At 43.1% G+C, this 46,272-nt stretch carries 39 protein-coding genes, 1 pseudogene and 1 other annotated feature; of the genes and pseudogenes, 5 read left to right on the top strand and 35 right to left on the bottom strand.

Features of this window, described 5'->3' with window-relative positions; genetic code table 11:
* A partial coding sequence (locus tag VN447_RS11495; RefSeq protein WP_325525501.1) for a sigma-54 interaction domain-containing protein occupies nt 1-1,498 on the top strand: 1,498 nt, incomplete at its 5' end.
* A 114-nt stretch (nt 1,499-1,612) separates the two neighbouring features.
* On the opposite strand, the gene VN447_RS11490 is transcribed toward VN447_RS11495, so the two are convergent.
* The 6 genes from VN447_RS11490 to VN447_RS11465 all read right to left on the bottom strand — a co-directional run bounded on the left by VN447_RS11490 (nt 1,613) and on the right by VN447_RS11465 (nt 6,336).
* Nucleotides 1,613-2,359, bottom strand: coding sequence for a DUF169 domain-containing protein (locus tag VN447_RS11490; RefSeq protein WP_325525500.1), 747 nt, complete (start codon nt 2,357-2,359; stop codon nt 1,613-1,615).
* A gap of 141 nt (nt 2,360-2,500) precedes the next feature.
* Nucleotides 2,501-3,136 carry a TetR/AcrR family transcriptional regulator gene (locus VN447_RS11485; RefSeq protein WP_325525499.1) on the bottom strand — a complete coding sequence of 212 codons (636 nt, stop codon included), beginning with the start codon at nt 3,134-3,136 and terminating at the stop codon, nt 2,501-2,503.
* Between the two features lie 161 nt (nt 3,137-3,297).
* The gene (locus VN447_RS11480; RefSeq protein WP_325525498.1) at nt 3,298-4,512 is read right to left on the bottom strand and encodes an MFS transporter; all 1,215 of its coding nucleotides are present in this window, start codon (nt 4,510-4,512) and stop codon (nt 3,298-3,300) included.
* A gap of 1 nt (nt 4,513) precedes the next feature.
* Nucleotides 4,514-5,098, bottom strand: a complete 585-nt coding sequence (locus VN447_RS11475) for a TetR/AcrR family transcriptional regulator (RefSeq protein ID WP_325525497.1) — start codon at nt 5,096-5,098, stop codon at nt 4,514-4,516.
* 334 nt (nt 5,099-5,432) lie between these two features.
* The gene (locus VN447_RS11470; protein WP_325525496.1) at nt 5,433-5,732 is read right to left on the bottom strand and encodes a putative quinol monooxygenase; all 300 of its coding nucleotides are present in this window, start codon (nt 5,730-5,732) and stop codon (nt 5,433-5,435) included.
* Nucleotides 5,733-5,763: 31 nt separating this feature from the next.
* Complete coding sequence (locus VN447_RS11465; protein WP_325525495.1) at nt 5,764-6,336, bottom strand: flavin reductase family protein; 573 nt, start codon at nt 6,334-6,336, stop codon at nt 5,764-5,766.
* 230 nt (nt 6,337-6,566) lie between these two features.
* Here VN447_RS11465 and VN447_RS11460 point away from each other — a divergent pair, with 230 nt between their 5' ends.
* Entirely contained in the window at nt 6,567-7,061 is a 495-nt protein-coding gene (locus VN447_RS11460) for a spore coat protein (protein ID WP_325525494.1), read from the top strand.
* Nucleotides 7,062-7,152: 91 nt separating this feature from the next.
* Here VN447_RS11460 and VN447_RS11455 read toward each other — a convergent pair whose 3' ends face one another.
* Nucleotides 7,153-8,292 (bottom strand): HD-GYP domain-containing protein, encoded by a 1,140-nt coding sequence (locus tag VN447_RS11455; RefSeq protein WP_325525493.1) that lies wholly within the window; start codon nt 8,290-8,292, stop codon nt 7,153-7,155.
* A 331-nt stretch (nt 8,293-8,623) separates the two neighbouring features.
* Between VN447_RS11455 and VN447_RS11450 the strand changes: the two genes are divergently transcribed.
* The gene (locus VN447_RS11450; protein WP_325525492.1) at nt 8,624-9,166 is read left to right on the top strand and encodes a hypothetical protein; all 543 of its coding nucleotides are present in this window, start codon (nt 8,624-8,626) and stop codon (nt 9,164-9,166) included.
* Between the two features lie 131 nt (nt 9,167-9,297).
* Here VN447_RS11450 and VN447_RS11445 read toward each other — a convergent pair whose 3' ends face one another.
* On the bottom strand, nt 9,298-10,452 hold the full coding sequence (locus VN447_RS11445; RefSeq protein WP_325525491.1) for a glycerophosphodiester phosphodiesterase: 1,155 nt from the start codon (nt 10,450-10,452) through the stop codon (nt 9,298-9,300).
* A 766-nt stretch (nt 10,453-11,218) separates the two neighbouring features.
* Complete coding sequence (locus VN447_RS11440; protein ID WP_325525490.1) at nt 11,219-11,455, bottom strand: hypothetical protein; 237 nt, start codon at nt 11,453-11,455, stop codon at nt 11,219-11,221.
* A gap of 278 nt (nt 11,456-11,733) precedes the next feature.
* Between VN447_RS11440 and VN447_RS11435 the strand changes: the two genes are divergently transcribed.
* Complete coding sequence (locus tag VN447_RS11435) at nt 11,734-12,147, top strand: flagellin (RefSeq protein WP_325525489.1); 414 nt, start codon at nt 11,734-11,736, stop codon at nt 12,145-12,147.
* A 144-nt stretch (nt 12,148-12,291) separates the two neighbouring features.
* Nucleotides 12,292-12,515: a binding site (T-box leader), on the top strand.
* A 44-nt stretch (nt 12,516-12,559) separates the two neighbouring features.
* Nucleotides 12,560-13,435, top strand: a complete 876-nt coding sequence (pheA, locus tag VN447_RS11430) for a prephenate dehydratase (protein WP_325525488.1) — start codon at nt 12,560-12,562, stop codon at nt 13,433-13,435.
* A 156-nt stretch (nt 13,436-13,591) separates the two neighbouring features.
* Here pheA and VN447_RS23295 read toward each other — a convergent pair.
* The 26 genes and pseudogenes from VN447_RS23295 to VN447_RS11305 all read right to left on the bottom strand — a co-directional run.
* Nucleotides 13,592-13,879: pseudogene (locus tag VN447_RS23295) on the bottom strand (class II fructose-bisphosphate aldolase); the annotation flags it as partial.
* A 91-nt stretch (nt 13,880-13,970) separates the two neighbouring features.
* On the bottom strand, nt 13,971-14,930 hold the full coding sequence (gene pfkA / locus VN447_RS11425; RefSeq protein ID WP_325525487.1) for a 6-phosphofructokinase: 960 nt from the start codon (nt 14,928-14,930) through the stop codon (nt 13,971-13,973).
* Nucleotides 14,931-15,027: 97 nt separating this feature from the next.
* Nucleotides 15,028-16,764, bottom strand: coding sequence for a phosphoenolpyruvate--protein phosphotransferase (ptsP, locus tag VN447_RS11420; protein WP_325525486.1), 1,737 nt, complete (start codon nt 16,762-16,764; stop codon nt 15,028-15,030).
* A 17-nt stretch (nt 16,765-16,781) separates the two neighbouring features.
* On the bottom strand, nt 16,782-17,039 hold the full coding sequence (locus VN447_RS11415; protein WP_325525485.1) for an HPr family phosphocarrier protein: 258 nt from the start codon (nt 17,037-17,039) through the stop codon (nt 16,782-16,784).
* A gap of 236 nt (nt 17,040-17,275) precedes the next feature.
* The gene (hprK, locus tag VN447_RS11410) at nt 17,276-18,178 is read right to left on the bottom strand and encodes an HPr(Ser) kinase/phosphatase (RefSeq protein WP_325525484.1); all 903 of its coding nucleotides are present in this window, start codon (nt 18,176-18,178) and stop codon (nt 17,276-17,278) included.
* A 37-nt stretch (nt 18,179-18,215) separates the two neighbouring features.
* Nucleotides 18,216-20,105, bottom strand: a complete 1,890-nt coding sequence (locus VN447_RS11405; RefSeq protein ID WP_325525483.1) for a PTS transporter subunit IIABC — start codon at nt 20,103-20,105, stop codon at nt 18,216-18,218.
* Nucleotides 20,106-20,205: 100 nt separating this feature from the next.
* A complete protein-coding gene (gene ptsG, locus VN447_RS11400; protein WP_325525482.1) occupies nt 20,206-22,248 on the bottom strand; it encodes a glucose-specific PTS transporter subunit IIBC in 2,043 nt (680 codons plus the stop codon).
* Nucleotides 22,249-22,583: 335 nt separating this feature from the next.
* The gene (locus VN447_RS11395; RefSeq protein WP_325525481.1) at nt 22,584-23,429 is read right to left on the bottom strand and encodes a PRD domain-containing protein; all 846 of its coding nucleotides are present in this window, start codon (nt 23,427-23,429) and stop codon (nt 22,584-22,586) included.
* Between the two features lie 303 nt (nt 23,430-23,732).
* Nucleotides 23,733-24,449: a C39 family peptidase gene (locus VN447_RS11390; RefSeq protein ID WP_325525480.1), complete on the bottom strand. Its 717-nt coding sequence runs from the start codon at nt 24,447-24,449 to the stop codon at nt 23,733-23,735.
* 142 nt (nt 24,450-24,591) lie between these two features.
* Nucleotides 24,592-24,906, bottom strand: a complete 315-nt coding sequence (locus tag VN447_RS11385; protein WP_325525479.1) for a hypothetical protein — start codon at nt 24,904-24,906, stop codon at nt 24,592-24,594.
* A 288-nt stretch (nt 24,907-25,194) separates the two neighbouring features.
* On the bottom strand, nt 25,195-26,073 hold the full coding sequence (locus VN447_RS11380) for a CsgG/HfaB family protein (protein ID WP_325525478.1): 879 nt from the start codon (nt 26,071-26,073) through the stop codon (nt 25,195-25,197).
* A 201-nt stretch (nt 26,074-26,274) separates the two neighbouring features.
* The gene (locus VN447_RS11375) at nt 26,275-27,381 is read right to left on the bottom strand and encodes a mechanosensitive ion channel family protein (RefSeq protein ID WP_325525477.1); all 1,107 of its coding nucleotides are present in this window, start codon (nt 27,379-27,381) and stop codon (nt 26,275-26,277) included.
* Between the two features lie 239 nt (nt 27,382-27,620).
* Entirely contained in the window at nt 27,621-30,713 is a 3,093-nt protein-coding gene (locus VN447_RS11370; RefSeq protein WP_325525476.1) for an efflux RND transporter permease subunit, read from the bottom strand.
* A complete protein-coding gene (locus VN447_RS11365; RefSeq protein ID WP_414714904.1) occupies nt 30,710-31,837 on the bottom strand; it encodes an efflux RND transporter periplasmic adaptor subunit in 1,128 nt (375 codons plus the stop codon). Before VN447_RS11365 ends, VN447_RS11370 begins: the two co-directional genes overlap by 4 nt.
* Nucleotides 31,834-32,067 carry a hypothetical protein gene (locus VN447_RS11360; RefSeq protein WP_325525475.1) on the bottom strand — a complete coding sequence of 78 codons (234 nt, stop codon included), beginning with the start codon at nt 32,065-32,067 and terminating at the stop codon, nt 31,834-31,836. Before VN447_RS11360 ends, VN447_RS11365 begins: the two co-directional genes overlap by 4 nt.
* A gap of 121 nt (nt 32,068-32,188) precedes the next feature.
* Complete coding sequence (locus VN447_RS11355; protein WP_325525474.1) at nt 32,189-32,821, bottom strand: TetR/AcrR family transcriptional regulator; 633 nt, start codon at nt 32,819-32,821, stop codon at nt 32,189-32,191.
* Nucleotides 32,822-33,010: 189 nt separating this feature from the next.
* A complete protein-coding gene (locus VN447_RS11350) occupies nt 33,011-34,177 on the bottom strand; it encodes a M20 family metallopeptidase (protein ID WP_325525473.1) in 1,167 nt (388 codons plus the stop codon).
* Between the two features lie 14 nt (nt 34,178-34,191).
* Nucleotides 34,192-35,043 carry a methyl-accepting chemotaxis protein gene (locus VN447_RS11345; RefSeq protein ID WP_325525472.1) on the bottom strand — a complete coding sequence of 284 codons (852 nt, stop codon included), beginning with the start codon at nt 35,041-35,043 and terminating at the stop codon, nt 34,192-34,194.
* Nucleotides 35,044-35,202: 159 nt separating this feature from the next.
* Nucleotides 35,203-35,580: a RidA family protein gene (locus VN447_RS11340; protein ID WP_325525471.1), complete on the bottom strand. Its 378-nt coding sequence runs from the start codon at nt 35,578-35,580 to the stop codon at nt 35,203-35,205.
* A gap of 46 nt (nt 35,581-35,626) precedes the next feature.
* Nucleotides 35,627-39,133, bottom strand: a complete 3,507-nt coding sequence (gene nifJ, locus VN447_RS11335) for a pyruvate:ferredoxin (flavodoxin) oxidoreductase (protein ID WP_325525470.1) — start codon at nt 39,131-39,133, stop codon at nt 35,627-35,629.
* 122 nt (nt 39,134-39,255) lie between these two features.
* On the bottom strand, nt 39,256-39,765 hold the full coding sequence (locus tag VN447_RS11330; RefSeq protein ID WP_325525469.1) for a nucleoside recognition domain-containing protein: 510 nt from the start codon (nt 39,763-39,765) through the stop codon (nt 39,256-39,258).
* A complete protein-coding gene (locus VN447_RS11325) occupies nt 39,758-40,417 on the bottom strand; it encodes a nucleoside recognition domain-containing protein (RefSeq protein WP_325525468.1) in 660 nt (219 codons plus the stop codon). Before VN447_RS11325 ends, VN447_RS11330 begins: the two co-directional genes overlap by 8 nt.
* A gap of 66 nt (nt 40,418-40,483) precedes the next feature.
* Nucleotides 40,484-41,650 carry a M20 family metallopeptidase gene (locus VN447_RS11320; RefSeq protein ID WP_325525467.1) on the bottom strand — a complete coding sequence of 389 codons (1,167 nt, stop codon included), beginning with the start codon at nt 41,648-41,650 and terminating at the stop codon, nt 40,484-40,486.
* A gap of 231 nt (nt 41,651-41,881) precedes the next feature.
* Nucleotides 41,882-42,799 carry a glycyl-radical enzyme activating protein gene (locus tag VN447_RS11315; RefSeq protein ID WP_325525466.1) on the bottom strand — a complete coding sequence of 306 codons (918 nt, stop codon included), beginning with the start codon at nt 42,797-42,799 and terminating at the stop codon, nt 41,882-41,884.
* On the bottom strand, nt 42,771-45,140 hold the full coding sequence (locus VN447_RS11310) for a glycyl radical protein (RefSeq protein ID WP_325525465.1): 2,370 nt from the start codon (nt 45,138-45,140) through the stop codon (nt 42,771-42,773). Before VN447_RS11310 ends, VN447_RS11315 begins: the two co-directional genes overlap by 29 nt.
* A 103-nt stretch (nt 45,141-45,243) precedes the next feature.
* Nucleotides 45,244-45,849 carry a GntR family transcriptional regulator gene (locus VN447_RS11305; protein WP_325525464.1) on the bottom strand — a complete coding sequence of 202 codons (606 nt, stop codon included), beginning with the start codon at nt 45,847-45,849 and terminating at the stop codon, nt 45,244-45,246.
* Nucleotides 45,850-46,272 lie beyond the last annotated feature (423 nt).

The raw sequence follows: 46,272 nt of genomic DNA, 5'->3' as shown, positions 1-46,272 counted from the left end.
TCATTACATACCAGTAATGATATATTACTTTTTTTATGATGAAAGGAAATTTTGCATGTCAAATTTACAAGATCAAATTACTGAATTAAAAAAACGCAACAAACTGTACGAAGAAATTCTTGATATGATGTTTCCTTCCATTTGCATTGATGATATGAATGGAGAAATAGTTTGGCTTAACCATGTTATGATGGAGGTTCTGAGAGATTTTGAGACGTTGGGAGATGTTGATCGTTCAGATGTCGTAGGTCAAAAAGTCGATAAAGTCATTCAAGATTTTGATTTTAAAAACAGCACTCTTGCATATACCAGAAAGAGCGGAAATCGCTCGGACGAACATTTTGTTCTTTCCACCGATAACACCGGTCGCCAAGTAGTCCACACTATGCAAACTTATCCCTTCTATTATGCAGGCAAGTTAGAATATATATATACGTTAGGATATTTAATTGATTTATATGAGAAAGAGTTTAATAGGTTTTCCGAATATAGGCGAAAGTTATTACTGGATAAAACAAAAAATTTGGGCGATACGCATTTTACTCTCTATGACATCGTGGGCGGCAGCCAAAAGATAAAGGAGTTAATTGCTCTGTCCAGACAGGCAGCGTTAACGAATTCCCCCATTTTGCTATATGGCGAGACCGGCACCGGCAAAGAGCTTTTTGCCCAGGGTATTCATAACGCCAGTTTATGTAACAAGGGGCGTTTTGTGGCGGTAAACTGTGCCGCAATTCCTGAAAGCCTTATCGAAACCATATTATTCGGTTCGAAAAAAGGAGCATTTACCGGCGCTCTCGATAAACCCGGGATTTTTGAAGATGCAACTAACGGCACTGTTTTCCTGGACGAACTGGATTCATTACCCTTATCTACGCAAGGCAAATTACTGAGAGTTTTGCAAGAAAAGCAGACTTATAGAATTGGTGATACACAAAATTACCCGATCAATTGCCGAATATTAAGCGCAACAAATCGTGAGCCGCGTCAACTGGTAGAAAACGGATTACTTAGACAAGATTTGTATTATCGGCTTGCTGTTGTGGTTTTAGAAATTCCGCCGCTGGTAGATAGGGAAAATGACATAACAGAATTAGCAAACCATTTTATTCAAAAATTCAATCAGGAGTTTAAACGCCAAATAACACACATTGATGATGATGTACTTACTGCTTTCTATGGCTATTCCTGGCCGGGCAATGTACGGGAACTGGAACATATAATTGAACAGATGATGATTTTTACAAATTATCCTCAAAAGAATCTTTCCCTGGATAATTTGCCACAGTATTTCAAAAAATTATTTACCATTCAACATCAAGACTCTAAAGATGACTTAGAAGATTCGTTGCATCAGAGCCTGGAGAATTTCGAAAAAAAAATTTTAGCAAAAACTTTGATGCAAACACAATGGAATATATCTCAAGCAGCACGGAAATTGGGTATCCATAGAGAAGCGCTTCATTATCGTATTAATAAATTTGGTTTAAAAAAATAAGTCATATACCTAGAGAAGGGCGGGTCCGGCTCATACAAGAAAAAGCTCCACAGCGGAAATATGCCGCTATAGAGCTTCGCGATTACAGATAACAGCTGGAATCGATTAGACTACTCACTTATTATGTTGAATGCGTTCAGCTACTTTATTCCATTCATGCTTATCAAGAAAACTGCCTGGTATATTGTCTTCCATCTCTCTAAACATGGCGTACGGCACACTAAATGATAGCAGATCGGCGTCGATATAAGGACGTGCCGAAATATCCGTCATTCCAATAACCGCCCTCGGGCGTTCCTGGGACGCTTCATTCCAGGCAAGCAGACAAGCAGTCATACAGCCTGACGCAAAGGGTGCAACAACATTATCATAGCCAGGACGACCATAATTGGCCAACACAACAAGCGCAGTCAATTGGTCAGGGTTGGCGTAAAGCACAACTACTTTCGGTTCTTCAGCATCAACTTCGGTCAGCGGTGTAAATACAACGTATTGCTCCGGTATACTAACAAGCGGAAATGACTCCATCCACTCTTTTGCCAGTTTAGGTGTCTTTTTGAAAGCCTCCGGCTCGGGTATTCCGTCTACCGGGGGTAATCCTTCTTTTCCTGTAGACAAAAAATACTCAAAGCCTTCCGAAAACTGATTTTTCAGTCCTAAGCCGATGCCGCCTCCCTCACAGCCAAACGTAGTACGGCTGAAAACGACCCGACGCCCCTTGGCAGCAGCTGTTAGCATAGCTGCAACACACCCCCAGCGTCCCTCCTTAAACTCCAGAGCACCTTGCGGTTTCTCGTTGGTAAATAGAATGGCGATAGGAGAATACTTGAGTTTTAGCCTCTGCGCAATTTCACTTTGCATAACGGATTGCCTCCTTTTTTGTGTTGACTGTTTCCTATTCACTCAACTGTTTGCTTAGGTTTACAATCCCCCTTTCTCACTAAATATAGCGACCTTAAACTGACCCGGGTCAATTACAGGGTAAAAAAAGATGCGTAATTCTTACGCGAGCCTATTATGGGCTATGGATAATTCGAGTACACCTTCCTTGATTCCCAGGATTTTTTCTAACACGGCTTGGGCAATTTTTCTTTTGTTGGTAAAGACTTCGGAAGGTTCCTGGAAAATAGAGGCTTCCCATAAACAGCTCAGCGTACTCCAGAAAAACGTAATGGTTTCTTTTATACAAACCACATGCATGGTTTCTTCCTGATTGCCCTGTTGAATTATGTCAGCAAGCAGCGGGTTAAAGACGTTTTCGACCTGATTTCCCCATGCTTTATAATCTAAATTGAAATTTTCTTCATCCCACAGCCTTTTAAAAAGAAGATCAAGCTGACTGGGAAGAAACAGATACTTAATAAATAATTGTAGTTTGGGCAAGGCAGTGAGCTGACGGCTTTCCTCTTTGAAGGAAGTGGCCTGATCAGTTGCCCAGCGGTTGTAAATCGCTTCCAGGATAGCTTCTTTGGAAGGAAAATAATAGTAGAAGGTACCTTTAGCAACGCCGGCTTTTTTTACAATATCAATGATCATGGTTGTTTGGTAGCCAGTGGAAGTAAATAACTCCAGCGCTGCATCCATCAGCTCTGCCCGCCGGACTTCAGCTTCTTTTATGATTCTTGCAATGATAAACACCTCTTAACTGGTCTTTCCGATCCTATTATCAAAGAGATGCGGAAGTAGTTTACTAGCAGTCGCAAAACTGACCTGGGTCAATTTGATTTTATAAAAATAGTATCTGTATTGTCAAGAAAAAAGTTGCGGAATGGATGCACCATTGGAATTGATTCTTCATTTTACGAATTCGGAGACTTGATAGAGTAATTCGAATTTTGCCGCCTACCAAAAATCTGATAAAGAAACCAATAGATGATGAAAAACAATATTGACGATATATACATGATTGAATAACTGGTCATCGCAGCTATAGCCCCCAACAAAATAGCGCCTAACCCAATTCCTAAATCAAAAGAATTAAAAAAAGTTCCCATTGCGTGTTCGCGCCGATTCACCGGCACAACATTGATGCACCAAGCCTGTAAAGCAGGGAATGCGGCCCCCATACCTGTTCCATACAAAGCGGCGGCGATAATGAGGGAAGTCGTGGTCGAAGCCGTAGCCAACAAAAAAGTGCCAGTACTGCAAAGAATGGCAGAAGCTCCGATAATAATTCCCGGTCCTTTATGATCAAATATCTTCCCCGCGACAAAGCGTACAAGTAATCCAGCTACGGCACTCACAAAAAAGAAGTAGGCAATATTGGGAATTGCGGCTTCTTGCGCAAATAACACAACAAAAGACAGAACACCTCCGAAAGACATGCCGAGCAATAAGGCTAGGATAGACTGCAGCAATACGCTTTTTTCTATGAAGATATCAATCAGCGAGTTCTTTTCCTGTATTTCCCCCTGGAGAGGTTTTATTTCATCTTCAGTTACCAGTGGACTATCAACTGCCCAAGTAATGAAAACGGTAAATAGCAAAATGAGTGTACCGACTCCAAAGACGCTGTCAAAACCATGCTGATCCATGAGCCAGATACCCAGAAAAGGACCAATCGAAATACCGATGGTTTCGCCTACCCCGAAATAACCAAGCCCTTCACCCCGCCGGTTTGCCGGGATAAAGGCAGCGGCAAAGGTCGCGTATAGCGTAGTTGCCACGCCAAATCCCAAGCCATGCAGCAGGCGGATAGCAAACGTGCTTAGACTGGAGGTACTCCAATAATAACAGGCAGTAGCCAGCATGCAACCTGCGACGCCTAAAACCAGCAATGTTTTTTTATTAATGGCATTCCCCAGATTGCCGGTTAGCACGCGGATAAATATAGCTGAGAATGTAAAAGCCCCCATAATAAGACCGACTTGCGAACTGGTTCCTCCATTCTTAGCTATGAATACCGGCAATGTAGGCATTAACATATCAAAAACCATAAACATCAATAAATTTGATACAGCTAGAATAATAAAATCTTTATTCCACAAACTTTGTCCTGTAGCAATATCGTTCATATTAATCCTCCTCTTCCTTTTGTGAATTGATAAGCCCATTCCAGTAAATGTCCCAGAATATACGTAATGAATGATCAAAGTCCTGTGGTGTTTCAAAAAATAGTTGTGTAAATAAACCATCCAATAACGTGATAAAAGAAGTTGGCCCATCATCCGGATTAATGCGTAAATTGGGTTCTTCCAAAAATTTCGGTTGTAAACATTTTTTTAAATGAGTAAGGAACAAATGATAATTTTGCGAGAAGTAATTCTGAAGCAAATTCGGAGGAATAAAAGTTAGTAAGAACATGAAACCATTGCTGTCATTGTCAAGATAGCGCTGTTTATAATCAAGCAATAAAAGGTATAGCGTATCTTTTAACGATAACTCTTTGTATTTATCGAAAAAGAACTGTAAAAAGCCGATTTCCTCTTCAAGTACCGTTTTGTTAACTTCTAATAATAAATCATCTTTGCTCTTGAAGTGGAAATAGAGCGACTGTTTTTTCATTCCCGCCTCTTGGGCAATATGAGATAGTTTTGTTCCTTCATAGCCGAATTTTAAAAAATGCTTAATAGCTATTTTTATTAAGTTATGTTCGCACATAAATCCTCCAAAATAGATTAATTCACCTGACCACGGTCAGGTGAATTAATCTTAGCATAAGTAAAATGATCTATCAACCGAATTAATTGAAAAAAAAGTGTCGATTAATTACACGTCTTAAGAATGCTCCCGCATTTCATCTTGATGACCAATGTGGCCATAATTTTATGTTAATGTAGCCTCCACCAACTACGGATGCGAGATCCATATTTATTTTTGAACCATTCCTACTTCTTTTGTTGATCGAAGCAGATTTGGCGCAGAATATTAGATAAAAAAGACCTCTATTCCAGGCACATAGTGCTGAAATAAAGGTCTCGCTATAGCAGTCTACTTATTTACTGATACCAGCAATTTCTTCGTATAGAGCAATCGATGGTTTTTCTGACAACAAACTGGCAATCGTTTTAAACAACTCTTTCAGATATGGTGTAGACCCGTGAAAATCGAGCGCGGCTTTATCAACATACTTTTCATAAAAAAGAAACTTACTTGCATCCTCCTGCGAACGGTGCAGAACATATTGCAGCGTACCCTGTTCAACTTCCACCTTGGGTATTACCGATTTTAGGGCATTTTCAAGCTCTAGTTCTTTACCTTCTTTAGCCTTCATCGTAGCTACTAAAACAATCATGAAAATCCTCCATTCATCTAGATACTAGCTTTTATTTTTTCAGTTTTAAACCAAGGGAATATGCCTTTCCTAAATTCTCTCCTGTTCCATAATACTCCCTTTCTGGCGGGCTATATGAAAGCGGGTCTACTTTTCCCAAAACCGGTAGACCATTGTCGCCTAAAACAGCTTCGTCTGCTTTTACATCCACTATCTCCCCAATAAACTGGGTATGAAGACCAAGTTCGATAGTATGCAGCAACCGGCATTCCAATATCAGCGGAAACTCCTGGACATACGGAGCGTCAACCAGATCGCTTTTAACAGGAGTCAGACCGGCAACCGTAAATTTATCTGTGTCTTTCCCGCTAGCAATGCCAGCATAATCAGCTTCACTGACATACTTCCGGGAGGGTATGCTGATAGTAAACGCCTTATGTTTGAGAATATTGTCGTAGGAGGCGCGGATCTTTTGCAAAGACACCGCCACACACGGAGGCGCTGAGCAACAAATACTACCCCAGGCGGCAGTCATTATGTTCGGTTCACCATTCTCCCCATATGTTCCTACCACCCAAACGGGAGTAGGCATGGCAAAGGTCTTCGCGCCTATTGATTTTTTCATAGCTCCACTTCCTTTACTATTGTTTAAGCTTCCCAAATATTTTTATCTGATGTAATGATAGATAATAATATACTTTTTTGCAAGTACGCACTTTTTTGTAGCATAGTTTCTATTTAGGTACTGCTAAAAAATCGATCCCACCCATCGACAATTAATCCAAAATTTTGGTTAGCGCCGCATGACAATAGATATCTTGGGAAAACTAAGAAAAACCAAAGGAGGCTAAAACTATGGCATTACAACTTACCCAAAAAGAAACACAACTGCTGGAAGACCAAAAAACCCATGAGAAAGTATGTATCGAAAAGTATCAACAATATGCCTCGCAAGCTAGCGACCCACAGCTTAAGCAGTTATTTCAATCTTTCGCCCAGCAGGAACAGCAGCACCTAAACACGATTACGTCCATAATGAACGGACAAGTTCCCACTATGAATCAAGGGCAACAGGCACAACAATCATCTCAATCTCAATCCAATCAAGCAACTAATCTAACTTCACAGTCTTCACCTTCTTCTGCCACCGCCAGTAATGCAGACGCCATGATCTGCAACGATATGCTGATGACAGAGAAATATGTCTCTAACGCATATGACACAGCCATTTTTGAATTCAAAGACACCAATGTGCGCCAGGCCTTGAACCATATCCAAAAAGAAGAGCAAAAACACGGCGAAGGTATATTCAACTATCTAAGCAGTAAAGGTATGTACAACGTACAATAACGAAACACTCATCTGAAATAATAAAGACTGCCTACAGGCAGTCTTTATTATTTATTGGAATACAACTGAGCATGTCGCTGTATCCAGGCTGTCATGCATGTTCCATTTTTGTATGGTATACCTGTGCACGATCAGCATAGGCCTGTGCATAACTAGAATATAATTCTTCAATATCTAAGATGAAGAGTTCAGGGTTTTTCAGCAAATCAAGTTCCACAATCCGATTGATGTCACTACCGTCTTCACTGGACGTAACGCGAACTACGGGAGTCGTTTTGCTTTTTAATCCAACGCCAAGGATCAAGCCGCTTTGCTGGTTATTAAGCCGAACCGTTTTACCCATGGGGTAGATGGCAACATTCTGATTAAACCTTTCTACAATAGCCGGATTAAAATACTCTCCTGCAGCTTTGTTCAGAATAGCGACTGCATAATATACAGGTGTAGGTAGACGATGAGGCATCCCGACGATCAAGCGGTCATAGACATCGGCAATGCTGATAATTTGAGCATACTCGGAGATGGCGTCCCCCTTAAGACCCATGGGATAGCCGCTGCCGTTCCAACGTTCATGATGTTGAAAACAAGCGTTAATAACATCGGTTGACAGGGTACGATTTTCCCGCAGAACCTCCAAAGAGTAGAAAGAATGTCGTCGGTACTCTTCTCTTTCATGTTTTGTTAAATAGTTGGGAAACTGCAGCGCTAATTGCCTGGGAAATTTAATCTTGCCGACATCATGAAGCATGGCTGCTAAACCCAGTTCACCTAACTGCTTGGCATCATACCCCATAGCAAGCCCGGTCATAACTGACAAAATACAAGTATTGACGGCATGAGAAAACATATACTCTTCTTTACGGCGTAAATCCAGAAGGTGAATCATATTTTCCGGTTTCTGGCTAAGCTGGTCAATTAAATCACTGACAATATTTTTGACTCTATCGAGTTGTATGCCTTTCCCGACACGAAAATGGTTAATTACCTCATGTGCAGCGTCCATCGCTTCTTGCTTATGTTTTGGATCATAGAAATCTTCTTCATCCTCAACTGTATCTCCAGTTTCTGTTTCGCCAACAAACAAAGAAGTAATCCCTTTTTTACGAAGATACTCAATGTACCGTTCCTTCACTTCTGTGCCCTCATGGAGTAAAACTGTGCCATCAGCTAAAATGAGTGGTTTTGAAAGGTACATACCTGGCTGTATTTCCTCTAAAGTTATACTCTGCATTGGAACTCACCTCCCATGAAACCCTGTTACTCAGCAGTTCTCTTGTATATCTCTATTATATATATCGAAGATAGAGCACAAATTCTTAAAGCAACATGGGAAAGTTTACTATGGCCTACCTTTGGCCCTACGCTCTACAGTATATACCGAGAGGTTTTTCCAGCGGTTGTCATACTTTTGTCATATATCTATGGTAATCTTTGGGTAGGTCAATGGAAAACACCGGTTCATCTAGTGGATGATCAGTAGTTACTCACTTCTTCCGGTAATCCGGTGCACAGGCATTATTAAATGGCCTACCATAATTTAATACCATAATTAGGGAGGATACATGATGAAGAAGAAAATTTTAACGATTCTCACGGGAGCCATGTTAACCGCAAGTGTCAGCTTCGCCGCTCCAATTACTGACTTACAGCACGGTGAAAGCACTATTGGTTACAATTACTATAACTTAGATGCCAATGGAGAAAATATTGACACAGATAGTTTCTATCTGGAAAACGCAATCGCAGATAAAGTGATTGTCGGCGTTGAAAGAAACTCCTACTCTATTCCAGGCTATGACACCAAAACAACTGATGTCTATGCGCACTACAAGCTTGACCCGAATCTTCGTCTCATTGTTGGCAGCCGTGACTACAGTGACGGCCCAAATAAAATGTTTTACGGTATAGGGGCCAGTACTAACTTAGCCCCGAAGGTTGATGGCTACGCCTCGGTGACGACAAGCAGTATTGCTACAGAGTGGCAAACAGGAGTAAACTACAAGTTGACTAATCAAGCTTCGCTCCATCTTGGCTACAAATCATACAAAGAAGACGGTGCCGCAACGCTTGATGGTATAGGGTTTGGTGCTAACTATAAGTTCTAACTTATCCTGGATAGGACCTAATTCTGTCTAAGCTAAAATAAACTATACTAAGCAAAATACTACCAGAAGCAGTCTCTATATGACTGACTCTGGTAGTATTTTTTATCAATATTCTGCCATGCGCTTATTTACTATTCTGCTGCATCTCCACCTTTGGAAAGCTGCTTACCTTCAGTATTCATTATATTTGTACCGGTATGGTAAGGACTATCAACATTCACGGTAGGTTCAGCTACAGAAATACCTTTTTTGATAAGCACGTCGCGCAGGATCCATGGCTTATCCGTGATAAGGCCATCAACGCCCATGTCAATGAGCATGTTCATCGCTTTGGGGCTGTTAACAGTCCAGGGAACAACCTTCATCTTCAGGTCATGGGCTTCACTAACCAGCTGGGGAGACAATTCCTCCCAGTACGGAGATACAATGTCCGCTCCAATATCTTTAGCAGCTTTTACATAATTACCATGATAATTATTAATGTTTAGGCCCGCCAGCCAAGGGGATGGCTTTTTGTCGCCAATCTTCAGGTAACAGCCGTCTACCCATCCCCAAGAAGGCTGCTCGCAGGTCAAAGCGACCAGGGCAATATTCGAATCAAGTCTATGCATAATTTTAAGTGTTCTCCAGTCAAATGACTGCAAGAATACCCTATCTTCCATATGATACTTCTTTACAACTTCATAGACTGCTTTTACAAACTTCTCCGGGTCAGGGTTATTCTTATAATTTGGATCAGCCGGATCGGCATATGATTTGGTCTCAATGTTAAAAAATATTTTGTCATTGCCATAGGAATTTGCTAACTCGAATACCTCTTCCAGTGTAGGTATTTTTGTTCCCGGAACAGACACCTGGGTTTTGCCATGACCTTCATAATAATCACCAGCCGCCGAATTCATGGTTCCAACATCAAACCGTTTAACTTCCGCCAACGTCATGGTTCGAATATCATATGTTCCACCTTGCACATATTTGCCGTCCGGCCCTTTAGCAAGGTTTGGATTCATCACAGGATTATGGCTAACTACAATTTGACCGTCTTTGGTCATCTGTAAATCCATTTCCAATGTCGTTACGCCTAGTTCCAGGGCATAAGCAAATGAGACCAGCGTATTCTCCGGACGAGCATCGCGTCCACCGCGATGGGCTTCAAAATCAAAAATCTGGGGGTTAGCTTTAGCCTGCGCTACCTGCACATCAGCAAAAGTGATGCCTGTCGTTAACATTACTGTCGCTGCACCTGCCGCCAGGAAGCGTTTCCAATATTTCTTTTGGTTTTTCATTTAATAATCTCCTCCCCTAACAATAAAATCAAGCTGTCTCAATTATCATATTTAACGCAATATTCCACCATCAGTAAATTACTGATTTTCCCATAAGAAAAAACGCAAAAAATGAGTAAGAAAAATTCCTACTCATTTTTCACAATAGAACAATTCAAAAAAAAGAGCCTCTCGGCCCTATAATCTGCAGACAGCAAGTCGTTCTTTGACTTTCTCTTGAGAAGTTATTAAAAACGTTTGCCCTTTAAAATCATTAATCGGTCCTGGGGTTATTACTCTCTCGACTACTAAGTCCCAGATTACCTCGTTTATCAGAAATATATCACTTTGCGCCAAATTTGTCTCTACCAAACCCAACGTCTTGTAAATATCACTAATTGCAAAAGTGTTAAAATTCCAATCATAGAGAGACTCTAGCATCCTCTCCAGTATTTCACATTTATTTATAACAATCACCTCTTTGTTATTTTCTTACATACTTCGGCAAAACCTAAATAGTTCCTTTGCTTACCATGAAAAAAGAGCCCGAAGGCTCTTAAATCTTTCGATTCTCTATAAGATACAAAAACATATAGGCCGTGATTACAATACCGATCATTAACCCCGACATCATACCAGTTGTGAAAGAGTGTATTGACATTCTCATCACTCCTTGTTTTTGCTTAGGTTACCTATGTATCTTTAAATTTTATTTGAAAAACGGCAAAAAAATAACTGCCAGCGCGTGGATCGCCGGCAGTTTTCTTTGCGATTTTAATTAACAAAATCAATCCCACTCAAATGTCATAGTAACGGTCAATTGATCACCATCTGGTTTAATACTATAGTAAGAACAAGATGACAGCACTTTTTGAAAAGATCTAAATTGTTTTGGAGATTCTCCAGTAATTTCGGGGACTCTAATAATAACAAGTGCTTTATTCTGAAAGTTTTCCACGATACTTACGTTATTTGAAACCAGCTTAATACCAGATAAGATTCGAATAAAGGCTGATCGCTTCACAGGTAGACCCCCCCTTGTATTTGATGTTATCTATAATTATACCACATTACATAAAGACTGCGCAGATTATTAATCCACCAGTATTTGGACAGGTCTCTCACAAGATCAGCCGCCCTTTAGGCGGCTCATACCAGTTAACTGCCTGGTCTTCATAGAACTTTAAGAATTTAGATGCGCGAAACTTAAATTTGACTAACTTTTTTGCATAACCCATCTTGACATTATATATATCTGGAATCATAGTAAGATTAAGGAAGAAATCCAGGAGGTGGAAAAACATGTCATTGATAAGCCTCAATATTTCAAGCATGGATTATCAATCTTCAAAATCACAAACGGCATATAGTACAGCTACAAATCGGCTTACATCAGGCCTCCGAATAAGTTCTGATGGTACTGATGATGCAGCTGGACTGGTAGTTAACGAGAAGAATAAATCTACCACTGACGATTTAAATAAGCGGATTGGCCCTGCCTATTCAGTAGAGTTAAGTAGCAACCAGAATGCAACAGTATCATTACAAAACCAGTCATCCCGTTTGTCAGAAAGCGAATCTAGAATACTTGATGCAGACGTAGCAGCAGAAGCGGCAAACCTCGTAAACTTACAAACATCACAGCAATCAGGTATTGCAGCATTGGCGCAGTCAAATTCTGCTCCTAAAGCATTACTTTCTCTTTTAAGGGGATAGCACTGTCTTATCAAATAGAGATATATGCATTTTGAATTGTTACGGTTGAAAAACCCTACTTGAACTTGCTATATTGCAAACAAATATGCACTACCAGTTGACGTTTGTTTTTGAGTATACTATAATTTATTTAACTGAAATATCCAAATGGTAATGATGAATGAAAGTAATTGCCTGTTGTTATACAGAGAGCTAGTGGCTGGTGCAAACTAGTTGGCAACGGTAATGAAGTTCCTTTCTGAACTGCAGGCTGAAAGTTACAGTAGGCCGCGCCGTAAAGCTACGTTATAGCTGCTGAGTAGATGTATCCTGAACTATTTTCTTTGATACATCAATTTGGGTGGTACCACGGCTATGTCGTCCCTAATTTAGGGACGATTTTTTATTTCTATTTATATAAGGAGTTGAGCTCATGAGAAGAAAATTCTTACCCATTTCAGCGCTGATATTATTGTTACTGCTGTTAACTACCAGCGCATTCGCCAGTGTAAGCTACCTAGGTCCCGCGGGAACATACACTGAAGAAGCAACCATTCTCTTTTTTGGTGAAAAAGAATCCATTACCCCGGCGACAACAGTGCCCGAAGCGTTAAACCTTGTAAAAAGTGGACAGTGCCAATACGCAGTAGTACCTGTTGAGAATACAATCGGTGGACCAGTCTATAACTATCTGGATGCAGTAGTTAACGATGCTGATTTAGTTGTCATCGGTGAGGTAAACCTACCGATCCGGCAGACTTTGCTTGCCTTGCCTGGAGCTAATATTAAGGAAATAAAAACAATCATGTCCCACCCGCAGGGCATCGCCCAAAGTAAAGACTGGGTAAAAGTTAACCTACCAGGAGCTAAACTAGTCGAAGTCTCAAGTACAGCGGAAGCGGCAAAACGTGTTTCTGAAATGGGTGATAATACTGCTGCAGCAATTGCCGCCTCTCGTACCGCGCAGGTATACAATTTATCAATTCTTGCAAACGATCTTCAGTACACCAAGGATAATGTTACCCGTTTCTGGGTAATCACTTTAAAACAAAACCAGGTTCAAGGAAATGAACGCTCAGCCCTGGTCGCGCAGGGTCCGGCACAATATCTGCCAGGTCTTCTATCCGATATCAGCCGCAAAGGATATAAAGTGGTTAGTATACATGATCGACCTGCTAAAACACTCCTTGGAGAATACATCTATGTTGTCGAATTAACAGGCGGTAAGCCTGGCGAGTTAAATGAAGTAAGCAAAAAATACGAGAAAAATTTGAAAATCAGGATACTCGGATCATTTAACGCTAAGTAATGTTCTCAACTGTCGCACTATACTCAACTACTAAGCTCGCGTTTGTTGGAGGAAACCAAACCTACATAACAAAAAGAACCCGCGAAATTCGCGGGTTCTTCATCATTTCGAAAACAAAACCGCCCACGAGGTCAGGCGGTGTAAGATTTACTAGTTTTAGGTAGAATTAGTACCATAAGAAATAAGATTAAGCAGAAATCGACTTTTAAAACAGCAATTGTTTATAGTGATGAATGCTGCCCCGTGATCCAAATGTAAGACAACAGGAATATCGTATTTATCCACGGCTGCCTTGGCCATGGCAACCGTAAATTCCAATCCCATATATTTTAAGGCTCCCTCAGAAACTCCAAAGATTACTGGTGACCGCTCCTCAGCGGCCGCTTCAATGATTGCCTGCGTGAACTCTAAATTATTTATATTGAACCAGCCAACTGCATACTTTTTTGCCTGCGCAACAACTACTTAAATCGCCCATAGATACTAAAAACATCATATCCGTCCTTTCTATTTTCGTTTAAAATCATTAGTAAGACTAGATTGACAAACTATGAGCTAATTCATATAAAGATAACTGCAAGCAATGCTTCTGGCTTAAAGCCTCCTCTAGCGGCACCGCAACCATTTGTTTGTTTTGCACACCAACCATAACCCCGAACTGCCCCTCTATAAGAAGATCGACGGCCTTTGCTCCCATTTGACTGCCCAGTATCCGGTCAAAAGCAGATGGGGGCCCCCCACGCTGGAGATGACCAAGCACAGTGACTCTCGTTTCAAATCCCGTTCTTTCGCGAATGATTTCACCAATTTTACTGCCTGAGGAAACACCTTCTGCCACAATTATAATACTGTGTTTTTTGCCACGTTTTTGTCCTTGAGACAAACGGAAGACAATATCGTCCATATCTGCTTCTGTTTCCGGAATCAAAACTGATTCAGCGCCACCGGCCACTCCGGACCACAAGGCGATATCCCCTGCATGCCTTCCCATTACTTCAATCACATAGGTCCGTTCATGAGATGCCGCAGTATCCCTAATTTTATCAATGGCATAAATTGCCGTATTGACTGCAGTATCAAAACCAATCGTATAATCTGTGCAGGCAATATCATTATCGATCGTACCCGGTATACCAATGGCGGGAAAACCCAGTTTTGTCAATTTAAGTGCTCCATTGAAGGATCCGTCTCCCCCAATGACCACTAGCCCGTCTATTTCATGTTCTCTCAGATTACGTAAGCCCTGTTTCTGTCCATCCTCTGTTTTAAAACCCTCACAGCGGGCGGTTTGAAGAATAGTGCCACCTCGATGGATAATGTCTCCCACACTACCTAATCCTAAAGGAATGTAGTCACCATCTATTAACCCCTGATATCCATGTTTGATTCCTACTACTTCCATTTGCTTGAATATTCCCCTTCTCACCACGGCTCGAATGGCCGCATTCATCCCTGGGGCGTCTCCGCCGCTTGTCAAGACGGCTATCTTTTTCATTTTACTCCCTCCCTGAAGGTTCATAGTCGATCACAGTCAAAAAACCAGTAATCGTTCAATCACAAATAGTCCTACACAGTGTATCTGTTCCCTATTCTCATCGCAACCGGGCAATAGCTGGGACTTGTTGTTCAACGAAATTCTTTATTTCTTCGGCGTTATCCATCCCCAGGACAGCCTGGACTATGCGCTGCGCTTCTTTGTAGGTTAACTGGCTTAGTAAAGAGCGGGCAGGCAGAATCGAACTTGCGCTCATACTAAACTCATCCAGTCCCATACCCAGCAAAATGGGTATAGCCACTAAATCACCAGCCATCTCTCCACACATACCAGCCCATTTTCCCGCTTTATGAGCTGCTGTAATGACGCCTTGGATCAGGCGTAACACCGCTGGATTAAACGGTTGATAAAGATACGCCACTTTTTCATTCATCCGGTCGGCAGCCATAGTGTACTGAACTAAGTCATTTGTCCCGATACTGAAAAAATCAACTTCTTTTATAAATTGATCGGCTAAAACGGCGACAGCAGGAATTTCGACCATGATGCCGACTTCCATTTTTGCGTTAAAAGGAATATTCTCACTGGCCAATTCTTGTTTAACCGCTTCAAGCATCTGATTCGCCGCTCTAAGTTCTTGCATTGTAGCAATCATCGGATACATTAACTTAATGTTGCCATAGGCGCTGGCGCGCAAAATCGCCCTAAGCTGGGTCTTGAAGATTTCGGTCCGGTCAAGGCAAAGGCGAATAGCCCGGTATCCTAGGAAAGGATTCATTTCCTTAGGCATATCCAGATAAGATAATTCTTTGTCGCCACCAATATCCAGGGTGCGGATGACAACAGGCCTTTGCGTTCCAAACATCATTGCAACCGCTTTATATGATTCAAATTGTTCTACTTCAGAAGGCAGTTCATCCCTGCCCATATATAAGAACTCGGTACGGTATAATCCAACTCCCTCGGCGCCGTTAGCTATTGCCCCTTTCGCATTTTCTGGATTTCCAATATTTGCTGAAAGTTCTACTTGAATCCCGTCCTGGGTAATAGAAGGTTGATTTACTAGTCTTTTGACTTCTCTTTGGCGTACTTCGGACTCAACTTTCTTTTCCCGGTATTTTTCGATCAAATCGTCTGATGGATTTACAAAAACGGTTCCTTCATAGCCGTCAACAATCACAAAATCTCCTGGTGCAGCCTTCTCCGTAATATCCTTCAGCCCGACAACGGCAGGAATCTCCAGCGAGCGGGCCATAATCGCAGAGTGAGAAGTACGCCCGCCAATATTCGTCACAAAACCAACCACTTTATTACGGTCTAATTGAGCCGTATCCGAGGGTGTCAAGTCATGTGCAAACAAAACCACATTCTCCGCAACATCCGCTAAAGATATCGACTGAACGCCTAAGAGCCGCTTAAGCAGCCGTTGGCTGACATCCCTTAGGTCAGCAACACGTTCACGAATATACTCGTCCTCAATACCGGCAAAAACATTTAGAAATTGTTCCGTCACTTCTTGGACAGCCGCCTCCGCATTCATTGCTTCCACTTTAATTTTTTCTTTAATACCACCGATATATTCGGGATCATTAAGCACCATGATATGGGCGGCAAAGATAGCCGCTTTATCCTCGCCAAGTTTTTGCCGGGTTGTCTCCTGAATTTCTTTGATTTCCCGAGTTGCCTGGCAAAGAGCTGCTTCAAGGCGCTCTATTTCGGCATCCACACCTTCTGATGAGATGGTTCGCTTACTCACCAGTATTTCTTGTTCTTGTAATAGCAAGGCCGTTCCCAGAGCATAACCTGAGGCGGCAGCAATTCCTTGATATGCCATTGTCGCTCTCCCTCCCATTACTCCGCAAGTGATTCCAGAAAATCACTAATGGCTAGCAAAGCTTCCGCTTCTTGTTCGCCAGCCGTAATGATGGTCACTTGTTCATTTGCGCCTATTCCTAAAGCAAGTACATTCATGATGCTTTTCGCATTGGCCTTTTTATCCCCTTTGACCAAAGTAATTTCGCAAGGGAAACCACTTGCCTTTTGCACAAGCATGGCTGCCGGCCGTGCATGTAGCCCTGTAGGATTTTTAATCATAACTGTTCTTTCCATTTATCATCAACATCCCTTCGATAATTTTTATCTTGCTTCATTCATTGTTTTCTGACCTGAATACGCTGTGCAATTCCCCCCCTTCTTTATTGCAAAATAAACAAAAAAGCATGAGCCAACACCCCAATAAATAGTATCCACTATCATTGGAACATGTACTCATGCCTGATCGAGTCAGTCACACGTCTCAACCTATTTAATTTTTTGTATGATCCAGAATCCATCCCTAAACCCTTTTATTTGAATAGAAAACCCAGAGCCGACCCCTGTAGTAAATTACTTTTAGCTCTTAACCGATTCTGTATCACTGCGACTTCAATAATGCTGGCTAGATTTCGCCCAGGACGAACCGGAATAGTGATTTCGGGAATCGCCCTCCCTAAGATTTCGCGTGTTTGAGGCGGGTCTATTCCCAAGCGATCGTACATTTTCCCTTGCTGCCATTCTTCCAAATGAACAATTAAATGAATATCTTTTTCATCCCGTACAGCGCCTGCGCCAAACAACAGCGTAACATCAACAATTCCGATACCGCGTAGCTCCAACAAATGGCGAATATTACTCGGAGCTGTGCCCCGTATACTTTCTTCATCGACCCGCCGCACTTCCACAGCATCATCGGCAACCAACAAATGCCCGCTTTTTATTAATTCCAAAGCTGTTTCACTTTTTCCGATCCCGCTCTCTCCGGTAATTAAGACACCAACACCATATACATCTACTAATACGCCATGAACAAGCATACTTGGCGCCAAATGATTGGTAAGATAGCGAATTAGCAAATAGAAAAGTTGAGTAGTAGAGCGGTGCGTCGTTAACAGGGGAATATTCCGCTCATCGGCTATTTCGATAAACTCTGAGGGAATCGGCAATCCCCGGGTAATAATTACACAGGGGATTTCAGCAACCATTACTTGGGCAAGGTGTTTACGCCGCACAGATTCGTCCAGTTGTTGGATGAGACCCAGTTCAGTTCGTCCGTATACCTGAATACGCGCTGGAGTCAAATATGTTAAAAATCCTACCAGTTCCGCGCTAGGACGTTTTAAGCTATAATCTGTAATTTCTTTGTTTAATCCGTTTTGCCCCGCTTGGACCTTAAAATCAAATTCATCAACTAATTGACTAACTTGCAACATATCCTTATCACTCTTACCTTATTATTATTTTCTCTCACTATTTGACCATATTATTCCGTTTAAATTGTAAGATTGTATCTTCTCCCGCAGTTACCTCTTCAGCAGGAGTTACCTCTACCTCTTTCATTCCGGGGATAACGATAGATACTATCGCTAATGAATCAGTCGTTGCAATATTTCGCGAATCTGTTTCAAAAATTTTTTGTCCTACAACAATTTGTTGCCCTTTAGCAATCAGAAATTTATATTTCTGATCCGCCAACAAAGCCGTATTGGTTAACGAATGAATTACCACCTCGTATCCGTCTTCTGTTTTTATCGTCAAGGCGGGTTCCGTAGAAGGCAGCTGAGTCACTTTACCAGCTACAGGCGCCAGGCAAAGAGCATCCGAAGTTTGGATTGCCACACCGTTTCCTAGCGAAGATTGTTCAAAACCGCTATCCGCCAATTCCTTTAGTTGAATGATCTTGCCGCTTACAGGTGCTATAATTCTTATGCGAGTATCATTAGTCGCTGCATAACCGGGTTTATAGTCACTCGCCACAATGCTGGCAAGCGGGCTTCCCACAAGCCTGCTGATTTCCTCTTTTAAATTGTCAGATTGCGTACCAAAAATGATTTGCAGGTTCCTGCCCATCTCCATAATTCCAGCCGCACCTAACGCCTGCAACCTATACTTTTTAACCAGTCCCGGTTGTTTAACGGTAACCCGCAGCCGGGAGATACAAGCATCCAGCGCATCAATATTGGTACCCCCGCCCAGCGCTTCCAATACTTTGGGGGCCAAATCCTCAGCAGTAAATTTCTCCATCTCACTCGCCGTTTCATCCTCCCGCCCGGGCGTTTTCAAATTTAGCTTATTTATCACCACATGAAAAACGCCAAAGTACAGAATGCCGATAGCCAAACCAATCGGCCATAGCAACAGCTGATTATGCCCATACTTATAGGATAACAAATAGTCAATGAACGACGCGGAAAAAGTAAACCCTAAATGAACATCTAATAGACTTGTAACTAAACCGGAAATACCAGCCATTAACACATGAAATACAAACAACTGCGGCGCTGCAAAAACAAATGCAAACTCAATCGGCTCGGTAATTCCTGTTAAAAAAGAGGTTAACGCCGCGCTGGCCATAAATCCTGCAATGCTTTTTTTACGTTCTGGCCGTGCATTATGATAAATCGCTAACGCCGCGGCAGGCAGCCCGAACATCATAATTGGAAATTCACTGGCCATAAAGACCCCTGCCGTCGGATCACCAGCAAAATAGCGATAAAAATCGCCTTTAATACTCTGCCCATCGGCTGTCATATAATGACCAAACTCATATAAAAAAGCAGGATAATATACATGATGCAACCCGACAGGTATCAGCAGCCGTTTACCGGCGGCAAATAAGGCCGGGCCAGCACTCGAGCTAACGGCAGCATGACCCACTATATCAATAGCATACTGAAGTCCTGGCCAAATAATTTTGAAAATCAACGCAATGACTACGCCAGCGACTGCCGTGATAATCGGCACAAAACGCTTTCCAGCAAAGAAACCTAGAAATTCTGGCAGCCTGATTTGATAAAACTGCTTATACAAAATGGCAGCAGTAATCCCCATAACAATGCCGGAGAATACCCCGGTATCCATACCGGGACTTAAAGACTTCAGTACGGCGAGCATTATCAGTTGCCCGACAACAGCGGCTAAGGCTGCAACCGCTTGTCCGCCGGAAAAACCAATTGCCACACCAACCGCAAATATTAGCGGCAAATTTGCAAAAACTGCCAAACCGGCTTCCCTAACTGCAGGCATATTGAGCAAATCTTTTTCCCCGAACCGTAAGAGTAATCCGGCCGCCGGCAAAACAGATACGGGGAGCATCAATGATTGTCCGAGCACTTGTAGATATTTAAATGTATCTCTCATTCACTTTCCCCTAATATTTTACTAGTATTGAGAAAATGTTTACAGAAAAGCACCTGTGCTCCTGGGGGTGCTTTTCTGTAAAATATCCAATTCTTACAACTTAGTTTAACGAAATATCAACCTTTTGTCCACGTTTCACAGTCTTCCCTTCCGGCACCGTAACGGTTTTGCCTGAAAGATTAGTAAAAATAACCGGCGTTATAACAGAGGGCACCTTAGCTCGCACTAACTCTAAATCCACTTTGAGCAGTGGCTGTCCGGCTTTTACTTTATCGCCCACATTGACAAGCGCAGTAAAACCTTCTCCCTTTAAATTCACAGTATCAATGCCAAAATGGACAATCAGTTCCAGACCGTTATCTGCCGTAATGCCAACAGCATGCTTGCTATCAAGTATAGTACTCACAGTTCCGTCAACCGGTGATACTACCTCTCCGTTAATAGGCTCAACGGCAAACCCATCGCCCACTATCTTTTGCGAGAATACCTGATCAGGAACTTGACTTAGACTTAAAATTTTCCCATCCAGCGGAGCAACAAAACCATCAAGTAATTGATTCCTCTTTGTCGCTGGTAGTTGATTAGTTTCCGAAGTTACCGGGATAACATCCGCCGCAGCCTGAGAAAATTTTCCGTCAATGATATCCTTGATTTGTGTTTTTAACAGATCCGACTTTGGCCCAAAAATAACTTGCAGATTATCGCCGATTACCATTACGCCGGATGCACCAAGTTTTTTCAATTTATCTTTATCTACATTGCCGATATTTTTTACACTGACACGCAAACGGGTAATACAAGCATCCAAGTGAGTAAGATTTTCTTTGCCGCCTAAAGCCTGTAATACTTCTGCCGCCAAGCTTACACTTGCCGCCTCACTGGAAACCACATTCACTTCTTCGTCTTCCCTGCCTGGCGTCTTGAGATTCCATTTACGAATGGCAAACCGGAACCCAAAGTAATAAATAACGGAGAAAGCCAAACCGACAGGAATAACCAGCCACCAATCTGTACGATTTGGAATAACTCCAAAAAGCAGATAGTCTATTACGCCGCCAGAGAATGTCATACCGATTTTTACATTCAAAATATGCATGATCATAAATGACAGGCCGGCAAAGATAGTATGGATACCAAACAGTACCGGAGCGACAAACAGGAAGGAAAATTCAATCGGCTCAGTAATACCGGTTAAGAAAGATGTCAACGCCGCAGAACCCATAATACCGGCAATAGCAGCTTTTTTCTCCGGCCTTGCCTCATGATAAATTGCAAGCGCTGCTGCCGGTAGACCAAACATCATGAATGGGAATTTACCTGTCATAAACGTGCCAGCTGTAAACTGAACGCCATCTTTTAGCTGCGCAAAGAAAATGCTCTGGTCACCATTGACGATTTGACCGTTTTTGCTTACATACTCTCCAAATTGATACCAGAACGGGTTGTAGAAGATGTGGTGAAGGCCGAACGGAATGAGCGCACGTTCAATGACACCAAAAATAAAAGCCGCAGCTGTTTTATTGGTATCAATCATATTACGTGAGAACGAAGTGAGTCCCCCCTGTATCAGCGGCCAAACAAAAGTCATTGCAATTCCCAAGAAAACAGCCGCTGCTGCAGTAACAATCGGTACAAACCGTTTTCCGGCAAAAAAACCCAAATAGGAAGGCAACTCAATATTGTAAAAACGTTTATATATTTGGGAAGCCATAACACCAACAAGAATACCACCAAAAACACCGGTTTGTAGGGTTGGAATGCCCAGCACACTGCTATATGCCGGATTACTACCAGTCACCATATCCGGAGTAATCCCTGTTACAAGTCCCATGGTTACATTCATGATTAGGAAACCAACTATCGCTGCCAACCCGGCAACGCCTTCGCCACCAGCCAGGCCTACCGCTACACCAACCGCAAATAACAAGGAAAGATTCGAGAAAATGATCCCACCGGACTGCTCCATTACTTTTGCAAATGCATGAAGCACCTGATTATCCAAAGCAGGAATAATATTAATTGCTGCCGGATTTTGCATTGCATTACCAAGAGCCAACAATATTCCTGCCGCAGGCAATAATGCAACAGGAAGCATTAAAGATTTACCTACTTGCTGTAAAACGCCAAATGATTTTTTTATCATTGTTATTTCCCTCTCTTTATCTAATATTAATAGTATTTGTAGTAACAGCGATAACATTGCAAAGTTGGAGCCTCACCTCCCTACAAAGCTATCTGTATCATAAAGGAAACACGGCTTGCGCCGAGCCTTTGGCGACAGCGGAAGTCGATGTTGCCCTTATCCAGGAGAAAGTTATACTTTCTATCAGGATAAGAAACCTTTGCTCTCCGCAAGACCCTGGTTATGGCGAAACCTTAGCATAATAGAAAAGGCATGGTTGTAGCGAGGGGGATTCCCCTCCGAAACAACTCATGCCTGCTTTACCAGTAACACGTTGATTATCTAGTTTAAAAAGTTTAGTCTGTCCTGCAGCGAAGCCGCTCTAAATGGATGGTTAAATAACCTATTTCCGCATCCGGGACTTCTATCCCTAAGCCTGTCCCCATAATATCGCCCACGTGTCTAGCCATCTGGTAAGATTCCGCAAACTTTTCCTTTAATTGTTCGATAATCGGATTCTCAATGGTCATTTTGGTTATTAACCTATTTATACAACTCTGCAGATGAGAAAGAAGCCGAGTATAATTAAGACCCCCGCGTTCTTTCAACGGACCAACCTTAGTTTCCAGATACTTTACCACCTGGTTGATGATTTCAGAATGTTTTAGGCTTTCACCTACAGGACGATTATGTCTGGCCGAATGCAAGTGTAAAGCGATAAAGCCAATTTCTTCATGGGGAATGGTGACTTTTAGCCTCTCAGCAATCAGATTCGCCCCCTGCTCGGCAATGCTGAATTCTGTCGGATACATGGCTTTAATTTCGGAAATAAAGGGATTCTTAATCTCCATTCCTTGCGAAAGACGAATTAAGGTAAAATTAATGTGGTCTGCCAACCCCAGATAGACACGGGAATGCAATACTTCTCCGAGATGGAGTTTAACTAACTTAATAATTTCTTCCGTGACCTGCATAACAGCCGGATCAACCCGCTCGATCAAGTCTAAAGCTTGTTCTTCGCCGCCTTCAGGAACGACAAAAATCTTTTCATATTTCGGGTTGGTTAACAGATCCCTTTCTTTACGGCCAAAGCCCAAGCCTTTACCAAGAAGAATGACATCATTTCCTTTGACCGTTTTTACTAATACTGCATTATTGCTTAGTATCCGTTGAACGGTAAATGGACCGTGAGATATAGCCATTCGCTATGCCTCCAATCTACAAAAATAATAGCCAGTAAGAATAATTATTGGATAAACCAACATCATTTATTCTTACTGGCTAATGCCGTTAACGTAACACGCCAGCTGTCTATCTTTTTTTCATATTGTAGCATGTGTTTATAAAATATACAAGGTATATTTTGAAATAAATATATATTCTAAATATGCAGCCTATTCTCCTTTATTAAGCGCTTTTTTCAGATGAAGCAGCAGAGCAGTCCCTTGTCTTCTTCAAGCCTTCTTAACTAAAAATATCCTAATAGGCCATTGTTCTATCTAGGACTAATTCTTCTTGGGGACAGCAACAATATATATGTTCTTCACTAAATGTCCGGGTTTAATATACTGAGCATCAAACCACATATCTCGGAACCGCCAAGCGTTAAAGGAAGATATTCCGTCCGGGTTATTGACCGTGGTCCAATGAACAGCCGGATCGGCAAAGAAGATGGTGTCGACGCCTTTCTCCGGTGATTCGTAGGCTGCATAGTAACCAGTAACGACTACCCAGTGGCCTCCCCAGTCAATCCATTCAACAAGGGTAGGGATTCCTTTTTTTAAGTTTTCCCGGAGCATTTCCAAGCTTCCGTTATAACCGAGCATTACCTCAAAACCGTTTTTCTTTAACCAGGTTTCCATCTGTTGGGGGGTAGTGCCAGGATGTTTAGAGTTAATATCGCCAGTACCCATCCCTTTGGCGATCAGCATTTCGGTATCATGGTTCATCGATTGGTCACTTAGGACATTGTACCAGCGCAAAAGTGACATAACGGCAGCCGGGCCACATGTATAATCAGTCGTCTGTTGATAGCCTTTGACCCCAAGAGATAGGTAGTACGGGTTGGGATTCATTTCGTAATAGTTGGCTGCGCCAGTTGAGTTTGGTGGTGGTAGGATAGGTTCTTCCCCTGCGAGGCTTGCCGTGGTAAAGCAGGCAAGGAAAATGATGCAGAGCAAGGCAGTCCTCCAACGGTTAAGATACACCAGTTTGATAAACATGCTAACCCTCCTTAACCATATGAACTCTTTTACATATAAATTGTAGCACAAAGAGGGGTTAGAGATAATATTTTTTTATAAAATATTTACACATTTGCCTGTAAATGCAAATCAATGACCCTTAAAATAACTATTCTGCTATCTATCCGATAGCAGAAACTTTCACTTGACTCACTAAATGTGGAAACCCCTTTGCTTTAAATTCAAAAATTATTAACCCTTCATCAAGGCCTTCGGGACACGAGTAAATCTTTGAAACAAAAAACTCTAAGCCATATTGGCAAAAAGTGGTCCATAACTGGCATGGTAGTTCTTCTAACTCCTTAAATGTTATTAAGAACCGCTCATCATAGTGCCCTTCAAAAAGTTTTTTTCTCCATAGACCATCTTGACTAATTGCTGTCACTACTTCTTCTAGATATTTTTCGTGGAGTTTCTCTGCTATAGCGAATTTCATTTATTGCCATTTCCTACTTTCTTATCAATGGTGTATGTTTTTTTAATAGTTAACTACCAATTTTTCAGTTAGGGCATCATACATATAGTACTCAATTCTTATTTTATCCTATTTGTCAAATATACCTTCCTAGTAATCTCCACTTCTTCTGAAGTAGGGTTTTAGCTAGTGGAGGGAGCAATTCTTGTAAAAAAAAAGAAAACCCGCTAATTATTCCTGGAAAAGTTGGCTAATTAGCGGGTTTATAACTTTTTAAAATTCCGGATGTGCATGGTAGTGGTTATGCTGTTATGGCAATGTTACTCTCATTCCTTGATTGATACTATCAGAACTACCAGAAATCACTTCACAAATAGAAATTTTCTCCTTAACAGATACTACGCGAATACGAGCTTTCTCTGTGACCATTTCATCGAGAACCTCACCAGTAGTAGGATCTCTCAATACCTCAGCCGAACCTACTATAAACTCTTGATCCATTTTAACACCTTCGCGAGTTCCTCGATTAATATATATATATCCATTATTATTCATAACAACAGCGCCAGTCCATCTGATCTTGGGTAATTGAGTAGTCATCCACTCTACACCCTGTGTGGCAGCATTCTCAACAGCCTTACCCAGATTTTGCGCACCGTAGTTACCGAATACTGCTCCACCACCACCAAATACCATACCACCTTTTTCAGCTTTTCCAATAACGCTTTTAGAAGCTAAAACTTGTCCGGTACCAGCCTCAACAATATACATAGTAATATTGATCTCAGACTTTGCGTTACTGCCACCGAGATAAATACCACCGATAGCTAGTCCTCCGGCTTGGCCTCCCGTATTTTGAACGTGTGTAATAACTCCCTTTACTAAAAGTTGAGCTGGAATTACATGGGGGTTGGGGTTACGTTCATTAGCCGCCTCTCTACGCATATCATTCTCAGCAAGAACAATAAATTTCCCTGAATGGTTCAGTATATCTGTCAAAACAGTACCCCACGCATCACCCAGGCTAAACTGTCCGGACCAGTTAGAACGGTTTTCGAAATTGGATACTACAATAGTGTACTTCAAACCATTATCGGCAGCCAATACTGCTTGAGGAAAGCTAATACCGACAATAAAAATAGAAACTGCCATCAAAAATAAGATTCTGGATTTACTGTAGCGTTTCATTTACATCCTCCTAACTAATTTGTTCCCTATTAAATTTTTATAAGCATTCCCTTTTTTCCCATATAAGATTCAACACGCAATGAGCATTTTGCCAATAATTATTCCCTCCGGCTAATCCTTCATAAAAAAACAGCTATTTGCCACAAAGGCAAAAGCTGTTTCCTACTTTTGAAAATATTCGGTTTTGCATGATGGAGACGATCAAACATTATCACGGCGCTGAATGTCGATCAGTTGGCGTGATTCCTCCAGCGGCATTACCTGCTCCAAATTGACCGTTCTGGTCGGGAACGGAATTATTATTCCTTCCTGTTTGTAACGGGAATGAAGTCTCTTGATGAATTCGTGGCGGATGAGGTGCTGGTCTGTTACAGTCTTTACCCGCAGGATAACATTGAAGTCAATGCTGGACTCGGCGAAACTGAAGTATCGGACGCACGGCTCAAAACTGTTGACGCCTCCCTCCGTTTCTTGGAGAATTTCTTTTGCAATCGCGACAGTAACTTTTTCCACATGATCCAAATCACTTTCATAACTGACTCCTATGGGGATGGCGATGGAACATTCAGCAAACGGTTGCGCATAATTGGTGATTGTGGATGAAGCAAATTTTTGGTTGGGTATGACCACCATGTTCTCAGTGGAAGTTTTTATTGTGGTATTGCGCCAGTTCATGTCCACTATATGGCCTTCTTCGCCGGTCGACAGTTTAACGAAGTCACCTATCTTGATTTGTTTGGCCACCAGAATATTAATGCCGGAAAATAAATTCGCCAGAGTGTCCTGCAGCGCCAAAGCGACAGCCAAGCCGCCAACGCCCAAAGCGGTGAGCAACGGAGAGATCGCAACTCCGAAAGATTCAAGCAAAAACAATATGCCGATGGTGTAAACGGTCAGGTCAATTGTTGTGGCTAAGATCGAAGTGGAAGCAAAGGCTCCGGATGTTTTTCCGAACTTTTGCTTAAGATAGCCGGAGGCCAGACGCGCGACCAAGAGGGTTAGGGACAGAATGACAAAGGAGTGGAATAGCCTTTGGAGAAATAGTAGCGGCCGCGGTGGAATTGTCAGGATTTCCATAACAGCGTAGAGGCCAATGAGAATGCCCAATAACGTAGGTATTCCCCTAAATGTTTGTTGCAACAGAGGATAAGAGAAGTTGGTTCTTCTAGCGACTATTTTGAGCAGTTTGTAAAATACCAGCCGGATTATGATGATGCCTAACGCTAAACTACTGAAGTAAACCACCAAATGCGTTTTGAAGCCGCCGTTTATAATTCTGTTTCCTATTTCAGTGAAAGATTCAAGCATTGTTTCCTCCCATAACATAGAAAAATGATTTTACATAACATATTGTTTCGTTAACTGCCCCTTTTTTCCCTGCCATTGTATATTCTCATTATCCTGGAAAAATTTGAACATAATCAAAAAGTCCTTAAAAAAGCGTTTTTTAAATACATCAAAAAACAAGAGCTCCTTATTTAAGGAGCTCAATATGATTCTTCCTAACGGTAATAATTAAAATCATATTTAATTTCGAGATCATCAAATCAGTTCAGATTTAGGTGTGATTCGGAAGTATTATATAGACTCTGATTAGATTTAGCTTTATACCACGCCGCATACATTGTGGGTAATACCAAGAGTGTCAATATAGTTGCACCAAATAACCCGCTAGCGATGGCGACAGCCATAGGCCCCCAAAATATACTGGAAACCAGGGGGATCATCCCCAGGATAGCCGCTGCTGCTGTTAATAATATTGGTCGAAAGCGAATGAGAGTAGCATTGATAATAGCATCCCATAATGTTTCGCCGGTAGCTAGCTGCTGATCAATCTGATCCATCAAGATGACTGAGTTTCGCATAATAATTCCGGCCAAGGCCAAAATTCCCAACTGAACGACAAAGCCCATAGGCTTTCCTGTTAACAACAGTCCAATAGTAACACCGATGATACCAAGCGGAGCAGTCAGCAGAGTTAATACCATCTTAGGGATATTCTGTAGCTGAATAATTAATAGGATCATAATCGCTATAATCATTACCGGTACAGGCTTGGAGATAAACTCGGAAGCTTTGATGCTGGATTCCTTCGAACCATCGTACTCTATACTATAGCCAAGTGGCAGCGAAGCCTGCAGTTCGTCAAGACTCTTGTATACTTGTTCCGTAACATCGTCACCGGTTAGGCCGGGTTTAATTTCTGCCTGAACGATAATCATGGGCTTTAGATTATACCGGTAAACCAATCCCTCTTCTGCATCAAATTTGATTTTTGCAATTTGATCAAGAGGAACATACTTACCATTGCCAATATGAATGTTGAGGTCTTTCAGACGGGATGGATCATTACGATTCTCGGCATCAAAGCGGAAAACCATACTAATGGTTTTATCACGGTCCCGAAATTCGGAAATCGGCGCACCAGACAATTGTGTTTGAAGAGAAGTGGACAAAGTTTGCGAAGCGATACCTAACTTTCTAGCTTTATCCTGATCAATTTCCAGATGGATCACTTTACTTTTTTCATACCAGTTTAAATTTGTACTTGTTACGCTAGGATTAGCCGCCATATTTTTTTCAACCTGCTTGGCGATTTCCCGGACTTTATCGTGGTCGATCCCTTTGACACGCAGCATAACCGGATAGTCAGCGCTCGGGCCATTAGCAATGACCTTACTATGGGCCAGAACATCGGGGAATTCATCATTTAGAAGTTTTCTTAGTTTGATCTGCAATTGGTCACGAGCCACAGCATCTTTGGCCACAATCACAAACTCTGAAAAGTTAGTTTTGTTGAATGTAGGCTCAAAACTTAAAACGAAACGGGGAGCGCCTTCACCTACGTGATAAGTATAGAAATCAATCAACGGATCTCTATCTAATTTTTCAGCAAACTGCCGCGCGATTTCTTCACTGCTTTTGACATTAGCACCTTCTGGCAGTTGTAACTGAATGATGAGCTCCGGGCGGGTAGATGCCGGAAAAAATTCTTGTCTAACTAATCCCAGTAAACCAATAGATGCAAAAAAGCATCCCGCGGTAGCGGTTAACACTAGTTTGCGGTGGTTCAAGCACCAAATTAAAACTTTTTTAAACAATAGATAAAATCTAGAGTTATGTAAGTTAGCCCCATCTTCGTCATGGGTTTTAGGCTTAATTTTTATGAATAAGTAACCTAATAATGGCGTGGCCGTACCGGCGACGATCCATGAGGTGAGTAACGAAATAGCTACAACAGAGAAGATGGTGGTACAATACTCAGAAGCGCTGCCTGGTGCGAAACCAACAGGGATAAACCCTGCGACTGTAACAAGCTCACCCGTTAAGCGCGGATATGCGGTGGAAGTATAGGCAAAGCAAGCAGCATCAAATCTGCTCCAGCCTTCTTCCAGCTTAACAACCATGGTTTCAATGGTGATAATTGCATCGTCAACTAACAGTCCTAATGCAATAATAAGGGCTCCCAAAGATATTCTCTGCAGGTCAATCCCCATAAGGTTCATAAAGGTAAATACGATCGCAATAACCAAGGGAATGCTTAGCGCCACGATTATGCCGGAGCGCACGCCAAGACTGGCAAAGCTTACAATAAGGACAATAATGATAGCTTCAGCCAACGATTTGACAAACTCATTAATTGAAGTTTCTACTACCTTCGGTTGATTGACAGTCTGATGAAGCTCTAGTCCGGCAGGAAGTTCTTTCTTGATCTGCGCGATTGTTTTCTCTAGGTTTTCCCCAAGGGTAAGAATATTACCGCCTGGTTCCATAGCTAACGAAATTCCCAGGGCCGGTACGCCATTATAATAAAATTTAGGGTCGCTTGGCTCCGCGTAGGCCCGGGTGACTTTGGCTATATCGCCTAAACGGAAGGTACGGCCGCCTGCTTGAATCGGTGTCTCGCGCAGTTGGTCAAGATTTTCAAATATACCAGTAACCCGCAAGTACATATTATCAGTGGCTGTTTCAAGCATACCGGCAGCAGACAGGGAATTCTGGGTCTGCAAGGTGGCAGTGATTAAGCTGGGATCGATCCCTAATTGAGCGAGCTTACTATTTTCTATTTCAATATAAATTTTCTCAGTTTGAACCCCTAGTAACTGCACTTTTTTTACGCTGGAAACACCGAGTAGGATACGACGAATTCTCTCGGCTTTTTCCCGCATTTCTTCATAAGAATAACCGTCACCGGTTAAGGCATACACAACACCGTAGACTTCATCAAACCGGTCATTAAACTGGGGCGGCATGACTCCGCTTGGTAATGAACTGGTCATATCATTAACCATGTTGCGGGCTTCTACCCACCTGCCGCGAACTTCCGCCTTCGGTACCGTATCTTTGAGATTGACGTAAATGACACTGAACCCAGGGGTTGAATAGCTTTTCAGGAAATCAAGGCCAGGCAAATCCTGAAGCTTTTTTTCAACCTTGTCGGTAACCTGCTCTTCTATTTGACGGGCAGTAGCTCCTGGCCAGGCAACCGTTACCACCATCTGTTTGATCGTAAAATCAGGGTCCTCCATACGGCCTAACTTATTATAAGAAAAGATGCCGGCAAGAAAGAAAAGAAAGATAAAGAAATAAATAAAGTGTTTATGTTCAAGAGACCATTTTGTTAAATTAAAACCATTCATAACGAGTCACCACCGAATTTTACCATTTGCCCTTCTTTGAGTTTATGTACTCCGGCGATTACGATCCGGTCCCCTTGCTGAAGGCCGCTTACTACTTGAATGGTTCCGTTACCGAAGCCGCCAGTTTGAATTGGGCAGAGTGTCAGTGTGTCCTCTTTTATCACCCACACTTTGGGCGTATTGCCATCTTGATAGACAGCGGCCAACGGAATCATTACATTGGGCTGTGTATTGTTGTCACCTACGATAACGGCAGCAGTCATTCCTAGTTTTATTTCCGCCGGCAGGTTGATCAGGCTAATACGGACTTTAAAGGTACGAGTGGCTTGATCTGCCATGGGAGCAACCTCTCTAATAGTGCCATTGACAGTAACATTGGGCAGCGCCCAAAAAGTAACTATAATTCGCCCGGCTTTCCGCAATTCTTCTATACGGTTTTCCGGGACACTAATTTCCACCTCACGTTCACCATCTTGCACTACAGTAATAACGGTCTGTCCGGCAGTCACCACTTGTCCCATTTCAGCAGTTATACTGGTAACAACGCCCGGTTTGTCGGCCCGTAAGAGACTATAATCTAATTGATTACTGCCTTGTGCATATTGGGCGGAAGCCTGCCGCACAACAGCGAGAGCGACTTCATAGGAGCTGGTATATTGGTCATATTGGGCGCGGCTGATCGCACCGGTTTCTAAGAGCTGGCGATAGCGCTGCAGATTGCTTTCAGCAAGCTTAAGCTGCGACTCAGCCGAAGCTACCTGGGCTGAACTGCTGCTTACGTTTTGTTGAAGATCTCTCGGATCAATTTGCATTAAGACATCACCGGCATTAACTGTGCTGCCAAGTTGAACGTTACGTTTTAAAATTTTCCCACTGACCTGAAAGCCGAGTTGACTTTCAAATCGTCCGCGAACTTCTCCTGAATATGTATAGCCTTGTGCTGCTCCTGTAGTACCAATAACAGCGGTGCGCACTATTGTAATGTCTTCAACTGCCTGTTTACTATTGTTATGTTTTGCCCAGACGAGACTGCCGCCGATAACGCCTGCGGCGACTCCTAACACAATTAAGCCATAAACTAATTTCTTCCCGGGCAATTTGGCTAAAAATTTTAGCTGCATCATTGGTTTGCTCCTTTACTTTCGTTATATTTCAAAGGGATACACTGAAAAACCGGTTTTTCGTATGCCAGGAGATGAATCATCTGGCCGGCACAGATAAGTTCGATTCTTCCGACCTGTCTACCTTCCCAAGTCCAGGTCTGCTTCAATTCGGATACTAGTTGACTAATTTGGTCCTGTGACAGCGAGGAATCTGCTGCGACAGGGATTCCTTGAACAATAGTGGTACACACTTTTTCTCCTCCCAAATGATAAATTTCAGGTGCTAAATTGATAAATTTGTTAATTGACTTGATTCAATTAATTGGCGAAAAAAAGCGCTCATTCAGGTTTCTGAAAGGCGTTTTTCGTTTTCTAATACAATTCGTTATTTATAAGAATCTGTATAGTATCCTGCTCCGCTCCTAAGGCAGTTTCAATAAGCTTTTCTGCCAATTTAAATTGATAACGAAGGATTTCTACAGGTACTCTTTCATAAATTGCATTAATCAAAGAATCAAGAATGGATAGAACTATATTTACTACAGCTTGTGGATGAGCCGCATGATAAAAGTGTTCACGGTTTCCTTCCTCGATAATTTCCAGCAATAATGGTGCCAATAACCGGTCACCTTGCCGGGATAACTTATCTAGGAAATGTATTGTTCCATCATTATAAAGGAATTCAAAAGTCAAACCATCCTCATGATACAGCGATTGAAATAAGGTCTGTATGACAACCTGGAATTTATTGCACAAAGGGATCTTATTGGAATGAATCATCATTTTGATTTTCGATATATAGTCAGACAGTACCCGGTTAATTAAAGCCTCTAATAATTCTTCTTTGGATTTAAAGTAGTAATAAATCGTCCCCTGGGCGACTCCCAGCTTTTTAGCGATGTCACTAATTGCCGTTTCATGATAACCCTTTGAATAAAACAATGGTTCAGCAGCATTTAAAATTTCAGTAATACGTATTTGGGGATCTTGTGGCGGTCTAGCCATTGTTATCACCTCATTAATTGACTCGATTCAAATTATATAATAATTAAGCGAAAATCGTCAACATATATTTTCCATTATTTTTACAACATCAAAATAAACTTCTATTTCGAAACGGTACTGCCGCTAGTAATATGAAAAAGACTGCCGACAATACTTTGTCAACAGCCTGGAAAATATATTGGAATCTTCTTATTCGGCATCCAAATTGATTATACATGCGGCTAGTAGTTTAGCCCGCTCAAACAGGCTTTCCACAATGGCGAACTCCTCCGGGCTATGATTTCTGCCGCCTTTAACGCCCATGGCGCAGACAGTGGGTACGCCGGCCATTACGCTGTAAGCCGAATCTGCTCCGCCGCCGACCAGTTTGGCGTAGGGAGTCCCTAGCCCCATTTCCTCATAGGTCTTTTGGACAATGGAAAAAAGTTCATCACCGCCTGGCGTTCTTTTCATCGGGGCTATGCCAGGAATCTCAGCAATCGTGGTAGTTGTTCCCTGGACATATGTTTTAGCAGCTGCTTCCTTCATTTGCCGGCGAATTTCCGGCAATAATGCAGGATCAAGATACCGGACATCCACGACAATTTTGGCCTGCCCTGGCACTGCGTTTGGTACTGTTCCGCCCTCAATCACACCTACGTTAAACGTTGTACCGGTCTCCCAGTTTGTCAAATTCTGAATATCGATTACTTTATTGGCTACTTCCAGAATGGCACTCCGCCCGTTCTCCGGCTCGTTGCCGGCGTGTACGGCAACACCTTTAACTTCCAGTTCAAATAGAGCCGTTCCCTTTCTTCCGACAACGATCGCGTCATCGGTAAACCCTGTTTCAAAGTTAAACGCAGCCGCCGCGCCCCGCGCTTCTGCCATAAACGTCTCAGCCGCATTGGATTTCACGTGGGCTACCTCTTCATCACCGGCCAGAATCATCTTCAGCGGCCGTGTGTTATATCGGGCTGCCTGCAGCGCCTTCATGGCATATAGTGCAGCCACAATCCCGCCCTTCATGTCGAGGACACCCGGCCCATAAGCGACACCGTCCCGAATCATAAATGGCCGGTTGGCAACAGTGCCCACTGGAAAAACGGTATCCATATGACCAAGGAACAAAACTTTCGGTTCTTTTCTATCAGCGCCTATCTCACCGATTATCATGTTTCCGGCCTGCTCCATCTCAATGATCCGGGTAACGGCCCCTTGGCTTGCCAGCACTTGCTGAATCCTGTTTGTAACCGCATCAATTCCCTGCTTATACTGTGACCCGCTTTCCATGTTGACAAGCTCCTGCCATAACGTCAACATTTCATCCCGGTGTTCATCAATAAATTGGAACGCTTGCTCCTTCTGACTATTCATATGCTCCTCCTATCCTATTCCTCTTTTGCCATGGAAAGCAATTTTTGGCCAACATACTTTAATGTGATCACCCGTTCGGTAATAGATTCGGTCGCCTTGGCTTGTTCTTTGGTAATGCCTGCTGTTTGCTGAGCATGATTAATAACCAGTTCCATCGACGACTTTAACTCCCGGAGGGTGACCTGAATATCTTTGGCGGAATGATGACTCTGGTCGGAAAGTTTGCGAACCTCTTCGGCTACGACGGCAAACCCTCTGCCTTGCTCACCAACTCTGGCAGCCTCAATAGCGGCATTAAGGCCGAGCAGATTTGTCTGACTGGCTATCTGCTGAATGGTTGATATAACCGTATCGGTATTATTAACATTAACCGACACACGGTCAGATAAATCAGCGACATCCTGCATAGTTGCAGCCAGATCCTCCTGGGAAGCGTTCAGTTCCTCAATCGTGGCTGCGATGGTTGTAATCGAATCGTTAACTTGCTGTGCTTGCTCAAGCAGCATTGCCTTATTTTCCGCTGCCTGCAGCTCCCAGCGGAAAAGACCTGTGGCAATCTTGGCGATAGGTTTGGAATAGATAGGGTCTCCGCCTATACCAAAACTGCCAACCCACTCGTTTTTATATACAATCGGCAGATGAACACCCATTTTAACAGTCCCACCCGAACGCTGCTCGTCTTCAGCGGTTACAATTCGATGCTCGATTTTCTCGGTAAGTACCTTTTGCGAGCCACTGTGAACTTTGCCCACTCTTGAAAGGTCTTTGGCGGCAACAATGATCCCTTCATGGTCACAGATAACCGCACTTAGTTCTGTTTCCTGAAAAATAAAATCCACAATTTTGTCGGCAATAGCCTTATCCAATGCCATCCTCCTCCGCTAAGAACCTCCAGCATAATGCCCTTTGATTATACTGTATAGGCTTACAGGGAAGATACGAGCTGCCCCGCTTCTTCCCTGTACTCAGGGTAAGAATACCCTGCTTAGCTTATAAAATTATTACCAATGCCATGATTCTTAGAGTTATAGATAAGCAATAGCTTCAATTTCAACCGAAACGTCTTTAGGCAGCCGGGCTACCTGGACACACCCCCTGGCCGGAGCAGCCTGTGAAAAATATTCTCCATACACTTGGTTTACTGCTTGGAAATCATTCATGTCGCTAAGGAACACGGTAGTCTTTACAACATTCCCCAAATTTAGATTTTCGCTTTTTAAAATTGCTGTAATATTATCTAAAACCTGTTTAGTCTGGGCCGCAACACTGCCGGGCACTACAGTTCCAGTGGCGGGCTCAACGGGTATCTGACCGGAAATAAATAGGAAGCCGCCTGCTTTTATTGCCTGCGAGTAAGGTCCTATTGCTGCCGGCGCCTGATCGGTATTAACAACGCATTTCATAGAGTAATTCCTCCTATTTTCCGCTGGCCTTTGCGGTTTACTATCTTTATTGATTAGCCAAATTCTTATATTTCGCCAATTTTTCCTTGGCATCCTGTTCGGTTTTGGCGAATAACTCCTCGGCCAAATCGGGGTATTGCTGTTTCAAAGCCGAATAACGTACTTCACCCATGAGGAACTCTTTAAAGTCCATGGTCGGTTCTTTGGAGTCCAGGGTGAACGGATTGCTGCCTGCTTCTTTTAGCTCTGGGTTATAACGGTACATCGCCCAATAGCCGCTGTCCACTGCACGCTTGGCCTCGAGCTGGCTGCAACCCATGCCTACTTTCATCCCGTGGTTGATACAGGGAGCATAGGCAATAATCAGGGACGGACCCGGATACGCCTCCGCCTCGGCAATGGCCTTGAGAGTTTGGTTCTTGTCAGCCCCCATGGCAATTTGCGCCACATAGACGTAGCCATAACTCATGGCTATCATGCCCAGATCTTTCTTCTTGGTCTTTTTACCGCTGGCGGCAAATTTAGCAATAGCCGCGGTTGGGGTAGCTTTGGAAGACTGGCCGCCTGTGTTGGAATATACTTCGGTATCAAACACCAGCACATTGACATCTTCACCAGAGGCCAGCACATGGTCCAAACCGCCAAAACCGATATCATAAGCCCAGCCGTCACCGCCAAATATCCATTGCGAACGCTTAACGAGGAAGTCTTTATTGTTATAGATTTCATTGAGCAGCACGTCACTGCCCTTTACTTGTTCTAACAGTGTAATCAGTTTATCCGCCCGTTCTCTTGTGCCTTCGGCCTTATCGATATTGGTTAGCCAAGCTTCACAAGCGGTTTTAAAATCTTCTCCCAAATCCAGTTTCGCAGCCTTTTCTATTGCCAAGGCGACTTGTTTTCTAAGCTGCTTGCCAGCCATCATCATACCTAAGCCGTATTCCGCATTATCTTCAAACAGGGAATTGCCCCACGCCGGTCCATGACCACGATGGTTAGTGGTATATGGCATTGACGGGACGCTGTCGGCCCAAACCGAGGAACAGCCTGTGGCATTGGCCACCATCATGCGGTCGCCGAAGAGCTGTGTCACTAGCTTGGCATACGGCGTTTCACCGCAGCCGGCGCAGGCCCCGGAGAATTCTAAGAGCGGCTGCTCAAACTGGCTGCCTTTTACCGTAAAGCTATTTAGCGGATTGGTTTTCGGCGCGATTGTCATCGCATAATCCCAAAGCGGTGCTTGCTGCAATTGGGTTGCCAGTGGTTTCATTACCAACGCTTTTTCTTTCGCCGGACAAATTTGGACGCAATTGCCGCAGCCGGTACAATCGTAAGGGGAGACTGCCATCGCGAAATACAGGTTTTTCTGTCCATTGCAAGGTTTGGCCGTAAAGCCGGCGGGAGTCTGCTGCTGTTCTTCCTCGGTTAAGAGTACCGGCCTGATCGCAGCGTGCGGGCAGATATAGGCGCACTGATTGCATTGAATACATGGTTCTGCTTGCCACTCAGGCACGTCAATCGCAATGCCCCGCTTTTCATAGGCGGCGGTTCCCATAGGATAGGAACCGTCTTCCAGACCAATAAAGGCGCTAACCGGTAATTTATCGCCTTCCTGCCGGTTCATCGGGATGAGGATATTTTTAATGAATGCCGGCACTTCTTTACCATGGGTTTCGGTTTCCTTTGCCGTCTGCCAGGAAGCAGGAATAGCGGCCTTCACAATGGCGTTTATCCCCTGGTCTACGGCAGCATTGTTCATGGCAACCACTTTTTCGCCTTTTTTGCCATAGGATTTTTGAATTGCTTCTTTGAGGTATTTTACAGCGTCTTCTTCCGGAATAATCCCGGCAATCTTGAAAAAGGCCGCCTGCATGATCATGTTGATCCTGCCGCCAAGACCGATTTCCTGCGCAATCTTTACAGCGTCAATTATGTACATCTGTATGTTATTGACGGCAAGGTATCTTTTCATCGCCGCCGGCAGATTTTGATCCAGTTCGGCTTCGCTCCACTGGCAGTTCAGCAGGAAGCTGCCGCCTGGTTTCAATCCTTCCAAAACATTGTAGTTATACACATAGGACTGATTGTGGCAAGCAATAAAATCAGCTTTATTAATGAGATAGGGAGATTTTATCGGCTTTTTGCCAAACCGCAAATGGGAAATGGTAACGCCGCCGGACTTCTTGGCATCATAGGCAAAATAGGCCTGGGCATACATATCGGTGTGATCGCCGATAATCTTAATGGTATTTTTATTGGCGCCTACCGTTCCATCTGAGCCAATCCCCCAAAATTTGCAGGCTTTCGTTCCTGCGGCAGTGGTATCAATATCTTCGCCGAACGGTAGAGAGGTATAATTTACATCATCGATAATCCCGACAGTAAAGTTGTCCCGGGGCTTGTCGGCTTTAAGATTTTCAAAAACACCATGAATATGGCTGGGGATTACATCTTTGCCGCCGACACCACAGCGTCCGCCAACAATAAGTGGCTGCCACTCTTTGCCGTAAAATGCGCTTTTGACATCCAGGTAAAGAGGCTCAGCCAACGAACCCATTTCCTTTGTTCTGTCCAATACGGCAATTTTTTGTACTGTAGCTGGTATATATTTAAAGAAATGTTCCAGCGAAAACGGTCGATAGAGATGTACTGTCAGCAAGCCTACTTTTTCGCCTTGGGCATTGAGATAATCCACAACTTCTTCAATGGCTTCACACATCGAGCCCATGGCAATAATCATTCGCTCGGCATCAGGCGCACCATGATAGTTGAACAAATGGTATTCCCGGCCTGTTAGTTTACTAATTTCAGCCATATAGCCTTCTACGATTGCCGGGATATCCTTATGGAAACGGTTAGCTACTTCTCTTTGCTGGAAATGAATATCAATACCCTGCACGGTGCCTTTCGTCAAGGGATGATCGGGATTGAGCGCCCGTTTTCTAAAGGTATCGACAGCATCCCGGTCTAACAGTTTATCTAATTCCTCATATTCAAGAACTTCAATTTTTTGCACTTCATGTGAGGTTCTAAACCCATCAAAGAAATTGAGAAACGGCACCCGACCTTTAATGGCTGACAAATGCGCCACTGCCGCCAAGTCCATAACTTGCTGGACACTGCTTTCAGCCAACATGGCAAAACCGGTTTGCCTTGCAGCCATAACATCAGAATGATCGCCAAATATACTGATGGCATTGGCGCCGACTACTCTGGCACTGACATGGAAGACGCTAGGTAATAATTCCCCAGCAATTTTATACATATTGGGAATCATCAGCAAAAGTCCCTGCGAGGCGGTATAGGTAGTAGTCAGTGCGCCGGCCTGCAAAGAACCGTGAACCGCGCCGGCGGCGCCGCCCTCGGACTGCATTTCCACAACCTCTACTGTTTGCCCGAACAGGTTCTTTTTCCCCTGAGCGGCCCATTCATCCACACTTTCCGCCATATTTGATGACGGTGTAATTGGAAAGATGGCTGCCACATCGGTAAATGCATAAGATATGTATGCTGCTGCCGTATTTCCGTCCATAGTTTTCATGTTTCTTTTCATATTCTTCGTCAATCCTCTCGCCTCGATCAAGTATCTATTTCGTATCACTCACAAAGCCAAGGAGGCAGGCTTGTCTGGTTTAGCAGCACAAATTCTGCCTCCTTCCTCTCTCCCTGTAGAAGTTATCCGTTTAATCCCATAACATTCAAAACCAATCTGGTCAACAACATAACAACCGCAGCATCTACAAGCGGAACACATATTAGCAGCGAATGCCATTTCTTATTGACATTTGAAACAATTACAATACGCACAAAGTGACCAATCAGCGTTCCCATGGTTACACACGCAGGAAACAGGATTGTCGCCTGAGCAGCAGTTATAGCACCTTTAGAATACAGGGTAGCCGCGGTAGCACAACCTGCAGCTTTGGCAAAGAATGCGGCAACCAGAGCAAATATAGCCTCACCCGGCAGACCAAATACGGCCATTACTGGCTCAAGTATTTTACCGACACTCTGCATCAGCCCGGTGATATCCAAAAACTGAATGAGCACATACGCCAAAACCATGGCCGGAGCAATCATTTCGGCACCAATATAAAAGCCTTTTTTGGCTCCTGCCACAAATTCTTCTACTACACTAGGCTTAACTTTCTGCAGGTCCATTCCTGCGGCACTCTGATTAGCCATTTGCCCCGCTCCCTTCTACCCTGTTTTTGGATGCCTGCCATTTTAGATATAAGCGAACCAGATTAGCGCCCATGACTTTAACAATAAAGATCAATCCGATAATAATCCCCACCGGCAAAACGCTGATAGGCAACAAGGCGGCTCCGGTACCGAAGGTGTTGGTAACCGGGGCAGACCCGGCATACTGGTAGGCAACAAATATTGCTCGTTCTTCTTCAGTCATCAGTTTGTCTTCCACTAATTCCTTAGTCATGACTGCCGCAACATCAGAACTGGTGATACTGCTGACAAAAGCCAGCCCGCTGGCACCCGGAATCCCCATGAAAGGCTGTAGAATTGGACGAAATAATACTTCAGCCGCCCGCAAAGCACCAAGTGACTCGGCAACTTGAATACATCCCAGTGCAAACATCAGCGTCGGGAACAGCGTCAAAGCAAACATGAAACCATCACGCGCCCCGGTCCCCCCTTTACCGGTAAAGATTACCCCCTTGGCCACTTGCCCGAAGTCTCCCGTAAGCACCTGGAAATCCAGCGCTCGCAAAGGGCTGTCAATCTTTGCAAATATACCGGAAAAAGAAATAAGCAATATGATTAAGGATAACCAACCCTTCCAGGTAACCTTGTACTTTTCCTGATTTTCCTCTGCCATGTGCTCTCCTCCTGATCAATTAAAAATTTCTAATGCTCTAGGATCACCATATCCAAATACGGGTAATTACAGGCTGTCCAGCTTAAGTACGCAGTCGATCATCAGTTTGGCTCTTTCAAACAGGCTGTCGACAATGGCATATTCCTCCGGACTGTGATTGCGTCCGCCCTTTACTCCCATAGCACATACCGTTGGCACCCCGGCCAAAACAGTATAAGCCGAATCAGAACCGCCGCCCACCCGCTTGGCATAAGGCGTTCCAAAACCGTTTTCTTCATAGGCTTTTTTCACTATCTCAAATAACTGCATAACTCCATCGGTTGTCTTCATCGGCTTGATGCCATCCATGAAAGTAACCGTGGCAGCCGTGCCTTCCACGTACACTTTGGCGGCTACGTCTTCGATCTGTTTAATAATGTCCGGCAAGTCATCCGGGTTTTTATAACGCACATCAATATAAATTTTGGCATAGTCGGGAACGGCAGTGGATGTTGTACCGCCTTGCATAACTCCTACATTGAAACTGATGCCCTTTTCCCAGTCGGTTAAGTTTTGCACAGCAATAATTTTGTGCGCCATTTCCAAAATGGCGCTCCGGCCATTTTCCGGATCATTGCCCGCGTGGGCGGCGACACCTTTTACTTCCAGCATAATCCGGGCGACACCCTTGCGACCGACAACAATTCCATTGTCGACAAAACCTGTCTCCACATTAAACGCCGCCGCATAGCCCTTTGCTTCCTCAATAAATATTTCAGGTGCATTAGAATGTGCGTGTAAAACCTCTTCATCCCCAGCCAGAAGGACTTTCAGCGAACGCGAGTCATAGCCGGCAGATTTCAACGCTTTTATAGCATAAATAGCAGCCACAATACCGCCTTTCATGTCAAGAACGCCTGGCCCGTAAGCGATACCGTCCTTGATGGTAAAAGGGCGCTCTGCGATTGCCCCTGCCGGACAAGCAGTATCCATATGTCCCATAAATATTACGCCCGGCTGGGATTTTCTTTCGCCAAGCTCGGCAATTAGCATACTGCCGGCATTTTCGAACTCGACCAGGCGGGAAGCCGCGCCTTCCTTATCAAGTATCTGTTTAAAGCGGTCGGCAACTTTGTTAATTCCCTGTTTTTCGTGCGGGCCGCTCTCCATCGAAACAACCTCTTCCCATAGTGACACCATTTCGTCACGATGCTCGTCTACAAACTGAAATGCTTTCTGTTTTTTGTCATTCATTTTTGCCTTGTCCTCCCGTTATTTATATTAGAATTGGAACTTTTCTTGAGTTCCAATGTGGAACCCGATAGTTAAGTTTTAATATTTAAAAGTTATTATTTATTCTGTTAATTGTACAGTTATAAAAGTGCTTTAAATGAAGAGGTTAGTCAATATTCCCCATTTAAAGCACCTTTGCTTTATAACCCCAAAATTTTTCTTCACCCGGAAATACCGAGAGATATCATTAAGCTACTTAAAGTCTATAATGCTGATACCATAGTTAGATATTGTTCTTTTTGCGTCTTCAATTTTAGCAACGTCAGGAGTTGTGAATGTCTGGCCATGAGTTCCAATTGCACTATACTTCGACTCGCCGAAATCATGATAAGGCAGAAGTTCGACACCCACCACACGCGTATGTGTAAGATATTCACACATTTCTTTGATGTTTTGCTCATTGGCGTTAACTTCTTCAATAAACGGCACGCGAACAATAGTATTCGGATGCATCCGGGATATCTGCTTGACATTTTCTAAAATCTTACGGTTACTGATTCCAGTCATTTTCTTATGAACCTCGTCGTCCATATGCTTGATATCTACAAAAACGCAATCCAGATATTCAAAGATGTCCTTTACTTGTTCAAAATCAAAATAACCACTAGTTTCAACAGCAGTATCAATACCCAGTTGGTTGCAGGCTGCTACAAGCTGCCGCAAAAATTCAGACTGGGCAAAGGGTTCTCCCCCAGAAAAGGTAACCCCGCCTCCGGACTCCCGATAGAAGACAGTATCTCTTTTAATTACTTTTAGAACATCTTCCACCGTCACCGTAGAGCCTATCATTTTCCGGGCGCCTGTCGGGCATACTTTACAGCACGCAGCGCAGCCGTAACATTTATCACGCACAAAACGGGTTGTATTTTCCTCTATGGAAATTGCACCATTACTGCAAACCGAAAAACAACGCTTACAATTAGTACATTTCTCATGAAAAAACAATACTTCAGGATTTTTGTTCCACGACTCCGGATTTGAGCACCATTTACATCTTAGTGGGCAGCCTTTAAAGAAAACAGTGCTTCTGATCCCTTCGCCGTCATTAATTGACCAGCGCTGTATTTGAAATATGTTGCCGCTACATTGCTTCATAGGTAGTTCTTTCAATAATCGCATCCTGAGCTTCACGGGACAGGTTGACAAACTGTGTACTATAACCGGCCACTCTGACAAGCAAATCCTTATAATCTTCTGGATGTTCCTGTGCTTTTCTCAATACTTCAGTGGAAATCACATTAAACTGAACATGAAAAGCGCCAAGCGCGAAGTACGCTCTGATAATAGCCGCCAAGTTTTTCAGGTCTCTGTCTGATTTCAATAAGTCAGGAGATAATTTTACATTCATCAGTGTACCACCGGAATGCACGTCATGATTGATTTTAGCAACAGAACGCATCGCAGCGGTGGGACTTGTCAAATCAGTACCTGCATGTGGTGAAACGCCTTCTGTCAAAGGTGTCTTTGCTTTTCTGCCGTCCGGTGTCGCACCAATTATACTCCCCGCAGGAATATAGTTGGAAATACCCATGAACGCCGAATTGAAAGGTGATCCAAAATAATCTTTATAAGCTCGTACTTCCCGGTAGTAAAAATCACTTATTTCGGCAGCTATTAAATCAACATAGTCATCATCATTGCCATACTTCGGACAAGCAAGCGCGGCTTGTCTCATTTCTGCATAACCTTCCCAGTCGGCATCCAAAGCCTTACCGATTTCTTCTAACGTATATTTTTTATCCTCAAACACCAGTTTCTTGACCATTGCTAACGAGTTGGCAGAGTCGGCTATCCCTATTCCGGTAAGAACCGGTCCTAGATTATATTTAGCTCCGCCTTTGCTAAGGTCTTTTCCCTGCTCCATACATCCTTCCACAAGCATGGAAAGGTATGGCCTTGGTACCATTTCCGCATGAATCTGCTGGGCGGTAATTGATCCGATTACAGAATGCTTTACCAGATAAGCAAGCTGGTTATAAAAGGCTGCTTTTACTTCTTCATAGCTCTTAAACTCAGAAATAGGGATTTCAGCAAGGCCCATATCTTTTCCAGAGATGCGGCTTTTACCGCTATTCAAGGCAAATTCAAGGGCGGCGGCGAAATTAATATTAACTGCCGAGGTCCACTTGCCAATTTTCCTAAAGTGCGGCACCACACAGCCGCAGTTACTCCAATCGCGTGCATCTTCAGGTGATAAACCTTCCGCAAGCAACATGGCCGCCCCAACCCTGTCGTTGTGTACGGCAGGGAATCCTGTCCCGACACGAATCAGTTTGCATACGGCTAAGAGAAATTCATCCGGACTATCAGGGTGAATCCGCACACTCAAGCCTGGCTGGTGTGTTTTTACGTTCTCAGTGGCTTTAAGACACATGTAGGAAAGTTCATTTGTTGCATCCTGACCATCTCTTGTTCTACCGCCCAGAGTCAAATTCTGGAATGAATTATATCCGGCAAAAAATTTTGCGGTATTACTCGAAATAGCCCATACCCATTCAGAAAGCTTAATCCAAAGCGCCTCAATTAATTCTTGCGCTTTTTCCGCAGTTACACTGCCTGCTTTTATATCACCAGAATAGTAGGGATACATATATTGGTCAAATCTGCCCAGATTCAAGGCCAGGGAGTTCTCGGACAGTATCGAGCCAAGCTGGGTAAACCATACAGTTTGTGCCGCTTCATAAAAAGTTTCCGGGGGCTGTTCCGGTACCTTACGGCAAATCCTTGCAATTTCAAGCAGTTCTTCTTTGCGAAGACTATCCTTCTCGACTTGCGCTAGTTGCATGGCCTTATCCGCATAGCGGTTAGCCAAAATGACAATTCCTTCGCATACCAACACTGCAGCGTTATAAAAGTCGATTTTTTCCAAGGCCTCGGCGCTAAGCGGTTCCACGCTTTGTAACTGCTTGAGCGCCTCTTCCTTAAGCCCGCCAAAGCCTTTTTTAAAGATGATATCCTGATAATCGGCAGTAATTTCGCCAATTGCGTTTCTCCATTTGGAATCATTGTCGATAATGCCTGTATCAATCAAAATTTTTGCCGTTTCCGGATTGATGCGTGACAGAAAATTTTCCTCCAAAGATTTGCCCTTCCAGTAAGGAAAAATCTCTTTACGCAAGATATTTTTTGCTTCTTGATCAATACAATAGGGGTCCTGGTCTCGGCTTTCAAAGGAATCCATTTCCTCATCGACCCATTTCCAGGAATATTCGGGACAAACAGCCCCGGTCTTTAGGAATTCACCGACAGATCCAACAATAAGTTCATTGTCAAAAATGGTTACAGGAATACTCTTACACACATCCTGAAATGCTTTTGCCCGTCGTCTAATAACTGATTCACCTTCAGATTTTTGGTGTGATGCCGTAAAAGCCATTGCCCGATGAATACTAATAGATGGCTTAGCATCAATGTACAACTTTTTGAAATCTTCAATTCGTTTGCTTGACATATTCGTCCCTCCCCGGATTTAGATACACTCCCTGATATCGAGATTCATCGATTTTCGATTTTCGAAAGTATGCAATAAATGAAAACATTATTCATGTAATCACTTAGCTTAAGTATTCAATCAAATTAATGCTTGCATCAGCCATATGCTTGCGTAATATTTTTTGGGCACCTTTAATATTCCCCTGGACACAAGCACTTAGTAAGGCACGATGTTCTTCTTGCGATTTTGTCTGATAATGCAGCGTTGTCAAATATAAACGCATATAGCGCTCAACATTGTTATGCATGTTTTGAATTAATGAAAGCAACTTTGGCCTATTTGCGGGCCTATACAGAGTTTCGTGAAACTGCCAATTCAGTTCACTCCAATGCTTACTCAGGGTTTCTTCATCTGCTTTTTTTAAAATTTCTTCTGCCTCTACCAAATCTGCTTTAGTCAAATTCGGAATAGCCAACTCTAGTGCCCCTAATTCTAAAAAAAGTCGTATATCAAATATCTCCTGAGCTTCATCTGCGGATAATTCAGTAACCACCGCCCCACGATTAGGATAAAAACTCACCAATCCCTCTGCTTCCAAGTTTTTTAATCCTTCTCTAAGAGCACTCATGCTTACGCTAAATTTCGTAGCTAATTCCTCCTGTTTGAGTTGGACTCCCCCGCTCAGTTCCCCAGACAGAATGGATTCGCGCAGAATATTGGTAATCATGCCAGGCAGCGTACGATATGAAGTTTTTATCTGACCAGTGAAGTTATTTTTCATGCTTTAAATATAAAACTTTTTATTGGGTTTGTAAACTCCATTTTCGATTGTATAATGTATACATTCGAAAATATCACCCTTTGTTCAAAAGGCTGATAGCTGCTACGTGGCATATTGTTCTGGATTAAATAAATCCCCTCCTTCACGAATTTCCTGTATCCTACTTACCTGAAAATCACTTTTAAGATAGTAAATAGCTCATTGTGGAATCGTTCCGCAATCCGTCACCAATCGAGTAGGAGCTGAGTAATTATTTACTCAGCGACCTCTCACACCACCGTACGTACCGTTCGGTATACGGCGGTTCAATAGAATTAGTGTATTAATGAATATCTTTCACTTATGGTGATAAAGCCTAATTTCCTTAGG

It is taken from the genome of Sporomusa sp. (genome assembly GCF_035561155.1).
Taxonomy (GTDB): Bacteria; Bacillota; Negativicutes; order Sporomusales; family Sporomusaceae; genus Sporomusa.
Note: the sequence above shows the minus strand (reverse complement) of the source record. Positions and strands in the feature narration are given on the sequence as shown.

Excerpts from the sequence above, each read along its gene's own strand:
- VN447_RS11490 (WP_325525500.1), bottom strand. The coding sequence starts at position 2,359 with ATGCAAAGTGAAATTGCGCAGAGGCTAAAACTCAAGTATTCTCCTATC.
- VN447_RS11480 (WP_325525498.1), bottom strand. The coding sequence starts at position 4,512 with ATGAACGATATTGCTACAGGACAAAGTTTGTGGAATAAAGATTTTATT.
- VN447_RS11475 (WP_325525497.1), bottom strand. The coding sequence starts at position 5,098 with ATGTGCGAACATAACTTAATAAAAATAGCTATTAAGCATTTTTTAAAA.
- VN447_RS11470 (WP_325525496.1), bottom strand. The coding sequence starts at position 5,732 with ATGATTGTTTTAGTAGCTACGATGAAGGCTAAAGAAGGTAAAGAACTA.
- VN447_RS11465 (WP_325525495.1), bottom strand. The coding sequence starts at position 6,336 with ATGAAAAAATCAATAGGCGCGAAGACCTTTGCCATGCCTACTCCCGTT.
- VN447_RS11460 (WP_325525494.1), top strand. The coding sequence starts at position 6,567 with ATGGCATTACAACTTACCCAAAAAGAAACACAACTGCTGGAAGACCAA.
- VN447_RS11455 (WP_325525493.1), bottom strand. The coding sequence starts at position 8,292 with ATGCAGAGTATAACTTTAGAGGAAATACAGCCAGGTATGTACCTTTCA.
- VN447_RS11450 (WP_325525492.1), top strand. The coding sequence starts at position 8,624 with ATGATGAAGAAGAAAATTTTAACGATTCTCACGGGAGCCATGTTAACC.
- VN447_RS11445 (WP_325525491.1), bottom strand. The coding sequence starts at position 10,452 with ATGAAAAACCAAAAGAAATATTGGAAACGCTTCCTGGCGGCAGGTGCA.
- VN447_RS11435 (WP_325525489.1), top strand. The coding sequence starts at position 11,734 with ATGTCATTGATAAGCCTCAATATTTCAAGCATGGATTATCAATCTTCA.
- pheA (WP_325525488.1), top strand. The coding sequence starts at position 12,560 with ATGAGAAGAAAATTCTTACCCATTTCAGCGCTGATATTATTGTTACTG.
- pfkA (WP_325525487.1), bottom strand. The coding sequence starts at position 14,930 with ATGAAAAAGATAGCCGTCTTGACAAGCGGCGGAGACGCCCCAGGGATG.
- ptsP (WP_325525486.1), bottom strand. The coding sequence starts at position 16,764 with ATGGCATATCAAGGAATTGCTGCCGCCTCAGGTTATGCTCTGGGAACG.
- VN447_RS11415 (WP_325525485.1), bottom strand. The coding sequence starts at position 17,039 with ATGGAAAGAACAGTTATGATTAAAAATCCTACAGGGCTACATGCACGG.
- hprK (WP_325525484.1), bottom strand. The coding sequence starts at position 18,178 with ATGTTGCAAGTTAGTCAATTAGTTGATGAATTTGATTTTAAGGTCCAA.
- VN447_RS11405 (WP_325525483.1), bottom strand. The coding sequence starts at position 20,105 with ATGAGAGATACATTTAAATATCTACAAGTGCTCGGACAATCATTGATG.
- ptsG (WP_325525482.1), bottom strand. The coding sequence starts at position 22,248 with ATGATAAAAAAATCATTTGGCGTTTTACAGCAAGTAGGTAAATCTTTA.
- VN447_RS11395 (WP_325525481.1), bottom strand. The coding sequence starts at position 23,429 with ATGGCTATATCTCACGGTCCATTTACCGTTCAACGGATACTAAGCAAT.
- VN447_RS11390 (WP_325525480.1), bottom strand. The coding sequence starts at position 24,449 with ATGTTTATCAAACTGGTGTATCTTAACCGTTGGAGGACTGCCTTGCTC.
- VN447_RS11385 (WP_325525479.1), bottom strand. The coding sequence starts at position 24,906 with ATGAAATTCGCTATAGCAGAGAAACTCCACGAAAAATATCTAGAAGAA.
- VN447_RS11380 (WP_325525478.1), bottom strand. The coding sequence starts at position 26,073 with ATGAAACGCTACAGTAAATCCAGAATCTTATTTTTGATGGCAGTTTCT.
- VN447_RS11375 (WP_325525477.1), bottom strand. The coding sequence starts at position 27,381 with ATGCTTGAATCTTTCACTGAAATAGGAAACAGAATTATAAACGGCGGC.
- VN447_RS11370 (WP_325525476.1), bottom strand. The coding sequence starts at position 30,713 with ATGAATGGTTTTAATTTAACAAAATGGTCTCTTGAACATAAACACTTT.
- VN447_RS11365 (WP_414714904.1), bottom strand. The coding sequence starts at position 31,837 with ATGATGCAGCTAAAATTTTTAGCCAAATTGCCCGGGAAGAAATTAGTT.
- VN447_RS11355 (WP_325525474.1), bottom strand. The coding sequence starts at position 32,821 with ATGGCTAGACCGCCACAAGATCCCCAAATACGTATTACTGAAATTTTA.
- VN447_RS11350 (WP_325525473.1), bottom strand. The coding sequence starts at position 34,177 with ATGAATAGTCAGAAGGAGCAAGCGTTCCAATTTATTGATGAACACCGG.
- VN447_RS11340 (WP_325525471.1), bottom strand. The coding sequence starts at position 35,580 with ATGAAATGCGTTGTTAATACCGATCAGGCGCCGGCAGCAATAGGACCT.
- nifJ (WP_325525470.1), bottom strand. The coding sequence starts at position 39,133 with ATGAAAAGAAACATGAAAACTATGGACGGAAATACGGCAGCAGCATAC.
- VN447_RS11330 (WP_325525469.1), bottom strand. The coding sequence starts at position 39,765 with ATGGCTAATCAGAGTGCCGCAGGAATGGACCTGCAGAAAGTTAAGCCT.
- VN447_RS11325 (WP_325525468.1), bottom strand. The coding sequence starts at position 40,417 with ATGGCAGAGGAAAATCAGGAAAAGTACAAGGTTACCTGGAAGGGTTGG.
- VN447_RS11320 (WP_325525467.1), bottom strand. The coding sequence starts at position 41,650 with ATGAATGACAAAAAACAGAAAGCATTTCAGTTTGTAGACGAGCATCGT.
- VN447_RS11310 (WP_325525465.1), bottom strand. The coding sequence starts at position 45,140 with ATGTCAAGCAAACGAATTGAAGATTTCAAAAAGTTGTACATTGATGCT.
- VN447_RS11305 (WP_325525464.1), bottom strand. The coding sequence starts at position 45,849 with ATGATTACCAATATTCTGCGCGAATCCATTCTGTCTGGGGAACTGAGC.